The organism is Enterococcus sp. DIV2449a, from assembly GCF_051711225.1.
In the GTDB taxonomy this organism is placed as follows: Bacteria; Bacillota; Bacilli; order Lactobacillales; family Enterococcaceae; genus Enterococcus_D; species Enterococcus_D casseliflavus.
In genome coordinates this window covers 965,795-1,023,465 of record NZ_JBIOME010000001.1, presented here as the reverse complement: position 1 = coordinate 1,023,465, position 57,671 = coordinate 965,795, and the positions used below count along the sequence as shown (strand labels likewise).

Sequence of the window (57,671 nt, the reverse complement as noted above, 5' to 3'; positions counted from 1 at the left end):
GCTAAGCTGATGCGGATAGCGGTCCTGCACCTGCGTCAATCCCAACTCAGCCAAACAGCTGGCGACCCGTTTTTTACGGCGCTCACTGGGCGTTTGATTGATAATCAGCGGCATTTCCAGTGCTTGGTAGACTGTTTGCCAAGGAAACAAATGCAATTCTTGGAAAACGACCTCGATGTTGTCAGGGGAACAGCCTTGGTAAGTGATCGTGCCCGATTGCGGTCGCTGCAGCCCTTTGATCAAGGATAAAAGCGTGCTTTTGCCAATGCCCGATTCTCCCAGCAGCACATAGGTCGCGCCTTGTTCAAAACAAAACGAAAGGTTTTTAAAAATGGTGGTATCTCCATAGGTAAAGGAAACGGAATCGAATAGAATACTCATCAGAGAATAAACTTCTTTCTTCAAATTATTTGTGTTGGTTTTCACATTTTATGCTATACTATTTTTTGCGTGATTGACAAGAAAGGATGGTTTATGATGTTTCAGACCCTCGTATTTCATGAAATACGTCCCGAAGCAGAACTTTATGATCAGGTTCGCCCGATCAAAGTCGCAGACGGTTATCAAGATGCCTTGCCTCTGCCCTTATTCAATAGCACTTCTCATTTTAAACAACAAATTGACTTTTTGAAAGCAGAAAATTACCATACGTTGACCCTTGCAGAAGTCAAAGATTTTTATTTCCAGCAGCAGCCGCTACCAGAAAAATCCGTGTTGCTGACCTTTGACGACTGCTATCAATCGATGAAAGAATATGCCTACCCACTGTTGAAAGAAGCTGGTTTCAAGGCAACAGCCTTTGTCGTGACTGGCTGGCTTTTTGATGCCCCTCAGCCTTACGAGCCAGAAGTTTCGCGGACATTGAGCAGCGCCGAATTAGCCGAAATGAGCGATGTCTTCGAATATGCCAACCATACCGATCATTTTCACGAACGCAAGGACCAGCAAGGGCGTTCAATGTGGGAAACACCAGCAGCCTTTGCGCAAGACTTACGAAGCTGCAATCAGCACGTGGCCATCAAGGATGTTTTTGCCTATCCCTTTGGCTTTTATGATCCGCAGACGATCGCTACCTTGGAAAAGGAAGGCTTCGTTCTAGCATTTACCACCAAACCAGGTATCAACACGGCACAAACCAAGCCAATGGAACTCCATCGGGCAGTCATCCCGTTCTCACTACCAATGGCTGCTTTTGAACAACGATTTAGAAACGAGGAAATGAACCAATGAAAAAAACGATTTTAGCAAGTATCCTAGCACTATTCGCTGTTGGCGCTGCCGCATGCGGTAACACTGGCGAAACAGCAAGTACCAGCAATTCCAGCACTAGCAGTACAGAAGCTGCGGTCACAGATCAAACATTGACGATCGGGGTGTTACCAGCAGAATCAGCGATTCCGATCATTCTAGCAAAAGAAGAAGGCTTTTTCGAAAAGCAAGGATTGACTGTGGAACTCAAATCCTTCACTTCCCCGAATGACCGCAATGTGGCGGTGCAGGCAGGCGAGCTGGATGGTACGATCAGCGATGTCATGACAGAAGCGACCTTTAAGCAAAACGGCATTGATATGACGATCACTTCTGATATTTTGGAAAACTTCAAGATTCTCGCTTCACCGAATTCAGGGATCACTGAGATGAAAGGGTTAGCGGATAAAAAAATCACCCTTGTACCGAATTTCATTTTAGAATACATCATGGACCAATTTGCACAGGAAAATGATTTTACCTATGACATCGTGGATATCGCTTCTTTTTCTGCCCGTTCCGAAGCATTGCTCAATGACCAAGTCGATGGCGCTGTTTATACGGAACCGCAAGCCAGCATGTTGGCTGCTCAAGGGGCGATTGTTTTAGGCAGCTCTAAAGATGCTGGCATCAAAGGCGGCACACTGCAATTTATGGACGAAGTTATCCAAAATCGCCCGCAAGACCTAAAAGCATTCTACACTGCTTACAACGAAGCCATCGATTACATGAATGCTCATTCAGCAAAAGACTATGCCGACATCTTGGCAGACTATCAATTTCCCGATGCTATGAGTACCTACTTAGACAGCCAGGAAGACTATCCGTATGCCCAGGCAGTGCCGCAAGAGCAATTCGACGCAATCATTGCTTGGACGAAAGACAAGGGTCAAATCGACCAAGCGTATTCTTACAACGAGTTGACCAATTTCGATTTTTTACCCGCTGACGAATAAGAAACAACAAAAAAGACGCATTTGCGTCTTTTTTTGTTGTTTCACTTCTTTTTGATACTCTTTTTTGCTCGTGGCAAGAAATTCAGGTATACTTTTGACAAATCAGCTGCCAGGAAAGGATTTGATGCAATGCCAACGATCGCGGTTTATGCCGACCAGAAAGAAGATACTTGGGAAGCACACTTGACTCACCAGTTAAAAATAAATGAAGAAAGGACCCAGGCTCATCAAACATTTCATAACGAACCTTCAACGATCGACGAATACTTCTTTACAGAAGATTCTGCCCCTTTTCATACGAATCAAGCCGTCAAGCAGCAATTAGCAAGCAATGGCCGCAGCTGTCTGCCACTCGTGTATGTCGACGATCAGCTATTTTGCCAAGGTCGCTTGCCAACGATCCGTGAATGGGAACAATTGACGAAATCTGGGATCACTGTGCAATTTGATGAGTAGCAGCCACTGTTTTCTTTGCCAGACAAAACAACGCACCACGTGCCAATCATAAGCGTTTAGTTCTCCCCCTTCGCGGCAACTGCGTCGGTAACGCCTTTTTCTTCTTCCGTTAAACTTCGTTCGCTGATTTTAAAGAATGGATAGTAGATCGCCACACTAATCAGTAAGGAAGCGATACTCCAAAGAACAGCAGGGATATTGCCGCCGGTTGCAAGGTAAGTATTGATAAAGGGCGGTGTGGTCCACGGTGGATTGAACATGATTCGCCCAATAACATTGGTGACCGACAAGAAATACGTTCCGACACATAATACAAGGGGTGTCAGGATGAAAGGAATCATCATAATAGGGTTCATCACGATCGGAAACCCAAAAATGATTGGCTCATTGATACAAAAAATAGCAGAGGGCAAAGCCATCTTCCCTAGGGAACGATAGGCTTTTTTCTTTGAAACTAACATGTTGATGATCAGCCCCAGTGTTGAACCAGTGCCTCCATAGCACAAAAACATGATATAAAACCCGCCTGCAAAAATGTTCGGTAACGGTTCGCCTGCAGTGTAGGCTTCGGTATTGGCTGCTAATAAAGCTAGAAAAATCGGATCGCCGATACTCCCCATCACATTGCTGCCATGAATCCCTAAACACCAAAGCAACAAAATCAAAAAGGTATACAACAGCATCCCAGGCAATGTGTTTAGACCAACTGCCAGCGGTGAAAAGATGGCTTGCACGAATTGATTGACATTAAATTCCAACAAGACCCGAATCACCCAGGCACTAGTGATGATGGCAGCTCCGGGAAGCAAGACCGAAAAACTCTTGGCAACTGCGGGCGGCACTTCTGCTGGCATCCGAATCACTAAGCGGTGCTTGAGAAAAAAGCGATGGATCACTACTGTCGCAATCGCTGTGACGATTCCTGTAAACAGACCAGACGCCCCCAAAGAAGCTGGATCGATCGTCCATTCTTCCCCCGCCTGCAGCAGCAAAAACGCGCAGACTGCCAACACGACAGAACCGATCCGATCGATCTCATACGAAGCCGCCAAATAGTAGGCGATCCCGATACAAGCGGCCAGTCCCAAAATTCCAAATGTAAAATTGCTGGCGGCGCCTAGTTTGACGCCAAATTCCCCGACAAACTCGGTCCAGCCAGGAAAAGGCAGATTGGCTAAAATCAAAAAGAGACTGCCGATTATCGTCAGCGGCATCGTGACGGCGACTCCGTTGCGCACGGCAACTAAAAACCGATTTTCACTGATCCTAACCAATCTTGGTGCAAAATTTTCCTGAAACCCTTCAATCAACCGATTCATCCTGTCTCCTCCTACTAAATATCTCGCTTTTTTAATAAGAGTAGCATAAAAAACGCTTTCTGCATTTTTAGAACACTCGACGCCTTCCCAATTCCAAGAATACTACTGGCTAACTGTTTCTTTGCCAAATGGGTAAAGCCGCTGCCAAATCACGTTCCTTCGACCAAGCAATGGCACCTGACAGCAAAAAGAAACTAATGACCGTCCCTTCCCTCACCGCTAGCGGTAAGCCCAAACTGATCGCTAGCAAGAGTGCCCCCGAAATACAGACTGCATCAACGCCATAACGGTACTGCTTAAATGTCCAACGACTGCGTTGCGCCAGCAAATGACACCAGTGCTCGATTGGAAATTTCAAGACCTGCAACCGTAGGACTTGTCCCGTTGCCGTTCCAGAAATCAAGATCCCACCGATCAAAGCAGCTAGTTGGCTCCAATAATTCGTCAAGTGCAGCGATGCCAAGAAGTAGTAAACAAAGCCATTGATCAAATAGCCGAAAGCCAGCAAAGCGAAAAACATAATCAAGTACTCACTGCCTTTTTGTTTGAGGGACGTCTGCCGCCGATCCAATAGCCAACAGGCAGCTAGAAAGCCAAAGTTGATGGCTGTTGTGATGGTGCCGACTTTGATTCCTGACATCGTTGCCAGCGTGACATTCAAGGCATTAAAACTACTGACTCCAACGCCTGCTTTAATGGTCAAGCTGATCCCGAATGCACTCAGCCCATAAAAAATCCCTGATCCTATCCATTGCTTTTTATTCATTTTTTCTCCCACACTTTCGTTTTTGCTTTTCTAAGTATGTGCTATACTGACTAAAAACAAATAGGAGATTTCTCCTAGTTCGGAGGGAAAAAGTGAAAAAAACCGCTTATGCCTTGGCAATAAAGCAGGTACCAATCAAAGAAAGCTGCCCCTTGCCGATTCCTGAGGAGATTTTACAACAAAGTGCCCTCTGGACCTTTGATCATCGAGAAGCGATCCAAAAAGAAACGGTGCCGATGTCGATCTTTTTCGTCCTATTGACTGGCAAAGCCAAGATCATTCAAACGCAAGAAAACGGCAAACGTGCCTTGCTGCAGTTTCTCCATCCTGGTGATTGCATTGGCGATCTCACGTTGATTGGCGCCGAAACAGTACCGAAAACCGTGGTTGCGATCGGTGATACAACATGTCTGGGCATTCCTATGAAAGCAGCAGCTCACGGGCTCATGCAAGACCTGGCTTTCGTACAAACACTAGGCAAAACTATCGGTGAAAAATTGCTGCTGCGTATGGATCATTTTTCCGTCAATCAAACCTATCCCTTAGCTTGGCGCCTTGCCCATCTACTGTTGGAAGCTTCGATCGATGATCTTTTTCAAGAAAAATTAACGGAGACCGCAGAATACTTAGGCGTGAGCTATCGCCATTTGACGTATACCTTAAAAGATTTCAAAACGCAAAAACTAGTCACAAAAACTGCAGACGGTTATCGGATCGATGCGCCTGCGCTGCAGACCTTTATCCAAAACCAACAAAAGCAGTAACAAGCAAATAACGACAGCAAAATAGTTGGTATGATACACCCCCTAAAAGCCAGAGAAAAAGCTGACTTTTGGGGCGTAACAAGAAAAACCAACTGTTTGCTGTCGTTTTCGGATCGTTGCTTTATTTTCTCGCCAATGCCCAAGCATTGACACAAACCGTGCCGGTTCCGCTGAGAGCGATCGCCTCGGTCCGTTTGGGATACACGCGAGAGGTCAAACAATATTGCCCGCCATTTAGGAAGATCTCAATGGAAGACGTATCGACGAAAATCTGTAGCTGCATCAGTTCATCGACCTTGACACTACGCTGTTTACGACCATAGCCAGAAACGCCATGATGAATCGTAAAGACGCCAGCTTCATAAGCCAAAGTCGTATCTTGCAAAAGCCCAAGCTGGAAATGCTGCAAGGGTGCTTCCGCCGTAACTTGCAACTCATATGCCAATTCATCGAAAGACAAGTGCTGCGGTTTCTCTGAAAGCACAATTTTTTGGCTGACTTGCTTGTCTCGCAATTTTTGGAATTCTGGCAAAGGTTCTTGATACAACTGGTCATTTTTGACCGAAAGCTGTCTTGGCAGCGTTGCGGCATGCTGCCAGCCGCGAGGGATCGTAGGATTGCTGTATTCAGGACTGGTATCCCCTAGCCCCATCCAGCCCCACAAGATCCTACGTTTCTGCTCATCTTCAAAGGTTTGCGGGGCATAGAAGTCAAACCCATAATCAAGTTCACGAAACGCAGAAGTTTCTTTAAACGTCAGGGTTTCCCAATCCACCTCACCGATCAGATACCCTGATTGATGAATATTTTGGTAGGCATGTTCTTTGGCTGCCAAGCCTTGCGGTGAGAAGACCAACACATCTTTGCCATCTAAATGGAAGTAGTCTGGGCATTCCCACATGTAGCCTAGAGCATAGTCCTCACCGAAAAAGATTCCTCGATAGGTCCATTCATTTAAATCCGTCGATTCATAAATCAAAATTTTGCCTTCGTTTTCCAACGTACGCGCGCCTAGCAGCATATAGTAGGTGTCTTCGTGGGCAAAAACCTTTGGGTCACGAATATGATCGGTAAATCCTTCAGGGTAGTCCTCATGAGGAATCACGACTTCTTGCTTTTCGACGGTATAGCCGTCTTTGCTGATTACATGGACCGTGTTTTGTTCTCGTCCACTAAAGGTATAGTCATGATCACCAGGATGTTTGACATTCCCAGTATAGAAGAAATGGATCGCGTCATTCTCGATAAAGGCAGAGCCCGAGTAGACCCCGTCTTTGTCATAGTCGTGTTCGGGAGAAAGAAACAGCGCTTCTTCTTGAAACGTGACATAATCCGTCGACGTTTTGTGTCCCCAGTGAGGTGGTTCCCCGCCATGGGGCGTTTGCGGTACATATTGATGGTAAAAATGAACCACGCCTTTGAATTGGCAAAGACCATTCGGGTCGTTCATCCATCCTGTTTCTGGCATCAAATGATAGTTCAAGCGCCACGCATCAGCACTGATTTTTTCTGCTAATTCGCTTTGGGTTTGGGCAAGCTGTGCCCAGTATTCCTTCGTTAACAATGTGGTACCTCTTTTCTCTTGCCGATGAACAGCAAGGGATTATTTATTGATTCAACTCTTTGGCTAGCGGTTTGCGCTGCAATTGGACACCAGCAAAACCGACACCAAAAGCAATCAAAATCACGACAACGTATTTCAGCATGGCTCCGAAATCTCCAGTATACAACAACAGACCTGGAATAAAAGTGATGCCCATCCCAGTAGCAGCTAATTGGAAGACATACGTCGCAAACCCGCCGACTGCGCCCCCCAGCATGCCTGCGCCAAAAATCCGCATCGAGCGTAAGTTGACCCCAAATAGTAAAGGTTCAGTGATCCCAAATAAGGTTGGAACCGCCGCACTGATGGCATTTGAGCGTTTGACTTTGTTTTTATAAATAAATGCCGCAGCAATCGCAGCCCCAAATTGTCCCGCCATACTTGCTGTACCTAAGACTTGTAGGACGTTTTCGCCTGTCGTATTCAATAACCCTAACTCAATAATACTTAACGAATGGTGCAATCCAGTGATTACGATCACTTGCTGAACCCCTCCGTAAATGATATAACCGATGCCCAATGGTGCTTGCACCAAGTAAACGATACTGTTGATGACTGCTCTTTCAGCTACTTGCAAGATTGGTCCTAACGCAAACAAAATCAAACCTAAAGTAATGACAATCGTTAAGAATGGTGTCACGATCAAGTCCATCATTTGCGGAACAAATTTACGGAACCATTTTTCTAGCTTAGAAACTAAGATCCCGACAATAATTGCTGGAAAAATCGACCCTTGATACCCAGAGATCGATAAACCGAATAAGTGCAATGGCTCTGCATCTCCGCTGGCGACTGCCCAAGCGTTCGGCAATTGCGGTGCCACCATCATCAATCCTACCACGATCCCGATGATCGGATTACCGCCGAATTTTTTCGTCGCACTATAGGCGATCAAAACAGGTAAAAAGGCAAACGCTGTATCCGTTAACATTTCAAACATAGCTAACCAGTCAGCACTATAAGTGACCCCCAACTCAGTCAATAATCCCCGAATCCCCATCAAAAGCCCCGTCGTTACCAAAGCTGGAATCAATGGCACCAAGACATCTGACAACGTGCGGACAACTTTTTGGACGGGTGACAGATTCGAATACACATCATCTTTGAAGCCAGCTTTATCAGCGGAGGCGTCATTGCCCATTTCTGCTGCGAAGGCTTGATAAACTTCATTGACTTTTCCTGTTCCAAAAATGAACTGATGCTGTCCCGTGTTGAAAAAATAGCCCTTGCTGCCCTCAACTGCTTCCGCTTTGTCTTTATCTACTAACTGATCGTCTTTCAAAATCAAGCGCAAACGTGTGGCACAGTGTTCAAAGTTTTTGACATTTTCTTTGCCGCCAACAGCTTCTAACACTTGGTCGATCGTTTTTTGTTCCTTCATTTTTCCCACTCCTTTGATCGTCGGTCCATTTGTGGAACCGGTTCTACATTTGTAGATTAACAGAAACCGTTTGCAATTACAAGCAAAGAAAATAAAAAAACAGAACGCCGCAACTGGACGTCCTGTTTTCTCTAAAAATGTTTGCTTTATTTCTCCTGCTTGTCAAGCTTGGCAGTCGACTGTTTGACCACTAATCGATTCGGTAATTCGATCACCTCAGGAACCTCTTCCCCTTGCGTCAGTTTTTGGATCGTTAAGACGGCATCGATGCCTAATTGGACATAGGGATATTGGGTCGTTGTGATGGTCGGATAGACATAATCTGTCGAATCATAGCCACCAAATCCGTTCAAGGAAAAGTCTTGCGGCACTTGATACCCTAGTTCATGGGCGGCTTTCAATACAGCAACAGCAATATTGTCGGTAGCACAGGCGATGTACGTTGCCGATTGATCTTTCAAGAACATAAGGGCTTTTTGGTACGTTTCTCTTCTTGAAAAGGACGTTTCGATAAAGTCGACTTTGACGTTGGGCGTTTGTGCCAAGACATCAAGAAATCCTTTTTTCCGCAAGACACCTACCGCATAATCATTTTCGCTGACACCAACAAATAAATAACGTCGGTGGCCAGCGCTGACTGCATATTCTGCCATGGTTTTGCCAGCTTGATAATCTTCATGGACGATGGAATGAATGCCAGCTAACTGTTGACCTAATAATAAAACAGGCATAGGAACCTCTGCCAGCACCGCTTGCAGCTGCGGCGTGATTTTGCGCGCAAACAGGATCATCCCTGCTACTTTTTGTTTGACCAGCATTTCGATATTTTCTAATTCCCGTTCATCGCTTTGATCAGAGTTGGTGATCAGCATTTGATAGCCGTTTTCCCGTGCCGTCGTATCGATCCCTTTCAACACATCATTTGTCGACGGTGAATTCAGTCGAGGAATGATCACGCCCAGCAATTTCGTGTCTTGGGCTTTCAGCGAGCGAGCAAATGTATTGGGGCGATAGCCAGTTTCAGCAATGATCTGATCAATTTTTTTGCGCTTTTCTTCACTGATATAGCCATTGTTCAGATAGCGGGAAACCGTACTTTTCGCTACTCCCGCCTTTTCAGCAATGTCCTTGATCGTTGTCATGATTTCCCACCTTTGCGTTTTCTTTTATTATAACAATAACAGAAAGAAAAGCGCAGGTTTTGCGTGAAAATTGTTGGGTTGGGCGGTTTTGGAATGAAGTTTCACTTTTTCGTTGCTTTAATACCCTGGTCCTTGGTATGCCATAAATGATCCATCTAAAAAACTTCGTAATTCTGCTTAAAATCTAACATCTATTTTTCTGAGATGTTCATCCATCTTTTCAAACAATATTTCATTGCGGTTTCTTATCTATCTTATGTAAAGTGCGTTTTGAACTTTTGATGTGTTCAAAATACATTAAATCTCACTGTTGTCTTCTCCTTCCATAGTATTGCAAGGGTTACTATCTCTAAGAGGTGATACTATGCTTATTACTAAATCAAGTCTACAAGGCAATTCCATCGCCGTTACGCTTCCTTCTGATAACGGAAAAAATCCTCCTGAAAACCAAGAATATATTGTTGTCTACGCAGAGGATGGGACGATCATTCTTGTTCCTAAAATTGAAGATCCTTTTAATGGTGGAGTGGAATCAGAGTTTTATGAAAAAGATGCGTGGGAAGACCTTTCATCTGAAGGGAAAATGATTTTTTAGTAACTAATGTTCAAACATACATTTCCAAAAAGCGACTATCGCTTGGATCGACTTTGCCCCTTCGGCTGGAAAGGAAATTCAATAAAAGACGTCCTGGCTTAGATATTTAACCGATACTCAATTCTGAACATTTTTATAGCAAGCAACATATAAGAAAAAAACCAGCTAAGCTGCGCTTAACTGGTTTTTTCATTAGTAGAAATCGTACTTTAACTTTACTTTAAATCACCTCTACCCACGGTCCATCTTAACCCCGATGCTTTTTCGATAAGTTGCTATTTTTCAGCAGACATTAAAAACTATTGAGTACTTCGTTTGCATACTAAGATCGTACCCACACAATTCTTTAAAATAATTTTGATAATCACTTTCAATAATTCTTATAATGTCGGCTTCTGAAAAATCCTCATACTTTGATAAATCAGCTAATAGACTCAGTTTCGCATCAATCCCAAGAATTTTAGGAAAAACCTTCCAAAACGTTTCTTTCGAAATTTCATCTATCAATTGATTTAACCGTTCCAGTTGTTTTTCTAAGTAGTCTTCCAGCATGTCTTTCTCTCTTGGCAGAGATCTAATCTCTTCTAGAAAATATTCGTTATATTCTTTTTTCGTCGAAAACATCAATTCAATTGAACTCCTTTCCACTTTTTACTGATTATTACCATCTACTATAAAAGTAAACCGTGATCCTCTTCATTTAGTGAATGATTTTTCTGAAGTTTTTTTAGATTTGAGAAAGCAGCAAAACCTCCACGGGCTTTGCTGCTTTCTTTTTATATTGACTATTCTAAAAACTAATTATCTTGTTTTTTCTTCTTATCAAAGATAATGAAAATGGCAAATAACAGTAGCAGCGATCCAACAATGATCATGATTCGTTGTCCAACCATCGCTTCCCCAGTATTGGGAAGTTTTGGATCGTTAGAATCTTCCTTCTCATTTTCTGGATTCTCTTTTTCAGGTGTATTTTGCCCACCGTTATTTTCTTCTTTATGATAGACATAAATCACTTCTTGCACGTCATTCGTAAACGTTCCAGATGCGTTATCTGGTATTTCCTTCACGGTCCAACCAGAAATTTCTTTTGGCTTACTCTCGTATGGCAGACCGACTTTTCCACTTAGAATCGTTAGTTCCGACAGTTGATTTCCTTCGGTGTCTTCATATTTGACTATTACAGGTGCCGCATCTGAACGGTCATAGATATAGATTACTTCTTGCGCTTCTTCAGTAAACGTTCCAGACACATTGCTTGGCATTTCTGGCACATACCAGCCTAGAATTTCTTTCGGTTTGCTTTCATATGGCAGACCAACTTTTCCGCTTAGAATCGTTGGTTCCGAAAGTTGGTTTCCTTCGCCATCTTCATACTTGACTGTTACGGGGGCTGCATCTGAACGGTCATAGATATAGATTACTTCTTGCGCTTCTTTTCCGAAAATTCCATGAGCATTGCTTGGCATTTCTGGCACATACCAACCTGGAATTTCTTTTGGTTCGCTTTCGTATGGTAAGCCAACTTTTCCGCTTAGAATCGTTGGTTCCGAAAGTTGGTTTCCTTCGCCATCTTCATACTTGACCGTCACTGGTGCCGCATCGGAGCGATCGTAAACATAGAGCACTTCCTGTGGCTCTTCGTTAAAAATTCCATGAGCATTGCTTGGTGTCTCTGGCACATACCACCCTGGAATTTCTTTTGGTTCGCTCTCGTATGGCAACCCAACTTTTCCGCTTAATATCGTTGGTTCCGAAAGTTGATTTCCTTCGGCATCCTCATACTTGACGGTTACAGGTGCTGCATCCGATCGATCGTAAACATAGAGCACTTCCTGTGGGTCTTCGCTAAAAATTCCATGAGCATTGCTTGGTGTCTCTGGCACATACCACCCCGGAATTTCTTTTGGTTCGCTTTCGTATGGCAACCCAACTTTTCCGCTTAATATCGTTGGCTCCGAGAGCTGATTCCCTTCGGTATCCTCATACTTAACTGTTACAGGTGCCGCATTCGAGCGGTCGTAAACATAGATCACTTCCTGTGGATCTTCGCTAAAAATTCCACGAGCATTGCTTGGCATTTCTAGCACATACCAGCCTAGAATTTCTTTCGGTTTGCTTTCATATGGCAGACCAACTTTTCCGCTTAGAATCGTTGGTTCCGAAAGCTGATTCCCTTCGGTATCCTCATACTTAACTGTTACAGGTGCCGCATTCGAGCGGTCGTAAACATAGATCACTTCCTGTGGATCTTCGCTAAAAATTCCACGGGCATTGCTTGGCATTTCTGGCACATACCACCCTGGAACTTCTTTTGGTTCGCTTTCGTATGGTAAGCCAACTTTCCCACTTAATATCGTTGGCTCCGAGAGCTGATTCCCTTCGATATCCTCATACTTGACTGTTACAGGTGCCGCATCCGAACGGTCATAGACATAGACCACTTCTTGCGCTTCTTTTCCGAAAATTCCACGGGCATTGCTTGGTGTTTCTGGTACATACCACCCTGGAATTTCTTTCGGTTCGCTCTCGTATGGCAGACCGACTTTTCCACTTAAGATCGTTGGTTCCGACAGTTGATTCCCTTCGGTGTCTTCATATTTGACTGTTACAGGTGCCGCATCTGAACGGTCATAGATATAGATTACTTTTTGCGCTTCTTCAGTAAACGTTCCATGAGCATTGCTTGGCGTTTCTGGAACATACCACCCTGGAATTTCTTTTGGTTCGCTTTCGTATGGCAACCCAACTTTTCCGCTTAAAATCGTTGGTTCTGACAATTGATTTCCTTCGCCATCTTCATATTTGACGGTTATAGGTGCTGCATCGGAGCGGTCATAGACATAGACCACTTCTTGCGCTTCTTTTCCGAAAATTCCATGAGCATTGCTTGGTGTTTCTGGCACATACCAACCTGGAATTTCTTTTGGTTCGCTTTCGTATGGTAAGCCAACTTTTCCGCTTAAAATCGTAGGTTCCGAAAGTTGGTTTCCTTCGCCATCTTCATACTTGACTGTCACTGGTGCCGCATCGGAGTGATCGTAAACATAGAGCACTTCCTGTGACTCTTCGCTAAAAAATCCATGAGCATTAGTCGGTGTTTCTGGCACATACCAACCTGGAATTTCTTTTGGTTCGCTTTCGTATGGTAAGCCAACTTTTCCGCTTAGAATCGTTGGTTCCGAAAGTTGGTTTCCTTCGCCATCTTCATACTTGACCGTCACTGGTGCCGCATCGGAGCGATCGTAAACATAGAGCACTTCCTGTGGGTCTTCGCTAAAAATTCCATGAGCATTGCTTGGTGTCTCTGGCACATACCACCCCGGAATTTCTTTTGGTTCGCTCTCGTATGGCAACCCAACTTTCCCTCTTAATATCGTTGGCTCCGAAAGTTGGTTTCCTTCAGTATCCTCATACTTGACTGTCACTGGTGCCGCATCTTTATGTTCTATTTTTTCCCAAATATAGGTTCCTGGAATGGTTCCGTCATATAAGTCCATAAAATCAAACGAGGATTCATAAACCATTGGTACACTTGGCTCATTCCCATAAGCATCTTCTTTTTGTATCCACCTGCCAGTATATCCGTTCTCAATAAGAATCTCTGGTAAACGAGTAGACGTAGAAAAGATCGAATGCTCGCCTACTACTAGTTCGTTCAATTGTTTCGCGTCTAAAAACATCTGAGCCATACTTTCCACTATCGATGTGTCGAAATTTGATACATCAAGCTTTTCTATGGCTGATTCGCGAAACATCCACCACATATTGGTTACTTTCGCGGTATTCCAATTTGACAGATCTAAGTTTTTCAATGCTCTTGTATACTGGAACATTTCTCTAATATCAGTGACATTTTCAGTATTCCAGTTGGATACATCGAGAGAAGTTAAAGAATGAGTGGAGGCAAACATGTTTCTCATATCAGTTACGCTAGATGTATCCCAATTGCTAACACTAAATTCAGTTGGTACCCGTACTCCGCTGAACATATACGCCATATTTGTTACTTTGTTTGTTTTCCAATTGCTTGTATCAAGTGATGTCAATCTTGAAGCATTTCTAAACATGCTTAACATGCTCGTCACATTCTCTGTATTCCAATTAGATACGTCCAGAACTTCTAAATGAGGTAAGTTCTCAAACATCCAATTCATATTTGTTACATTAGATACATTCCAGTTTGAAACATCTAATTGACTCAGTGAACTATTTCCTCTATTGAATCCTCCAGCAAACATGCCATCCATCCGTTCTACTTTAGAGACATTCCAGTTGGATACATCCAAAGAGGTCAAATTCTTCTTTCCCCCAAACATATACCTCATATCTGTTACATTTCCTGTCTTCCATTTAGATACATCCAAAACAGTTAACGGTGTTACTGGGCTAGCAGAATTATCTAATTCTCTGAACATTTCTGCCATGTTTGTAACATTTGAAGTGTCCCAGTTCGAAACGTCCACTTTTTTTAATTTTGGTAATCTAGCAAACATGCTTGCCATTGTCGTCACTTGGGAAGTATTAAAATTATTCCCATTTTCTATAATCATAAGCTCACTTAAATCACTGAATAAAACCGCAGAATTTACTGGCAACAATACTGGTGCCTTAACAACGATTTGTGTCACAGACGTGTAGGTTTTCCAAGGCGCAGTTGCAACGGTACCCGCATTTCCTTCTTCTAACACAATTGTTTTCGTTTCTTCATCCCATGTCCACGGAACGGTTCCCCACGTTCCTCTGACTAATGAATCTGATCGCTCATAAACATAAATGACTTCCTGTTCTTCTTCTGTAAATCTACCTGATGCATTAACTGGTGTTTCTATAACAGACCAACCGGGAATTTCTTTCGGTTCACTTGTGTAACGTTCTCCCACCTCCCCATTTAATATGTCTGGTTCGGATAATTCATTTCCTTCAGTATCTTCATACCGTATAGTCACTGGTGCTGAGATTAACCTTTCCCAAATATATGTTCCTGGGTTACTGCCATCATACTGATTCATAAACTCATCAGATGAAGCATAAATTACTGGAGTTGAACCGTTATCCCCCTCATCATTAATATGCTCTATCCATCTTCCAGAGTAGGGTAGACCTGCGTTGATTCTTGGCAATCTTACGTTTGAAGCAAAAATTGATTTCTCACCTAAGGTCAGCTCACGTAGAGATTGAGTTGATTCAAACATATTATTTGTATTTGTAACATTCGTTACATCCCAGCTCGAAAGATCAAGACTCGTTAACGCTCTAGCCGAACTAAACATCCTCAACATCGATGTGACATTCGACACGTCCCAGTTTGACACATCAATCGTGGTTAATGAAGTCGCTACTCCAAACATATCCGACATGTTTGTTACACTCGAAACATCCCAACGCGAAAGATCCAAGCTTGTGAGAGAGTTAACCGCATTAAACATCAAGCCCATATCAGTTACACTGGAAACATCCCAGTTTGAAAGGTCTAAGTCGGATAGGGATCTGGCTAGACCAAACATGCTACGCATATTCGTCACGCTTGATACGTCCCAACTTGCAACATCCAAACTCGTTAAAGACTCTGCTGAATTAAACATTCCTCCCATATTTTGTACATTTGATACATCCCAATTTGACACATCTAAGCTTGCTAAAGATCTGGTTTGTCCAAACATTCCATTCATGTCCGTCACATTCGATACATTCCAATTTGATACATCAATATTATTTAGTGTAGTAACGCCATGAAACATGCGATCCATGTTTGTCACATTTGACACATCGATATTTCCTGCATGCTCAATCGTCAGCAAATCTGTTAGACGTTCTGCTGCTTGCGCTTGCGGTGATCCAAACAACCATGAAACGTCTTCTGGAAAAATAACCTTGCCATTAACAGAAATTTGAACAACATTCGTGTAGGTTTTCCAAGGTGCTGTGGCTGACGTGCCGGCTGCCCCTTCTTCTAACACAATTGTTTTCGTTTCTTCATCCCACGTCCACGGAACAGTTCCCCATACGCCTTCCACATTTTCATCTGACTCTTCATTACTGTCTTCCTTACTACTGTCTTCTGCACTACTAGCTACTGATTCTTCATGACTGTCTTCTGTACTACTATCTAATGTAGCTTCACTGGAGCTTTCCTCAAAAGAGCTTTCAGATGAATCTGCCTCTATACCACTGTCTGTTTCGGTATGTTCCCCAGATCCATTGGTACTTATGTTTTCTTCAGTTGCTGTCGACGGTTGATCGTCTTCTATCAATTGCCTTTCTTCATAACGATCTGCATTTCCATCCGCCAATTCACTTAGAAACCCTTCAGCAACTGAAACATCCGTCATTTTCAAATTATTTTCTAAGCTGTCGTTTTGAGAGACATCCTTTACTGTATTAGCAAATACAGTGAGCGGCTGTCCTAGAGTCATTGCAATGACCAACATTATGTAACCTACCTTGCGTATCACTTCCCTAACACTCCTTTTCTTTTTAACGTAAACTTCTTGAAACATGAAAAATAATTATTCATGCAAGCACTGCTGAATTGGTAGAATAATCTATCACGAGCTTGGAAGTTCTAAACAAAAGTATATAAGGATGTTTTTTAATAAAAAAATCATGTTTTTCACCCTAGGGGGAAATTAAGTATAAAAAAACCTATGCAAAAGGCTTTCTTTCCTTCTGAATAGGTAAAAAATAGGTTTATTATTTTCATTATTTTATAAGTTCGAACATTTTTGGTTCGATCGTTTTGAATAAGAGTTCCCAATCTTGTTTATCTGGAACTGTTTTCAATAATAGGCAGTTGGTGCTCACCTTATACTCTGACAAGTATTCACTGTAGTTTGTCACAATTAAATCAATATCTTCTTGGTTTAAGAATTCTTCCGTCAAAGCTGGAATCGTAATAAAAAAGATTTGATGGCGATCACCAAAGTATTGATATACTCGCGATCTTATCAATTGACAGACATACAGATCGCCTTCTAATAAAAAAACAATTCTCTTGCTTTTGTACAAATACTGTTCTTTCAATCTTTCTCCCAGCAAAGTTAAGCTCGTCGTAATATCTTCCAAAAAATCGTCTGTTATTCCTGATTCAGCGAAAAAGGAGCGCAGAAAGTGATGATTGTCGATATATGATTCTTTGCATTCATGTTTTGTTTTCTCTGTGATTTCTGACATTATTCTATTTTGAACTGGTGAAATTAGATGATTCACGTACCTAGAAAGGAAGAACGCACGATAGATCCATAAAATTTCTGTTGTATACAACTCAGGCGAGCAATTCTTGAGATAGTTTTCAGTTAAATGAGCAAAAGAATCAATGCCCTGCAATTGCTTACAGAATACCTTATCTTGGTCTATTTGATCAAAAGGCCGCTTGGCAATCGTTACTAAAAATAGCCAACAGAGCTCATCCGCACATAATTCCACTTGATAGATCTTTTGAATTCTTTGCTGAATCAAGAATAAATTAAGAAAATCCTTGTTATTCTTAACACTCTTGTAAAGATTTGTTGGTACATTGATCCTCTTTCCCTGGCGTACTCGCTCGATAGCAATATATAAATTATAGTAAAATTCATTTGGAGAAGTACCTGTACCAATCGTGATTCCCTTGATTTTAGATAAAAAAGTTTGATAGATCAATTCATGAATCTCTTTTGGAGGAACCAACGTATGAGGGGTCATTTCCCCTTCATAGTAAAAATCTTTGAAAAACTTTCGGATGTTTGCTTCATCGCCTTTTAAATCAATTGGAGTGAGTGATAGTTTTAATCCGTATTCTTTAAGAACCGGCTCAATTTGTCTCAAATAGCGTCGAAATGACGTTTCTGATATGTGAAATCGGTCAATTAATTCCGCTACGTCCTCTAACTCTCCATAGAAAACGTTTCCCAACAATTCAAACAAAATTTCATTTTGCAATAGTTTTTCTTTTTGTTCAATAAATCGAAGGGCGTTCTTTTTTTCGAAAAGGTACCCATTGTTCGTTGAAACAATTTGCGCACTATCAGAAAAATACTCCTTTAGCTTATTTATATCAGTTAAAATCGTCCGTTCTGAAACCTCATTTAATTTAGCTAATTGACCCTTAGTCGCTTTTTGTGTCCGCTCAAAAAGATTCAATATACGAAACCAGCGAATAGTTGTTGGATCAACAATAAACTTTAACTGCAGATCTTTCATCCTAACACCTCCCAACTTTATAGAAAATCATACCATGTATTTTTAATCCATAATCATTTTTTCATTCCTTTTCTAACTTACTACATTTTCTCAATGATGTGAACGTCACTTGTAAATGAATATTTTTTGCTATTGATCAAAGACTCTAGTCAAAAAATCGCGAAACGATTACTGCTGAAAAGAAGGCGTTATTTATCTAATCTAAACAAAAAACAAGTGAAGTAAGAAAACCTATACAAAATCAGCTACGCCAATCCTTTTCCTTTGGTAAGTACCATCATTTGATTGAAGAAAATTATAAGTTAGAATCAGTGATTCGTTTTTTAAACCAGAATAAAATCCCATGAATGTTAGGTAAAAAATAGAATGCCTTAACCGCTCCTCGTATTTGTAAGAAGTGAAAAAACCTACTATTCATCATCCATCGCTTTAATAAACACTGCTCTACTTTTTTTGTTTGTATTTATCAACTCTTATTCTCAATACAAAAAAAACAGCTAAGCCACAAGCTTAACTGTTCTTTCTTTTTATAATTGATAAAGTTCTTAATCACAAAACGTCTCTATCACACATTCAAAATCCACATAAACCCAAGAAAGACAAAGAACAAGCCGTACATGATTGGTGAGACTTCTTTGCCGCGTTTGGCTGCTAACATGGTGATTGGGTAAAAGATGAAGCCTAAGGCGATCCCATCGGAGATGCTGTAGGTCAACGGCATGCCTAGTAGAATCAAGAAGGCTGGGATTGCGATTTCCATTTCGTGCCATTTGATTTCTCGCAGCGATTGTGCCATCAGCACGCCCACGACGATCAGTGCTGGTGCCGTCACTTGGGAAGTAACAACGGATAGTAATGGTGAAAAGAACAAGCCGAACAAGAAGAAAATTCCAGTCGTCACGGCAGTCAAGCCAGAACGACCGCCCACGGCGATCCCAGCGGAGGATTCCACATATGCGCCTACTGGTGAGGTCCCTAATAAAGAACCAGCGAGCATGGCGGTGGAGTCAGAAGCAAGTGCTTTGCCGACCCGCGGCATTTTGTTGTCTTTCATGAAGCCCGCTTGATTGGCAAGTCCTACCAAGGTGCCTGCAGTATCAAAGAAAGTGACGAGTAAGAAAGTCAGTACTACGACCCACATTTGCAGGGAGTTGATGTCTCCTACATGGTTTAGCGCCACTAAGAATGTGGAAGAAATACTCGGTGCAGCAGAAACGATATTGGATGGTGCTTGGATCAAGCCAGTCAGAAGACCTAAAACAGTTGTTGCGGCCATCCCGATAAAAATTCCACCAGGAACTCTGCGAACCATCAAGACGGCAGTGATCACTAAACCAAAAATCGTCAGCCACGTCGTACCGACACTCAATGAGCCTAGTGCCACAAGGGTCGAATCATCGGAAACGATGATCCCGCCTTCGCTCAATCCCAAAAAGGCGATGAACAGACCGATCCCCCCAGAGATGGCATATTTTAAATCAGCAGGGATCGCATCAATGATCAGTTCCCGTAATTTAAAGATTGTGATCACGATGAAAATCAGTGATGCCACAAACACACCCGCTAATGCTGTTTGCCATGGAACCCCCATTCCAATACAGACTGAATAAGAAAAGAAAGCGTTGATCCCTAATGCGGGTGCCGTAGCGATCGGGTATTTTGCTAAAACCCCCATCAAGATACAGCCCAATGCGCTGGCTAACGCCGTTGCCGTAAAGACGGCACCTTCGTCCATCCCAGATGTCCCAAGGACCGTTGGATTGACGAATAAAATATAGGCCATCGAGATAAAGGTGGTAAAACCAGCTAAGATTTCTCGTTTGACCGTTGTTTGTAAGGCATCCAGCCCAAAAAAGGAATTGATTTGATTCTTCATTTTTACTCCTCCAGCAATCAAGCAAAGGTGTCGCCATTGCTTGATTTTTTATAATGAAAACGACGAAATCAATCATAAACCAACTTTATCTGCAAGTAAATATTATCCAGTTAAAAAAACCAATAAAACGCTTTTTCCAACATCTTACCCTTAGCTGTTTCTAATCAACGTGTAACGACTTCTCATTCACCAATTGCTCCAGCTGTTCCTTGGTGGTGCGCTTGATGGAAAGCTTCGGCAGCTCCTTCAACGAAAAGTAATCGCTGTTAGAGGTTTCACTGTTTTTGATGAAGTCCCCTGCCAAAACATCACAGGCAAAGACCAGCTTATAGTATTGAAACACTTGTGGAATGTCTGGTCTTAGATTCGTATCAAAAATTGCTCGCAGCTCCTTGACCTCAACGAGTAAGCCAGTTTCTTCCAGCACTTCTTTTTTGATGTTTTCCCGTGGCGTCAAGCCAATTTCTGCATAGCCTCCTGGCAGTGACCATTCTTTCGTCAGGCTGTCTTCCACCAGCAAGATTTTTTCGTCTTTTTGGATCAATGCTCGTACATCGACTTTGGGCGTAGGATAGCCCTCATTTTTTTCTGTTAAAAGGGTCAACGCAGCTGCGTCTTGATCCACGACGGTACTCATCAAATGCAATGCCAACTCTTTGATCTCTTGGTAACGTTCCTTATCGTACACATCTTTGCCATAGTACAAACCTGCTTCAGCGATCGATAACAGGCGTTTGTATTGCGCAAAATAATCTTTCATCCATTCCCCGCCTTTTCCATTTCTCTGTTATGCTTCTTATTCTAGAGGAAATCGGCGGTTTTGCAAAAGATTGGCAACCCAATCATTGAATTCTTGTTGCTATCATCACCTGATAGACGCAGATTTTTGTAAAATCGGCCGATTTAAGGGACAATGAAAAGAGCAGAACGATTTTTCTCAGAAAGGATGATGAAGGTGAACTTAACGCCTGATTTAGTTTCCAAAGAACAATTGATTGGAAAAATTCAAAAAGATATGGACCAAACGATGCTCGTCTATGCACTTTTAGTTTGTGCAACGCTGGTTGCTTCGATTGGTTTAAACTACAACTCTACGACAACGATTATCGGGGCGATGTTGATTTCGCCACTTTTAAATGGGATCAACGGGATCGGCTTTGGTTTAGGTCTTTCCCACTTACGTTTGGTTAAAAAAGGGCTGCTGGTCTTTAGCATCCAAGTCATCATCGTACTTATCATCTCATTTACCTTTTTCTTACTCACGCCAGTCAAAGACACAACCCCTGAGATCATCACCCAAACATCTGCAACGATTTGGGATATTTGCGTCGCATTGATCGGTGGTTCAGCACTGGCTTTTGCCAAAGTCAGGGGCCGCGACAACGATGTTATTATCGGCGTCTCCATCGGGACGTCCCTGATTTTGCCGCTTTGTGTGACAGGTTATGGGCTGTCGATCAAAGACTATTCGATTTCATGGGAATCCGCTCAACTCTTCTTCACCAATTCCTTTTTGATTTGTTTTTCCTTGTTCATTACCATCTGGCTGTTGCAGTATGGGATTTTCGTCACCAAAAATGGTGGAAGTTTGCCGTGGTTGCCTTACCGATCACGGTCATTGGCAGTTTCTTCGTTTATACGACGATCCAAACGACTTTCGTGGAATACCATGCCAAGCGTTTTGTAGAAGCCAAACTGGGGGAACATTATTTGCTAGAGCAAACACTTAATGAGCAGAAACAATCCCTTGAATTAAAACTCGTCGATGAACCACTCTCGAAACAAGCGGTCGCGCAGCTTGAAGCAAGTCTTGAAAACTATGCTTTGCCCGACTACCAGCTCAAGGTCAATGTCTATTCCGCCAATAAAGAGGGGCAATTTGATGCCAAAGTATTAGCCGAAATCCTACAAGTCCAAAACCAAGGAACTTCGAAATTTTTGGGTTTAGACTAAAAAAACAGGCGCTGCCCTTTTCAGGTGTAGCGCCTGTTTTTTCTTCAATTTAAGTCATTGAGTTGTTCAGCGATTCTCTCGATCAACGGGCGATAATCCACTTGCTCGTAATCTTCCACATTGACTTCGATAAGCGCTCCTAACTGAAAGTCATCGTAACGGCGATCAGTGATGATTTGCCGAAACGCTTCTTTGGTTATATGGTTGGTTGCAGCTTGTCTATCTTCCAGCACATCCCCGTAATGGTACCGTTCCATGATAAAACTCAAGTGACGGTCATCCGCTCGATCACGTAAGAAGCGTCTTTCCCATAAGGTTTCAAAAGAAGCAGTCAAGCGAATGGTCAAGCACTCATAACCATAGCTTTGGGCGAGAAAAGTTAGCAATGGCTTCTGCTTTTCACTAAAGGGGTATTCCGAGACCACCAAGCGTTTTCCTAAAGACATGTACAAGCCCAATGCCTGATAGTAAAAAGGCCAAACATACTGCTTTTCGATCTGGGCTTTTTCTGCCAATGAATCAAAGCCGAGGGATTCGGCATAGCACTCTTTGATTTCATCTGGCGTAAGAGCGAAAAGATCAGGAAAACGTTTCTTCAACAGATTCAGTAAATAACTTTTTCCAGTTCCAGGACTGCCTGCCAATAAAACAAGCATCTTTTTGCGTACCATCTATTTGCCGATCGCAGTCGGCGCTTTCGTATTCATGAAAAGGCCGATCTTGTGCTTGACGATTTCTTTGATGGCTTCATTGGATGGGATCACGTTGTGGCGCAAAGATTTGTTGACTTCCGTTGCCCCAAAATTTTCTTTCGCAATCTTCGTCCAATTGACCAACAATTCAGTACCTACATTAAACTTGCGAATGCCGTTATTGATCAATTCAGGATAATCTTCTTCCTTGACGCCAGTTCCTCCATGAATGACTAGCGGCACGTCGACGACTGCATGGATCTCCTTCAATAACTCAACATTCACTTCAGTTTTGGAGCGGAATTGACCGTGATTGGTTCCGATAGCGATGGCTAGCGCATCGACGCCAGTAGCAGCGAAAAACTCTACCGCATCTTCTGGGCGTGTGAAGACTTTATCGTCTTCTTCCACATGAATGCCTTCTTCTGTGCCGCCGATCGTTCCTAGTTCTCCTTCGACGGACACCCCATGGGCATGAGCGTATTCTACGACTGCGCGCGTTTTCAAAATGTTTTCTTTGAAGGGCAAATGCGAGCCATCATACATCACCGAGCTATAGCCGCTATCAATCGCCGCTTTGATCTCATCGAAATCTCTGGCATGGTCCAAATGCAAGACAGCATCTACTAGCTCGTGATCGGCAATCGTTTTGACGACATTGACCAAGACATCATAGCCGATGTATTTCGCCGTATCGATACTTGTTTGAATGATGATGGGTGCCCCCATCTCTTTGGCTGCCCGCAGCATACTTGGCAGCATTTCTAAATTATGGGTATTAAAAGCCCCCACTGTAAAATTCAATGCTTCTGCTGTTTTCGTTACTTCTTTTAATGTTGTATACATCCTTGATTCCACCTCGTCTAGTTTAATTGCCGCTGATCGTAAGTTGTTTGGCGATTTGCCGCATTTCTTCCATTTTGTCCATGTAATAGTCGATCTTTGCATCGTCGCCGTTTCGTGCGGCGGCGGCACGCTGAGCATTATAAAGGGACATCAGTTTTTTGTAGCCGTCCCCGATCGATTTTTTCGCCTGCAAGCTTTTTTCCAATGCGTCGATCGCTTCTTCTGTGCGGGAAAGTTTTGCCTGCGCTAAGCCTAACGCTTCATACAATTTTGCTTGTTCGTCGATGTCGGTTTCTGCTTGCAACTGACTTTCTAGATTTGCAATAAGCGCTTCTGCCTCTTGGCTTTCTTCAGCGGTCAAAGGAACCGCTGGTGTTTCTGTGGGCTTTTTTTCTTTTTTGAAAAAAGAGAACATGCGTCTTCCTCCTAGCGATTAAAAGTTTTTCAATAAGGGACTGATGATCCAAGCATATAGCAAGGCTGCCGTAACGGTATCCACATCAGTTGCCGTAGCGTTAACAAAGCCCATTTGATTGAAGATCGTTACAAGTAGGGCTGGCAGTAACGTAATGAAGAATCCGTGAAAGATCCCTCCGATGATCGCCCCTCGACGTCCACCGACCGCATTGCCGAAGATCCCAGCGGTACCGCCTGCAAAGAAGTTCGTCAGCATCCCTGGCAAGATCATCGCCAAGCCAAAGACTGGTAAAACGAACATGGCGATGACTGTCCCAATCGTTGTAGTAATGAAGCCTAAAATAACTGCATTGGGGCTATATGGGAAGAACACTGGGCAATCGAGTGCTGGTTTTGCATCAGGCACCAATTTCATGGCGATCCCACGAAACGCAGGGACGATCTCGCCTAAGAGCAACCGAACGCCAGCTAGCAAAACATAGACCCCAACCACGAATTGAATGGCTTGCAAGAAGGCATACATGATGTAATTTTGATCACCAGAGAGCGTAGAAGCAAAGGTTTCTCCAGCAAACAAGACCGTCACGATATACAGTGGAACCATCACGACCATGACAGAAAGATAGGTATCTTGTAAAAATTCAAAAGAACGTGGCAGTTTGATGTCTTCGATCGATTTTTTCTTCTCGCCTCTTTCTCCAAACAGATAGGCAACGCCTGCTTCAAAGAGGTAGCCGATCGTACAGAAATGTCCGAGAGCAATGTCGTCTGACCCAGTGACTTTGCGGATGATGGGCTGAGCCATCGCTGGCATCGCTACGGCAAAGATCGCCCCAATCAACCCACCGACGAGAATCAAGACAACGCCCCGCAAACCAGCGAAATAGCCAAAGACCGTCGTCATGGTCGCCATCCATAAAATGGCTTGACCCGTTAAGAAAATATATTTCCATTTCGTAAAGCGTGCCAATAAAATATTAAAAACAAAGATGGCTAAAAATGTCAGCGCTATGTCCCGACCCAAGCCCAACTCATTCATCGCTTGCCCGTTGATGGCTTCGATGGAAGGAATTATGCCTTGCATGTCGAATCCTTCTGTGAAAATCTCGCCGAAATAGGTCAAACTACCGACGATGATGCTAGAACCAGCGCTTAAAACCTGGAAGCCCAATAGCGTCTTCAAACTTCCTGAAATGACTTGACCTGCTGACTTTTTCTGAAGCAGCAGCCCTAACATCGCGATCAAAGCGATCGTGATCGATGCCTGCGTTAAAATATTATCAATGATAAAATTGATGATGCCCATTTTTTCAAACTCCCTTCATCATGACCCTTACTTACAGTGCGCCTTTTTCCGTTAATACCGGGGTGATTTTTTCTTCGATTTCTGGTTTTGAAACAATGTTGCGTAAATAAATGATTGCGGTTGTCGGGTCCAAAGCAAACTTTTCAAATTGCGTCCGGAAATTCTCTGCCGTAATGATGATGTCTGGTTTCATTGATACCGCTGATGAGATATCGACATGATCCAATTTCGCCTCCACTCCTAATTTCGTTAAGACATCTTCTGTTGACATCTGAGCCGCAAAGCTGCTGCCAAGACCCGCACCGCATACGAATAAGATCGATAATTTGTTCATGATTTTTCCCCTTTTCTTGTTTTTTATGAAAATAGCAATGATTGAAAAGCTTCAATCGTAGAGCAAGCCAGCAACTGCGTGACTTTTTCTTCATCATTGATCAGTTCGATCAATTCCTTCATGATGGCAAGATGAGAGTAGGAGTCTACCGCAGCCAAGCAAAAAATGATTTTGACAGGGTCCATTTCTGGGTTCCCAAATGCGACTGGCGGCGCCAAGGTGAGGACACTCACACCCAACTGCTGGGCGCCATCTTCTGGTCGTGCATGCGCCAGCGCCAAATGTTTGCCAATGACGATATAAGGCCCGTATTCCTCCACCGCCGCAACCATTGCCTCGATATAGCGTTTCTCGATGATCTGTTCTTTTAATAGCGGCTGCGCAGAGCGTTCAATGGCTTCTTCCCAATTTTGAACAGGAACGTTTAATTGAATATGACTAGCGGATAAAACATCTTTTAACATTGGCTGAATCTCCCTTGCATTAATGGCTAATTGATTTTGTTCAAACAAGTGTGTCAATTTGCGATAGGCGGCAGCATCGACCGTCCCACCGCTTTCTTCAATGACTGTAAGCAATTGATTGAAGAACAGCGTGGCATTTTTTTGGTCAAAGGCGATCCGCTTGAATTGTTCATTGTTTTTTAAGAAACGGCGGATCACTTGGTGATTTTCTTCATTGATGATCGGTGGGATCAGTAATACCGGCTTTTCTCGATAATCGATCTCATAAGTTGAAAAAACCAGATCCACATCGAATTTTGTAATCAAATTGACTTCTTGTGAATTCAAGACTGCCGCAACTTCTACTTCTGGAAACTTCTCCTTGAGGCTGGCTGCCAGCAGATTGCCGGTTGCCATTCCATGGTTACAGACGACGACCGCCTTATAGATCGTAATAATCTCGTGGTTCAATGAACTTAAGGCTGTAGAAAAATGGATCACGAGAAATGTCAGTTCATCTTCTGATAGTGGTTGTCCGACGATCTCTTCGATCGTGGGGGCGAAGCCCTTGACGGCTTGGTAGATTTGTCCATAATTTTTGCGAACAGTCTCTTTGATCGGATTGGGGACTTGAATGCCGCTTTTGGCTCGAACGATCAGCGCGGCCATATGTTTATACAATCCCTCTAACAACTCTTCTTCCTTTTTACTAAAAGGGATCTTGGTTTGGCATTCCACAAATTGGATCAGCTGCAGCGACAAGAGTTGCGCATGCGCCCATTCGATGGAATTGGACAAATCTTTAAAATTCAGTGATTCGATGATGAAAGAAAGATAGTTGACTTCGATTTCTGGTGGCTCGATCGAAAAGGTTTCAGCGATCGCCTGGATATAGGCTGACCCTTGGAGCGGATTGCTGGAAGTAGACCAATTCATGCGTGTGATAAATTCCTTCATTCTGATGCGCATCAGCCAAATGGCGGTAAACAATAAGATTTGGCTGCTATACAACTCATTTTGATTTGGCGGCAACACTGCTTGCATCACTTGTTGGATCTGTTTGATTGCTTTTTGCGGCAAATAGCGATAAAGCAATTTCGTAAAGACTAAATCTGGGGTCTGTTTATCAAGTGGCAGCCTACCGATCCGCTGATTGATGATGTCAAAAATCATCGTCCGAATCGCTCGTTCCGATCCATTCAACCGCAGTCCTTTTTTTCCTAGACTAATGATCTCAATGCCATATTTATTGATGTCCGCCCGCAAACGGCGCATGTCTTCATCCATGCTGCTTTTCGATATCTGGTACGCTTCTTCTTTTTTATTCAACACCAGGATCTCTTTTGAAAATGTCAGATGCAGCAGTAGATCAAAACTACGCTCTTCACGGGTCATATATTCCGACTGTTGTGCCTGTAATGCCTGCCAAACGATGGCTTGCTGCTTCGAGGTCAGTTTCAAAAGGATGCCCTTTCCTCGAAGGGTTTGGATCGGTCCGATGTGTAAGTCAGCAAGAAACGTGTTGATCTCATTCAAATCATTGCGGATCGTCCGTCCACTGGCTGCGGTCTCTTCTGCCAGTTGCTCGATGGATAGTGGATAATCAGTCACCAACAGGCGATGCAAAACATCTACGATTCGTTTTTTCACAACTTTCTCTCCTTCTCTGATTTGAGTATATGATTTCGCTTACAACAAAAAAAGTAGATGTTTCTGCCACTTTAATTTGCAAAAATGTAAACGCTTCTATTTCAAAATAGGAACCTTTGCTCGATTATTTCACATTTCCCTTCTTTTTCCTATCCGATGGAGAAAACGTTTAGCTCGAGGATCAAAGGCAAAAAAAAGCAAGAGCAGCTGCTCTTGCTTATTGATGATGGTGCATGCTATTGTGTTTGATCCGACGTGTCTTCTGGCTTATTTCCCAGCGCTTGCTCCATTTGCTTTACTGCCCAATCCATTAGAAAGATCAACAGCATTGCCAGCACGCTGCCAATCAATGCCCCTGAAAAACGCAATGGGATCAATTTCAGTGGCGTAAAACTAGTACCGATCGTCATTAACAGCAGGACTTGCGGGTTGGTAAAAAAATTAGCAACGGTATAATTGACTGGCATAAAAAACTCCGTCAATATGTTTAGCATGATCAAGACCACTGCGATGGCTTCAAGGGGCATATGCAAGGACATCAATAAGAAACCCAGCAGCAACCCCACGATTCCTCCCAGTACCCTACCGATCGTGCGATTTTTGATTTTTTCCATATGTTCTCCTGCCAAGACGGCAGCAGCAGAAATCAAGATCCAATAGCCGTTGCTGTCTCGCAGCAGGTAGGCAATGTAGGTCGCAATAAACAATATCAAAGAAAAGTGCAGCGCCTTGATGACCATTTCTGGTTGCTGAGATAATGCTAGCGAATATTTCTCGTGCAAGCTCAGTTGTTGAAAGGCCGTTTTTTCTTCTTTCAACGGCAGCTGTTCAGCCAACGAAATCACCAGTCCAGCAAGCAGCGAGCCTGCGATGCCATAAAGCAAATAGGAACTGTGGTGCAAGATCTCTCCAAGGTGCGCTGCGTGAAAATTAAAGCCGGTGGCATAAAGCATCAACACGAAGAAATAATCGGGCTTGGGGATCCGCATCACTTTTGACAACAAAAACGCGGAAAACGATAACGCACCGATGATAAAAGGCGCGCTCCAAGGAATCAGTGCTGTCCCAGCGCCTAAAATAAATGCCAGCAGCAGCGCAGCGCCGTGGGTCAAAATGGCGCGCAGATTATAAAAAAGGGACCGATGTTGAAAAGCCAAGTAGGAAAAAGCCCCCATCGCCCCCACAGAACTTATCAAAGGGTCCTGAACGAGGATCCCTATAAACAAAGGAACCGCCATCGCAAACCCTGATCCTAACGGACGCAAGACTTTTCGTTTGTCTTTCATGCAATTCCTCCTATCAAAAAATATGTACGATGATACAGCCGTTTTATAAGCAACGTCCTAAACTAGTATACGAAGCAAAAGATGAATATGCAAATTTTTTTCAGAAACTTTGTGAAATCCTCGCAATGATGTCCTTGATCAACTCAATCGCTCATAGAAAATCGTTTATTCATGAAAAAGCAGCAAAAAGAGAAGCATTCGCTTGGCAACTGATTGCAAGCGAATGCTTCTAGCGATTCCTTCTCTCCCTTTAGACAACCCTTATTTCACTGAAGCGCTGGTGACCGCATCTGCTGCAGGTGCGTCATGAGTACTGGCACTAGTGACCGCATCGGTCGGTTCTTGGTGCACAGAAGCACTGGAAATGGCGTCTTCATTGCCGACAAGTTTTTGACCGGTTTGTTGCAAATACCATTCGATGATTGGCTTGAAATCAAGGATGTATTCGTTGATCCCCGCATATTCGCCGTTTTCATCGTGCATCGCTTGATAATTGTGGACGATGTATTTTTCTGGCACCTGTTTCGGCACATGGACCCGAACCGCGTCGGTTGCCCCACTGCGCAGCTGTTGGATCACCCACTCAACATTTTTGAAGGATTTTTCAGGATGGCATTTTGCTAATGGATTGCCGACTTGTCCTGGCACACGTGCTGCCAGCATATTTTGGGCTTCTTCGCGCAGATTGTAATACAAGAATTGGTTGTTGCTATCGGCAAATGTCAATTCCATCGGCATCGAATCTAAGAAGTAATTGATCTGATCGACTGTCAGCAAGCCGCGATTTAGTTTGACGTAGGTATTGCCAGAAACGGCACCGACTGCTTCAGCGGCTTTTTCCAGCCATTGATCATCATACATATCCACTCCTTCCACGGTGGTTGCGATTTTCCCTGTGGCGTAGAGGTCTTCGGGCGGCAATTGTTTAGGACCCGCTAAGGCAGAAACGACTTTGATAAATTGCAAGAAGCTGTTGATCGTCGCATCTAAAAAAGCAACCGTTCGGGCATCGATCAAATCACCGGCTTCATCGAAAGCTTCTTTGGCTTTGCCCAACAAAAACTCATTCCCTGGCATCACTAAAGCATTGACTCCCGGTGCGTCCAAAATCTGGCGCAGATGCAGCTGGGCCCTTGAAGTTCCTTGATCGTAGTAAGAGGCACCCACGATCATCACTGGTTTGTTTTCCAGAGGATGGATATTGAATGAAAGCCATTCTAGCAAGCTTTTCAGTCCTGCCGTCACGGTATGGTTGTGCTCTGGTGTAGCAATGATCACACCGTCTGCCATCAGCAATTGCCGATTCAAACGCTGGATGGCTGGGCTTTGGGTTTGATCTTCCTCTTGATTAAAGAGAGGAAAGTCTTTGATCTCTACAAGTTCTAACGTGAATTCCTTTTTGTATTGCTTTTTGATAAAGTTCAGCAGCTGACGATTGGTGGAGACTTCAGCGGCTGATCCGACGATTCCGATCAATTTCATTGTCTTTACGCTCCTATCTTTTGCGATTAGATGGTTTCCCATGAAAATTCAGCAGCTTCTTTTTGATTGGCGGCATGGGCGTGCTGCAACTGGCTGGTAATTTTTACAAATAATAGAAAATCGTTGAACAGTCCTTGCAGTTTTTGGGTCTGCTCTTCATCGATCAAGTTGCCTTGCTCGTCAAACGCTTGCAGCGAATGACCTAAGAGAAATTCAGAGCTAGGCATGATCCGTGCTTTTAACTCTGGAGAGTCCAGAATCTGTCTTAGATGAGCTTGGGCACGAGAAGAACCTAACGTCCCATAAGAAGCACCAGTGATCATCACTGGCTTGTCAACAAAAGGGAAAATTCCATAGGACAACCAGTTCAGGGCATTGATCAACGCTGCGGGTACGGCATGATCGTATTCTGGTGTACTGATGATCACACCGTCTGCTGCTGCGATTTTTTCGGCAAGCTGGGTTACTTGTACGGGCAACTCCTTTGATTCTGGTTTGTTGAACATTGGAAGATCTTTGATCTCGACTAGTTCGATCTCTGCCTCATTGGCAAACATTTTTTTCATAAACTGCAACAACGTGCGATTGGTGGAACGAGTGGCATTGGTTCCCACGAATCCGATAAATTTCATCCTGTCTCTTCCTTTCTGGTTGGGCTATCTTAAAAGTCTTGCCTGAATGCCTTTAGAGGCGATGACTTCATTTTCTTTGGTTACGATGATCCCTTCGATTTCTGGCTGCTGCTGAATCTCTTGTAAAACAACTGGAATGGGCTTGCCAAACAAGCGCGAAGTCCAGATTTCCCCCAGTAACGATGTCGCTGCAACGATCGTGATGCTCAAATACCCACATTCGATGGGAAAGCCACTCTGAGGATCAATCAAATGATGATACGTTCCTTCAGAGGTGGTCAAGACCCGCTCATAGATCCCCGAAGTGACGACGGTTTGGTCCTTGATTGGCAGAATGCCCAAGGTGTCGGCCCGACCGCCTTTGGGATCTCGGATCCCGATCCGCCAATGTCCGTCCAAATGATTTGGTGCAGCGCCGAAACAGACAATATTTCCGCCTAAGTTGATCAATCCATACGCAACTCCTCGGGCTTGGCAAAGGATGCGTAACTTATCAGCGATGTAGCCTTTTGCTAATGCTCCGAGGTCGATCCTCATTCCAGCTTTTTTCAAAAAAACCTTGCCTGCTGCCAATTGGATCTGTTGCGGGTCTGTTAGCGCAAGCAATTCTTTGACCTGCGTCTCTGATACGATGCGGGCATCTTCAAACCCGATACGCCATGCTTGGACCAGTGGACCGATGGCAATATTCAACTGACTGTGGGGAGCACAGCTATGATGTTTGCCGATTTCGATCAGCTGGTACAATTCTGGATCAAGCGCAAGCCCCTTTTGTCCTGCCAACTGATTCAGCTGATTCAATTCCGATTGCGGATTATTGGCACTAAAGCGATGGTCGTATCCTTTCAGCTGGGTCTCCAGCTCGTCCAGTACACTTTCTGGTTTTGTATGAGCGACTTTTAACTCAATGAACGTGCCCATCCGCTGAATCGTGCGAGCGGCTTCTCTCACTGCTGCCTTCATAAAATCCCTTCTCCTAAAAACGATGCATCTCAAATTATGTTAGTTTTTTCACAATTAAAGAATACTCCCGATATATTTTTTTGTCAACAAGATTATATATTTTTTTATATAAGAAAAATCAAAAAAAGCAGTCCCTTCGTCGAAAGAACTGCTAGTTATCAAGCATTTGCGCAACAAAACTTTTTTGTAGAAAATATATTTTTATTCGATCGTTTCTTCAACCGCTTTTAAATGCGCCAGTAATTTTACATTTTTATTGATTTTGGCATATGCTCGTGCATCGTGTAACATTTCCAAAATTGTTTCTTTCGGCTGTTGTTCGCGAATGGCATTTTCGGTCAGTTGGGCTGCCGCGCGAGCCAAGTAGTAGGTCAAATGATTGTCGGAACAAATCGCCAACACATAATTCAACAAGGTATCGCTAGTTTCCAAATCATCGACTTTGGCATAAAAGACGCCGCAATGAAAGACGATGTTCAACACCCGCCACGTGTCTTCGATCGTTTTGATCGGATAGGTATAAATTTTCTCAAAGACCTTCGTCACATAAAACTCAGCCTTTGCCCATTCTTCTTCTCTGGCATACACCAAACCGATCCCAGTATACGCTAAGAGATCAAACAATTCCTCCGCCGTTTCATTCATCAATAACTGATCGAATTGAAACAAGACATCGGTAATCGCAGCTTCATTAAAAATCATTTCAAAGCCTTTTAAATAATCATATTGCGCTTTTAATGCTGGTTCATCGATCAACTTCACTTCGATTTGACTTAACAATGCAGCCAACTGTTCATACTCGCTCGTGATCAAGTAGAATTCGGCTTTTGCCAATTCTTCTTTGATTTTGGTCGTTGCGACATTCATGGAAGAAAACAAGTCGACCAATGGCAAGCCGATCCGATTACACAATTTGATCAAAATTTTGAGGGACGGTGCCTGCCCGTTGTTTTCAAATTTACTCAAAGTGGCTTGCGTACAGATTCCTTCCGAAAGTTCTTGCTGCGAGAAGCCCGCCTGTTTCCTCGCCTCAATAAATCGTTCAACATTCATCGCCTTGCTCCCTCCCATTGTCGATAAGACACTTGTTTTTTTCGTAAGCCGTCCTCAACTGCTGGCTCAGCTTGTCACAGATGCTGCGTTTTTCTTAGAAAAATCACCTTTTGCGATGGCTTTGTCCGTACAATAGTGGCCTTTGCCATGGGTCTGACGGACTTCCGTCAGTTTTTCTTGGATCATCTCGAGGATCACCATGAGGTTGTCTTCATTGGCAACAAAGTCCAATTGATCCCCATCAATTTGCATTTTCGGACAAACGTCAAAGTTTTCATACCATTCATCGTATCGCTGATTCAACTCTTTGTAATAGTCGTACAATGTCGGATCGTTGGCAATTTGTTCATAAGAACGCCCACGTTTGTTGATCCGTTCAATCATTGTATCCAAGGAAACCTTAATATGAACCATTAGATCTGGATGTTTCAATGGCGCTGATTCTTCCAATTCCCGCAGCATCGTGTTCAACAGGTTATCGTATTGTTCGACTTCCATCGGTGCGATGCGACCTAGATCCGCATTTAGATGAAACATCAAGCTATCCTCATAGATGGAGCGGTCAATGACATTGTCATCATTGGACAAAGCTTCCCGCATCCCTAAAAAGCTTTTGTTTAAGAAAAAAATCTGCAATAAAAAGGCGTATCGTTCTGGATTGGAATAAAACAATGGCAGAACATCGTTGTCCTCCACGTTTTCATAGAAAGGCTTCGACGCCATTTCCTTCGATAAAAAATCAGTCAAACTGCTTTTTCCTGCCCCGATCGTTCCTGCGATTAATAACACATTCATCATCCTTTATTAAATATAGTCACCGACAAAGGCTCGGTGCGCCATCGCTTCAAAATCATACGCTGTTCGTGCCGCCAAATCAGTCAAATACGCTTGCACCGACTCCGTCAACATCAGATTGACCGCCGCGGCTTTTTCCTGAAAAGCGATCACTGGTTTATTTCGTACGTGTGCTGCGCCGATTTCAAAGGCTGTTCCCGGATCGGCGATCCTTTCATGGTTATCCAAAACGGCAACGACGACGTCGGCTCGTGTCAATTCCAGCATGTCTTTTTCGAAAATTTCTCTTGCCCGTTCTGGTGTATTGGGTTCAGATGAACCTTCTTGATACAAGCGCGGCGAATAGACCGCCAATGGCTGCGGGTTTTCAGCTAAACTGCGTACTACCTGTTTGAGTCGGGCGACTTGTTCGTTTGAAAAAAACGGTCCCGCTAAATAGACATGCTTCATCCTGCCAAGCACTCCTTTCCTGATCCCTTCGCCGCCAATCGATGGATCAACGACTCAACGTCAGATAGGAAAAAGAGTGTTTCCGACAGCTCAGGCCAGGCAAAGCTAGAAGCTTCAAACATTGTTAGCAGCGGCTTCAGTCCATCAGTCAAGCCTTGGGTCATCAACACACCGATCGGTTTGACTGGCCATGGCCCAAGAGTCATAAAAGAGCATACTGATGACAACTCCTCTAGTGTACCAAATCCACCAGGTAATACAAGGTAGGCATCGCTCATTTCCAGCAATTGTTGTGTTTGTTCCTCCCTCGTATCCGTATAGAACTCGGTGTATGTGCTTGATCCAGTGACGATTGGTGGCAATTCTTCTGCAAAGGAACCTGATGGATAGATCCCCGTCACTGCGCCTTCTTTTTCAAAGACCCCTTTCACGATCTCCCTCATCAAGCCAGCCAAAGGGCCGCAATAAACCAACTCGATGTGATTTTTTGCTAAGGCATTGCCGATGGCACGAGCGGTCTTTGCCAACTTTTCCGCGTTTTCTAAACGGGTGCCGCAATATACAGTTACTCTCAAAAACAACAGCTCCTTTTTCACTACACCTGCTATTTTACACAATCTCTTAAAAAAGTAAATACTACATATTGTGCTTCATTTAGATAAAAATCGATCTATTCACTATATATTGTATATAGCCTTCTGCATCTTTTCGCTTACCCTTAATCGTTACAAATCTTGAAAATAGCAGAAAAGAAAAAGTAGAATCAGCTTCCATCGATTGCCTCATCCCTCTTTCATCCCACATAAAAAAACACGACGCAGCTAGGCTCGTGTTTTTTTATCCATCGCTTTTTTTTCTCTTGTCCAAGCAAAATTTAGCAAAAAACTGTATAAAAAAATTATTTGTCGTCGGTGGCTGCTTTCAGCTTTTGCAAATCCTCTTGCTCGACAAAAAAAGTCACTTCTCCTGTTTCTAAATCGACGGATGCTTTGACTTCCACCCCTCGTGGGAAAAACTTGCTGGCATCCGTCTCGATTTTCAAACGCATTGTTCCGTCTTTCAATCCAGCGCCATAGGTCATCGTACGAAAGTTCTTTTTCATTCCTGTTCGCTCCTTTTTTAATAGCTCATCGACACTGCACCCATAAAGGGTACTCAGTTTCAATAAATTCAAACTATCTGGGACCGTCTTGCCGGTTTCCCAATTTGAGATCGATGTGCGGGTCACTAAAATTTTTGTTGCTACTTCTTCTTGGCTCATTTGCTGTGTGACTCGATGGTTCTTTAGCGCTTCCCCAATCGTCATCTTGGCCTCCTTCTTCTACCTTAACGCAGACCTGCTGTGGTTTCTGCTCAAATCCATTGATATCATGGCGTTGTCAAACAGTTTTGACAGGATTTTCTTAAACGAAATCTCCGTGATAGCGGTTTTCTTTCTATCATAGATGAAAAAAGAACAAATGACTAGAAAATGATCTTGTTATTTTGGGGAAACATTTAGTGAACGACTACATCTTTCATGACAGAATTTTTCCCGAATGTTTCTTGCCCTTCAACATGAAGGAGTGAAAAGCATTATCTGCTCTAGTAAACGTAATGAATGATCCTCCCAATTCTCCAAGCAAAGAAGATCCGCCAAAGCACAGGGGCGCTATCGGTTGCTTCATCATCGATGGCTACTTGCAGATAAAAAAACAGCTGCAGATTTTCTCTGCAGCTGCTGTCTCCATTTCTTCCTTTTTCCGATTACTGAGAAACATTTAGGCGGCTCAGTCCATCTCTGGGACAAAGCTTAATTCCCAATGGATAATGCCAGTATAGCTTGTTGCTTGCGGCGTAGCGTTGATAGGAACTTCCAGCATCACACTTTGATCCATTGTTTCTCCATCACCAAAGCGTTGGATCCATGTCCCGCTGCCTTGTCCCTCTTCCGCTTTTGCCAAGATTTGTCTGCCTGCATTTAATTCACGGCTTTCCCAGTAGGTTGGGGCACTGGAGGTATTCGAACTTGTAGTTGCCATACGAATGTTATTGAGTAATAGCTGGACTCCCCGCAGCTGATGGCCTTCCTCACTGACAAACCCTGCTTCATCTAGCCGTGCGCTCAGTGTCCAGCCGGTGGACTCCTCACGCCGATCCGAGATTTGAACATAATTTGGGCGTTCTCCCCCTGCCGGATCATCCTCTGCATTCCGCAGCTTTTGTGGCAGTGCTGGATAATAGGCTTGACTCGAACGAATCGGCACATACCCGAAATCAAATTGCGAGATAAAGTCGATACTGATCAACCCTTGGTTTTCAGGAAGAGTCGGGCGATTATCCGGATCAACATCTACATCAGGGTTCAGAGGATCTCGAGGATCGATACCGTCAACGATGACGGAGGACTCATTGCGTCGTCCATTTAAAAATGCCGTCGCCGTTACAACTTCTTGCCCACGGAAATAGTCAAAGTCGTCAAATTGGGAGAGATCAAATTCAAAAAAGCCATCTTCTTCGGCAATGACATGGAAACTTTCTGTTTCGCCCTCAGCATTTACAACAGTATCTAAGGTTGGTTGTGGTAAACTCAGATCCCTACTGAAACGAACGTAAGCGCCGGGACTGGTTTCTCCCGTGATCGTATAGGAATTGCGTTGAGAGCGATCATTGGTCAAAGGATCAAGCGCGATCTCGACAGGAGGAATATTCTCAAATAAGAGACGTTGCGCTCTTGGCGTAAAGTTCGCTCTAGCATGTTGTGCTATATTGGGATCTAATGCGCTAACCGAAGTATCGTTGCTTGGTATTCCTGTTACGCCTATATTACTATTTAAACTCAAAATAGGCCTCCAATCAAAGCTAGGTTCCTCGTTTGTATTTCCAGGTATCCATTGCTTAATCGACTGATTACTTACATTTAATCTTGCATTTTGAATCAAATGTGCCGTACTTGAGGTAATTGACCTAGTCCTTTGTAAATTTACCTTTTTAGCATCATTAATATTAAATTCTGATGTACTATTATTAAAGTAAATTAATCTCTGATTAACATTCGTACTATCAGATTGGATATCCAAGGTGGCATCTTTCCCCACATTAATTTTGCTATTTCTCGATAACCAAAAGCGAATAACATCATTATTTGTAGTGCCTTGATTTATCGCATCAACTCTAAAAGTACTACGTTCTCCAAGATTTATGCTAGTTCCTCCACGTAAAGAAACCAAATTTTGATTTCCCAATAAATCATTATTATTAACAGTACGTCCTGCAGAATAGACATTGATAGTACTATCTTCTATTAGATTTATTTCTGAATCATGACTATGCATGGCGATAGCAGCAGCATTATCCCGAGGATTTAAATTCAGCGCTGATCTCTTTCCAACACTGATGATATCTGGGACAATGGAGTTCCGGAAATGTAAATTTACTCCATCCACTTCCCCACCAGTTCCATTAGCAGTCAAGGTCATGGTTACATCGTCTCCAATAGTTAGTACTGAGTTGTGATTATAGAAATCGATATTTCCCGCATTTATCGTTGACAATTCAACAGTGGCTCCATCTTCAACAAGCATCTTATTGATTTCAAAGTTAGCTTGAGCAGTATTATCAATTCCCCATTCTCCCCTCCCTAAGCCTGCATCATAAGAAGCCACTTGATGAGACAAAACTTTGCCTGATAAAATGGCTGTAGTATTTAATGAATGTAATAACTGATTTCCTACACTATTTACATTGTGATAACGAATTCTAGATTGAGCTTGATGAGAACCATCTAAATTCGTAAAATTTATAGGTCCATACCAATTTCCATGATAGATTTCAATATTTTGCAATGTAATATCCCACGGTGTTTCAGTATTAACAGTGGAATCGTGAAATCCTACAGCCACTGCTCGAAAATCAATTTTACGACCGTTTCCTTCGATAATTAGCGTACGTGAAATTCTTGGAGCATTGATCCAAATATATGCCGTCCCTCCATTGGGATTAGTTGTAGCACTAAAACCATCAATACCAGTTAATCCTTCGGAGGGGTTATTAGAAGATTCAAAGCTAGTTGTCAAATTAATGTGATTAATATCTGGATTAATAATAGCGTGCATAAACTCTTGCCAATTAGAGACATCACGCTTAGGCTCCTCCGAATCTTCTAGCAGGTAAAGATTCCCCGGATCATCGGTATCATAGGAAAGCGCTCCGTCTTTTTGCTCTGTTTGGTCAGGGGCGGTTATTTCTTGCTGCTCTTCATTCTCGGGTTCTTCTTCCTCTCGATTGCTTACTTTGCTTTCTTCCTGACTATCCTCACCTTCCTTTGGTGAACCTTGGATTTCTACTGCCAACCGTTCTTCTCCTACCATGACTTCGTAGGTTCCTTCTTCTTCAAAGGCTAGGGGCAAAAGCCAATTGCTCTGAGGTGTTTCGCTAAGCAGCTGCCACTGGTCGGATTCCACCTGTTCAATCGTCATTCCTTCAGGAAACAAGGAAGACTCAATCACTGTCTCTGGCGGTAGAACCACCGCCACTTCGGTTACTGGCTGATGTGCCATGATTTCGATGGGGATTTTCTCCCCTAAATATCCTTGCTTGTTGCTCGTTAAAAATTGAAAATCAACGTCTTTTAAACCAGCCCTTTCTTCCACTAGAGAACGTTCATCCTCTTCTCGTTCTTGCTCCTGCAGCGCATACAATGGCGCAATAAAAGTATCACGTAAGAAGGGAAAACTCAACGGAATACTCACTAGCCCAATCACTAGGAGCAGAAATTTTAGCGGCTTCTTTTTCATTTTGTTGATCTCCTCCTTTCTTTGTATAGGTACTATGATTGTGACGATTGGTTAAATACTGCTCACAATAACTAGGAAAAACAGCCAACGAAATATGCAAAGCCAATGCAGTTTTTGCTTCTTTTCTTCTCTTAAACTGAGCAATGCGTTTCTTATGTACAGCTTCCAGAGATCCCAACCTAAACGCTTTTGAAAAATCTGATTTTAGAAGTGAAAAACAAGTGCCTACTCCTCTTTTCCTGCCGAGAAAGACCCACACTCCTTGATTGTCTCTTTAAGTATAAGGTACAGCTCCACAGATCAAAAATCAGGATATTCATCAGTCAAGGAAATCCTTGCATGGGGGCATTCCCAACTTCTAGATCAGGAGGGTTCATTGAATCGAAAACGTCCTACTGTCGGTTTCAGAAAATCAAAGCGTATACCGTTCGACCTGGTTGCTCCTATACGAAAACACATCCGTCAAAAAGCAGTCAGACTGCCTTTGACGGATGTGTTCTTTCAGTGATTCACTTTTTATGTGACACCCCCCATAGGGGTGAAAAATCGCTTAGCGGTGGATCGTCACTTCTTTTTTGACTTCCACGGTGATGCGGCCATTTTTGATGACCATCAAACGTTCAGGAATATCGATCAGCACATCGGCTTTTTTCTGGGTATCTAAAAGAATCAAATCTGCGCGGTTGCCAACAGCGATCCCATAGTCTTTGATATTTAATGCTTTGGCGGTATTGGTCGTAATCATTGGCAAGACTGTCGGCAAGTCATCGGCGCCGCCTAAGTGTGCCACTGGCACAGCCAGCATAGCGATTTGGATCAAATCCCCATTGCCATAGGGCGTAAAGGCGTTTCGGATATTGTTGCTGCCTAAGCAAATATTCACACCAGCATCACGTAACTTGCGAATCGGTGTCACGGCACGACGAACATTGTAAGCATCGTTTCTGGCACCTAAATGCAAGTCGGTCGCAGGCAACGGCATCACATTGATTTGGGCTTTGACCATCAAATCGATAACTTCTGCCAGCTGATCCGGTTCCATGGCGTGCAGCGCAGTCAAATGTCCTACAGATACCCGACCTTGATAGCCTTCTGCGATGGTTTTTTCACACAGGTAGACGATCGATGTATCGTCTGCTTCGTCAGCAAAATCTTGATGCAAGTCAATGTCTTTATCAAATCGTTTGGCGATCTCAAAGATCAAGTCGATGTGTTCATTGGCTGGCGCATCATTGTAAGGAATGCCGCCAACGACATCGGCGCCTTTTTCCATCGCTTCGATCATCATTTTATCCGTTCCGGGTGCTTTAAAAATCCCTTCTTGGGGAAAGGCAACGACCTGAATGTCGATCAGGTCTCGGTATTCTTCTTTTAAGCGCATGATGGTGTCAAATCCAGTGAAGCCTTGTGCTGGATCAAATTCGGCATGGGTGCGCACAGCAGTCGTGCCATGTACGATCAGCATTTCTAATGCGCGTTTCGCCCGATCATAAATGTCTTCTTCGGTAAAGGTCGGTTTCAACTTTGCCGTAACTTGGATCGCTTCTTGCAACGTACCTGAATTATTGGGTTCACGATCGGCGATCAAGGATTTGTCTAAGTGGATATGGCTTTCGATCAATCCAGGGATCACCACTTTGCCTTTCGCCTCAATCGTTGTTGCTGCTGATTCTTCAATGTTGGGTGCAACTGCGGTGATTTTTCCTTCTGAAATTGCAATGTCTACTAATTCTGCATCGTCTTCAAGACGTGCTTGCTTGATCAATAAATCCATGTTTTCCTCCTATCCATCAGCCAAACACTAAGCTGATGACTAATAATAATACGGCTGCTAAACTCAACCACTTCACGTTTCCTTTGACTACATCCAGAATCGGAATTTGGAAACCAGAAGATAAAGCTTGCATCGTAATGTTGACAAAACTCATTTGACTGCCGAGGCCAACCCCCATCGTTACAAAGCCAAGAGCTAAGACTGGGAAGCCTAATGAAACGGCAACTGGTAGCACGAGTGTTAAAACGGAGCCGACATAGGCACCTGCGGGAATCCCAATCAAGACACCCGTCAAGATCGCCACGGGAACCACGATCGCTGCGGGGGCATTTTGTGCCGCACCGGCAATTACAGCAAACGTCCCAGTTTCAGCGATCACGTTGATGAAGGCTAAAAAGATCCCCACTTGGAACAAGCGGGTCAAAATATACGTGGATCCGTCCACCATCGCTTCCACCGATTGATTCATGGAAAAGTCGGTACAAACAAAAATCAACGCTAACGTGACCACCATATAAACTAGCGGTGTAAAGAGGACAAAGCCGATCAGGTCATTGATCAACGGTCCAAAGATGACCGCAAAAAGCAAGAAGATCGCAGGCAGTGTCGTTTTGAATAACTCGCCATTGCTTTTGTTTTCGTACTCTTGGTTGGCTGATTCTTTGAAGCCCAGATGACGACGCTTGGTCCCGAAGAATGCCAATAAAATCGCCAAACCAACGAATAACAACCAAAATGGGCGCATTTGATCGACATAAGAAGCGACACTAAAACCGCCTAGTTCAGACACGATACTAGATTCCAAAGAGGCAGGAGAAGTCGTAAAGGAGACCGCTGCCGCTAACGACATCGCTGCGATCAATTCGGGTACCACCCCAACTGCCGCAAATGCTAACGGTGCGATCACCATCGCACTCCCGCCGCCGATTCCAGACATATAAGTCGCTGCTGCCAATAAGATGACAATAAAACCAGCCACATATTCCACTTTTCCTTTGGTTCCTCTTTTGGCTAAGGTTAAGGCCGCCGTATAACTGCCCGCTTTGAAGACCGCCATCGCTACAGCGGAATTGATGATTGGCACCGTAATACTCAACATCGTCGGAATAGCTTCCAACAGTTGCGAATTAGCTTCAGCTAAACTGATCCCGCCAATAATCATCGCCAAGATCCCAGCAATCAAGCCAGCAATGATCATATCTACTTTTTTAAAGAGCAAAACCAGCACTAACACTAATGGAATCAGTACTAGAAATGCTTTAACTCCTGTTGGTGCGACGATCTCATTGATCGCTTCTGCCGCAAACACTGTTCTTTCTGAAAAGATAAAAAGAATGAGAGCCATAAACAGTGAGACGAGCGTTCCCTTTTTTTTCATCACATTTCTCCTAACTTATATGAACCTTCATATAATAAATGTTGTGTTGCTATGGGGTGTTGCCGATTGATTTTTCTCTGGTGTTTCCCACCTTCTTTCCTCGAAGAAAGGAATCAAGCAAAAGACACCTGCTTTTTCGACCTTTTTCGCCACTTTTTCTTTCTCTATTATAATTCTTGTTGTTAACGCTTTCTTTGGACATTATTCTAAAATAAATCTACGTTTTTTATCCAATTGGCTAAAAGCGCAGAAAAAAGCGTGGCTTGTGGAGAAAAGAGCCTTCATTTGATTCTTTTCCCCTTTTCTCGGAGCCCCGCTTTTTTTAGTGATCCTCTGTTTATGATCGTTTTTTTCCTCGGTTTGTCCAGCGTTTCAGCCGATAAAAAAGCATCAGTTGTTTGCGCGTTCGCTTGATCCGCTGGTAGCGCTTTGGCTGTTTCTTGTAAAATGCTTGATGGTAGTTTTCCGCTGGCCAAAACTGCGTGGCCTTGCGGATCTCGGTCACGATGGGTTGCTGATAATAACCAGATTGGGCTAGTTCCTTTTTGGCTTCTTGCGCAAGCACTTCCTGTTCAGCAGTCGTATAGAAAATGATTGGGCGATAAAAATTGCCGCGATCTTGAAATTGTCCGAAAGCATCTGTCGGGTCTGTCACTTGCCAGTACAACTGCAACAAGTCCTGATAGGTGATGATTTTGGGATCAAAAACGATCTCTACCGCTTCGACATGCCCTGTTGTTCCGCTTAGTACTTGATCATACGTCGGATTCGGGACTGTTCCCCCAGTATACCCCGACAAGACGGAAAGAATGCCCGGCTGGTCTTCAAAAGGCTCTACCATACACCAAAAGCAGCCGCCAGCAAAAATAGCCACTTCTTGTGCTTTTTCACCTGTTTCGTTCGGCTCCACGGAAACTTCTACTGGTTGGACTTTGCTTGTTTCTTCATTCCTTGCCTTTTTCGGTGCTGACTGGCTGATTGTTTGATAAAACTCTGCGACATTCGGGGTCAGATTGTTTCTCAGTGCCAAAGGACGCAACGACGCTTCTAGTTTTTCCAAAACCCGCTTGGTCTGTTGGTCTTCAAGGCTATTTGACGATTCTTTTTCGTGTTTGCCTGCTTTTTGTTTGGTCGCCAGCTGAGTTTCCAGTGTATTTTTTGCTTGCACCAGTTGTTCTCGTTCCCACTGTCTTGTGCCAGGATGCAAGATCAAATTATAGATTTCTGACAGCCACGCCATCGTTTTTTGCTTCATCACCATTGCCCCTTTGCCTCATGAAGGAGCGACTTTCGCTCCTTGTTTGGTTGCACTGTACCATAGTTTCACCGATTCGCCCAATTTGATGCCCAAAAAACGTTCGAGAAAAATCCTCGAACGTTTTTGGCTTTTGTATGGGTTGGTGCGTAATTGGTTCGCATGCATCCTCTGAAGAATCAGCTCAGTAGAATTGGTGGGTACGCAACTGGGCATTCATTTTTTTAGAAACATTGAAGCGGAATGAGTTAGGATCACCAATTTCAAAGAGTGATCAAGAACCACTCAATGCAAATGAACGTTGCCTTTGTTGGTAAATACGCAATTTTTCTACAATCCGTTTAAATAGTCATCGGTTTTCATCACCGTAGAGAAGGTTTCCAAGGCCGATAAAAACGCTCGTTGAACAGCTTCCGCAGGAATTTCGTGTGCTTCAAATGTTAATGCTTTCGTTGCCGTGGCATCAGAAATCAGTATGGGCTGATAACCGAGTTCTTTACTAGCTCTTGTGGTTGAATCGATGCACATATGCGTCATCATCCCAGTGATGATAACTTGTTGGACACCTAAAGAGTCTAACGTTTCTTTTAAATTTGTTTCAATGAACGAGTTAGGAAAGTGCTTTTCGATAATAATAGAAGAATGCGTTGTTTTTAACTGTTCATGCAGCCGTACGCCTTTGGTCCCTCGTTCAAAAAAATCAGCCGCTTCTTGATCGTTGATGTGTTGGATATAGATGATCGGGAGTTGCTTTTCGATAAAAGACGCTTCTAGTTTATTTATGTTTGCAAGCGCCTGTTCAGGGGAATGAAGGGCCATTCTTCCTTCTTTAAAATAGTCATTTTGGACATCAATAATTACTAAAGCTTTTTTCATAGAATCACCATTTCTTTTCTTATTTGTTATAATCCAGTATAAATACATATGACCCTACAACAAAGCGTCACTTGAAAAAGATAAAGTCAATTCACTTTCATTATGAAAAGAGGAACCCTTATGGACATCATCGATGAACAAATCCTAGCTATCCTGAAACAAAACAGCAAATTATCGAACAAAGAAATCGGCGAAATGGTCCACTTGACGGGACAAGCCGTGGGCAATCGGATCTTGAAATTGCAAGATGAGGGTATCATTCAACGATTTAGTATTGTGGTGAATTACCCAAGTACGCAATACATCCGGTTTTTTATGGATTCAAATCGCTATACAGCTTTTGAAGCCTTCGTGAATCAATACAAAGAAATTGAGGTCTTTCATAAAGTTTCAGGTCAAGCTTGTTATCTCTTGGTCAGTCATTTTACAGATGTAACCTTCCCTTTATTTATAGAGAGTCTCTCAAACTGGGGCAGGTATAGTGTAGAAACCTTTGTGGCTGACAAACTCAATCATGGGGATGTTTGATGTTAGCCGTTGTGGACTAGTCCTACATTCATTAGATTCCTTGATATATTCATCGAAGTCTTGATCGTCGAAATTTTGGCAATGATGCCTAGCAGCAGCGTGCCGAATTCAAACATCGCCAAGCATAAAGTATTAAGACTGCTAGTGCAAACGGCGTCTATCAAGGTCCTCCTAAGTGATACCGTGCAAACACAAAAGATCCCCACCATCGCCTTGTTTATAAGAGCATCGTTCAGGATCATGGGAATGGAGCTGGTATCTTAAAGATTGCAATGGAGTATAATGTTATGAGACAAAGCGTTTATAGAATAAAAGAAAACAGCATGGTCAACATCGATAAGATGAGCATGCTGTTTTTATCTACTTACTTTTTGAAATACTGTTCTAACTTTCATCAATAACTCATCAACCAAGTGCTCATGCGCTTTTTCAAAAAAAACACATGCGCTGGCTTCATAATCAATTGTCGTTAATTGATCCAACAATACTTTTCCTGTTGTCTTCATGCCATAATCTGGATTAATACTTACATATAACGGATAGTTTCTACTTGTACTCGAAATCGGAGCAACGGTGGCAACATTACTATAATCTGCAATCATGTCATGACTTAAAACAATATAGGGCCTTTTTCCCGTTTGTTCATGTCCAGCACGAGGAGCTGTATCCAATAACAAAATATCCCCTTGTCTAGGTTTTCTTACCATTTTTCATTCCCTACTGCTTCACCTAAATGTTGAATTTCCACATGATTTCTCTCAGCAGTGTAGTTTTCAAATAACTCTTCAATCGTTAACTCGTTTTCTACATTTGCTGCTTCGATGATTAGCCGTTTATGCCCGTTTACTTCTTCTTGTATTATCTTCACTTTGTCATCTGTATGAATACCAAGATACTCCATAATGTACTTTGGCAATCTAAGACCGTTACTATTGCCCCATTTTTTTATAGGTAGCATTTCCATGTTCGACACCTCTTTCTGTATATACATAGTATAACTTATACCGCGACAGAGTATATACATAATTATCCTTTTTGGTCGATTCACCTAAATTCCATTAAAAAGAATCGTTCTCAAAAGTGGACTCTGCTGTGCTAATAAAAATTTGTAGTATGCTGAAATGTCGCATTGTAAAACAATGACTGACATAAACGATTTGATTATAACCACGTGATACGCTCATTAGGTATTAACAATATTTGGATGCAAATAAGTAGTAAACAACAGGGATTGCTGTCCCTCCCCTACTTATTCCCTCATGTGTTCTATATTGGATAGCATAGCTAGTTCGAAAAAATAGTTAACTTTCCCACTAATCAGGGAGCCAACAATTTCTTCAATATGAATACCTGCAAAACCGTCACCCATGGCTTTATCAGAAAATACTGGGTCGTTTTCTTTATCTATTCAAGTGGATATCACGGGTAGTTTTTTATTTTTTTCTGTGGTATAATAACCTTGCGAAACGATAGAAAATTTATAGCACTACAGCACAAAGACGCTCCCTAACCGCGACGAAAGGGAGCGCCTTTTTTTATGCTAGTTGCGACTGCTAGCATGTGAGTTGGATAGCAACTTGCTTAGTTGTCGTCTTTGTCTTTCTCATCCAACCAGTGAGAAAATAGTTCGATGACTATACCAACAATAATTGGTGCGACAACCAACGATAGAAAACTCATATACACTACAAACACCCCCCCAGGGGGCAAGTTGCCTTTTTTATTATATCAAATCTTCAGCATCATTTAGACAGTTTTCAAAAATAAAAGTGTAATCTATTAATTGAATAAATTACCTATTTTTTATCTAGTAGCTGGTCTTAAATATCTAACGTCAACTCTGTCCTCACACTATAAAATAGTCTTCTATAGAAAGAATGAAGGGAAAAAATCTCAAACACTTTTAAGCTTCTAGTCCATTGTATGAATGATTTGAAATTCATTGGTTTAATTAGTTTCGCTCTTTATTTTATCGGGCTGATAAATCAGAATTGACTCTTCAATCCTATTTTCATTTTAGGTAGAAAAAAGATCGTTCTTTAGTTTGATTAAATCACTCCAAAACAACTGAGCATACGATATGCTATATGAATGACTCCATCAAAAATACCGATATGAATAAACAAGCACTTGTTGATTTCTGAGTTCTTTTGTGAGTCTTTATGAAAAAAGCACAGTTCGAAAGGGCGTACCATCAGTTAGGTACGCCCTTTTAAGAGATGCAGAAAGTATACATGTTACGGAAATTACACACAGTTATTTTTCAAAGACACTAAGTGATGTTCACGCTTCTTCCTTTTGCAATGTCATGATGACAGGACCTTCTTTGGTGATGGCGATCGAATGTTCATATTGTGCACAGTAGCTGCCGTCAATGGTGCGTGCTGTCCAGCCGTTCGGGTCCATCTTCATGCGCCAAGTGCCGGTCGTGATCATCGGTTCGATAGTGATCGTCATGCCTTCTTTCAACCGAATTCCTTTGCCAGGTAACCCGAAATGAGGAAAGAATGGTTCTTCATGAATGGTTGGGCCAATGCCGTGAGCAATAAAGTCCCGCACGACACCATACCCTTTTTCTTCAGCGAAGCTTTGGATCGCATAACCAATATCGCCAACTCGGTTGCCAACCTGTGCTTGCTCGATGCCTCTCATCAAGGCTTCTTTCGTGACTTCCATCAGTGCTTGATGTTCTGGTGAAATCTCTCCTACCGCATACGTCCAACAGCTGTCAGAGATTGCCCCTTTGTAATCGACACAAAAATCGACTTTGACGACATCGCCTGATTTTAAAACATATTCTGAAGGGAAACCATGACAAATCTCTTCATTGACACTGATACACGTCGCAAATTCATAGCCTTCAAACCCGATTTGCGCGGCTGTTGCCCCTGCAGCTTCTATCTGTTGATGGACAAAGGCGTTGATTTGGTTCGTGGTGATACCGGGAACGATTTTCTCTCGTAGCTTTTCGTGAATACTTGCCAAGATACGACCAGAAGTTTTCATTTGTTCGATCTCTCGTGGGGATTTTAATGTGATCAATAGATGATCTCCTTTCCTTAAATAGCCATTACCCTGTTTCTTTTAATAATACACCTCATCTAGAAATAAGCCATGAGAAGGCACTGTTTCACCAGCTGCTTGTCGTACTTTATCGGCTAACACTTGATCGATCACTTCTGGTGGCAGTGTGCCATCGCCAATGGCAATCAGTGTGCCTGTCAAGATTCGGACCATTTTATGCAAAAAGCCGTTGCCTTTGAAGGTAAACCGCAATAGGTCGCCTTCTGGTGTGATGGTGATTTCATCGATCGTGCGCACCGTTGATTTTTTTGATTTTTTCAATGCAGAAAAGCCGATAAAATCATGGGTGCCGATCAACTTCTCAGCCGCTTGCTGCATTTTTTCCAAATCAAGGGGCTGCGGGCAATGAAAACTAGTATTGCGAACAAAGACCGATGGGATTGCGTTGTTCCAAACATAATAGCTGTATTGCTTGCCTTTGGCGTGATAGCGTGCATGGAAGCGCTCAGGCACTTCTTCAATCTTGTTGACGACGATGTCTTGCGGCAAATAACGGTTAAAGAACTGCTGCATCTCTGGCAAACTCATTTGATGAGTCGTCTTGAAATTCGCCACTTGTCCTCGAGCATGCGTGCCCGCATCGGTTCTGCCAGAACCCACGATCTCAATTTCTTCTCCCGTCAATAATTTGATGACCCCTTCAACTTTTTCTTGAATGGTTTTTTCTGAATCTCCTAGTCGTTGCCACCCTAAGTAGCGCTTGCCGTCATATTCAATCGTTAATTTGATATTTCGCATGGTTATTGCTCCTTTTTACCGATACTATCGGTGGATAGTTGTGATTGTTGTTTAAAGTGACTTTTAAAAAATATACAAGTGCATTTATACAAGAAACAGTACACAAAAATTTTTCTATTTTTCATACTATTTCTATTATTTATAAACGTTTCGTCAACCTAAAAGTTCTTAAAAGAACAATATGACGTTATCTCGCTTGTTTTGTGTTTATATAAGCGATCGCACTGCCGCTTCCAAATTTAACTTCTGGCAATGAACGCTTTACTAAATTGAGTTCCTTCAGTGTTTCTTCTCTAGTTGATAGTGCACGGAACGCATATCGCGTTAGACCGTTTTCTAGTTTCTTTGATTCTGAAAACTGCTCAGATACTTTATAAGCTGCCACAACAGCATTTTCTGCTCCTGTGTTAATAGCGATGATATAACGGATGTGTTGAATTTTATTGCGCCCAATAACCCAGTTCCCTAAAGTTCGCGACTTTAGATTTGAAATATCCCGATATTCTTCATATATAGGGTATTCTTTAGATTCATCTTTACTCAAAGAAAAAGCATCTCTTACTTTTACTGCTAATATCAAGTCATCCGTTGCTATTTCACTGATAGACATTGGTTGGAAGCCAAAACGCTCTTCGATTTCCTCAACGAGCATTACTTTAGAACCATGTCCTTTCACCAAATTTGTCAGTGAAAGCCCCTGTACCAGCTGTGCATAATTGATCATAACATTTTCGCTTGCATATGCCTCATTTTCAGATAACCCATAACTTAGGATATAACTTAATACTTGTAAATTTGATTCAATAATTTCTTGAATCGTTTTAATTTTTAAAGTAATTGCTGTTTCATTTTCTCCAACTAAATTTGCTTGTTTCATCCTATTTAAAGCAGCTTGCCGATGGGCAAAAATACGATTCCCTTTTCCTTTCCCAATATAAAAAGGCTGGTTGTTTCTAGGATCAACTAAACAATATACATAATATAGATGCTTCTCATCTTTTTGTAATGTTGCGAGCGTAGAAGCTGAAAACTGATTAATTTCCTTCATTTTTTCTTTCCTTTTATTGATAGATTATCCTTACTAATTCGTTTTACTTATGATACGGCGCCCCCGTATTGATTCGATACGCGCGATAGATTTGCTCCAATAAGATCAGTTTCATGAGTTGATGCGGATAGGTCATTTTGCCAAAAGAGATTTTGGCATCACTGCGGGTCATGACTTCTTGACTCAAGCCTAGGGAGCCGCCGATGACGAAGGTCAGTTGGCTTTTTCCTTGGATGCCGAGTTGATCGATTTGTTTGGCGAAGGCTTCGCTGGTGGGGTTAGTGCCTTCGATCGCTAAGGCAAAGACATAATCGGTGTCTTTGATTTTGGCTAAAATGCGCTGGCCTTCTTTTTCTTTGATTTGCAGCATTTGGGCTTCACTCAAGGTTTCTGGTGCTTTTTCATCCGATACTTCGACAAACTCAAGCTTTGCGTATGCCCCCAATCGTTTGGCGTACTCGTTGATTCCTTGAACGAGGTACTTTTCTTTTAATTTTCCTACTGTGACGATTTTGATTTTCATAGGTGCCTCCTCGTTATCCCCTTATTTTATGAAAATGTGGACAATGCTATCCACAACCTTTTACACACTTTGACTTTCTTTGAAATCCTTCTATTTTATCTATAAAACAGCGACACTTCAAGGGTTTCTTCATCCACCCAATCAAAGCTCTCGAACTTGTCCACACACTGTGGATAAAAAGACCTTCGCTTCTCCCCAGTTTCGCCTGCTATTTTTATTCAAAAATGAACGGGTTTTGCGAAGAAAATTTCATCGTTTGAAACAGATTCTTACGCAACTTCTTCATATTTTTTTCAAAATCTCTTAGTAGACTAATCTCAGATAGAAGGAATATACTGATTATAACGAATTATTCATTAAGGGGGAAATAGTAATGGCAAGAAAATATGTCACACCAGGCAAGAAAACTTCTCCTGGTTTATTAAAACGATTAGGTATTGGGATTTTAGGCGGTATGGTCGGCGGTTTATTGACCTTCGGCGGTCTGTATCTGGCAATGGGTTCCTCTTTGACTTCAACACCAGAAACCACGACCAACAGCGGGGTCCAAGATTCTAACGGACAAACCCAAGTATCTAATGTAAAACTTGATGTGACTAGCGATGTCACTGAGGCAGTTGAAAAAGTACAAGATTCTGTCGTTTCCATCATTAATCTACAACAAAGTCAAAGCAATGATTGGAACAGCCTCTTTGGTCAGCAAGGTGGACAAAGTGAAGGCGATAGCCAAAGCGACGACGACAGTGCTTTAGAAGCTTCTTCTGAAGGTAGTGGGGTCATCTACAAAATCGATGGCGACAATGCCTATGTCGTAACCAACAACCACGTCGTTGAAGGTCAAGACGGTTTAGAAGTTGTTTTAGCAGACGGTACGAAAGTCAAAGCTGAATTGGTCGGTACTGACGCTTACACAGACTTAGCTGTATTGAAAATCTCTTCTGAGCATGTGACGACTGCCGCAACATTTGGTGATTCAAGTGCCTTGAAAGTCGGCGAACCAGCCATCGCGATCGGTTCTCCTCTAGGCTCTGACTACGCAAACTCTGTGACACAAGGGATCGTTTCTTCCTTGAATCGTCAAGTAACAAGCCAAAACGAATCTGGTGGTACGATCAGTATCAATGCGATCCAAACGGATGCTGCGATCAACCCAGGGAACTCTGGTGGTCCACTGATCAACGTTGATGGTCAAGTGATTGGGATCAACTCAAGTAAAATCGCCAGCACCTCGGGTTCTGCTTCAGGCGTTAGTGTCGAAGGGATGGGCTTTGCGATCCCAAGTAACGATGTCGTTGAAATCATCAATCAACTAGAAGCAGACGGCAAAGTGGTTCGCCCTGCACTAGGTATCCAAACGATCGATTTAGGTTCCATCACATCACAACAACAAGAACAAATCTTGAAAGTTCCTTCATCCGTAACTTCTGGCGTTGTGATCTACTCAGTCAACAATGCAACACCAGCAGAACAAGCAGGATTGCAACAATATGACGTTATCACGAAGATCGATGATACAGAAGTCAGCACAACAACGGATCTGCAATCTGCGTTGTACAAACACAAAGTCGGTGACACGATCACTGTAACCTTCTATCGTGGCGATGAAGAAAAAACAGCAGAAGTAAAACTTTCCGTTGATACGTCGATCAACGAACAATCAACAGACAGCAGCAACTAATCATCAAAACCAATCGAAACAATCAAAAAATGAACTGCCGCAAAAACAGGAAGCGGCAGTTCATTTTTTTAGGCATTACCGACTGGAAAAGCTTCACCTACAACGGCATCTTGAGGCAGCTCAAGAATGCCTTTTTTCATTGGTGCACCTTCTAAATGCAGTTCTTTAGCAGAACAGATCATTCCGAAGCTTTCTACGCCACGAAGCGTCCCCGGCCAAATCATCAAGCCATCTGGCATCATTGCCCCAGGTTTTGCGACAACGACTTTCAAGCCTTTACGGATATTGGCAGCACCACAGACGATTTGCAAGACTTCCCCATCCCCGACTTCTGTTTCCGTGATAGACAGATGGTCGCTGTCTGGATGTTCCACACAAGATTTCACATAGCCAACGACGATTTTTGGTTCTGTATCTGCTGGCAGTTCTTCGCTGAATCCTGCTTCTTTGATCATGGTGTTCAATTGTTGGATTTGTTCTTTCGTCAACGTCACTTGGCCACGGCCTTCGATCGTCATCACTTCTGAGATCGCAAAAAAGTTCCAGCCGACGATCGTGCCTTCTTCATTTTTGATTTGGGCAACATTGCCTTTGCGTTCGACGGTTTGTTCTAATCCTTTATCATCTGCTGTGATGGCAAGCAGTGTATCACTGACATATTCTTTGTTATAAGCAAAAATCACGTTTTTTCCTCCTTAGGTACTTACACATTCCGCCCATAATCTTAACAAATTTTTCGGCATCCGTCATGGAATTTCTTTGTTTTCCTTGAAATTCTACTTATTTTCAAAGACAAAAAACGCCTGAGAACCAACTTCTGCTGGCTGGCTTAGGTTGAGAATTGGCGAAGGAGCAGAACCCGCGGCTTCTCAAGAACTTGCTGGTAGAACTACGCTCTACGAAAGAAGGCAACAACAATAAATTTTCCAAAAAACGGATACAGAAAAAAACTAACAACCAGCTGCGGCTTATTAGCTAAGACGCTGCTTTGCTAACGAGCCGATAAACACTGGTTCTAAAAACTTCTGTTTGGCACTACTACCTAAGAAGAAAGACAACAGCGACAGATGTCTTCCTTCAAAATGAGCAAAAAATCCTGAGAACCAGCTGCAGCTCATCAGCGAAAGACGGTGCTTTGCTAACGAGTGAAACATCGCTGGTTCTCAGGAACTTTCTTTTAACCCTTGTCTTCTTTTGCTGCCATCTTCTTTAAGGAAAAGAACTCGGCAACGACAAGCTTATTTTTTCAAAAATGACCTTACGCTTTGGTTTCTTCAGGCGATACGATCAGCACGTCGCACCGGGCTTCACGGATAACGAAGCTGGCGACACTCCCCATCATGAAGCGTTCCACGGCGTTCAGCCCAGATTGCCCCACCATGATCAAATCGATGTCGTATTGATCTGGTAATTGAGTGGCAAGGGCGTCTTTGATGGAGCCGTAAGCGACGATGCCTTCTACTGGATCAAAATCCACTGATTTTGCGTATGCTTTACAGTCGTCGATCAGATTTTTCGCCGTATCTTTTTCTTGTTCCAAGATGGAACTATCCAAAGGTGCATAGCCCATCATGGTCGGTACTTGCTGATCGATGATCGTTGCGGCATAGACCTTCCCTTGATTTCGACGAGCGACTTCCACTGCTTTTTTGAAGGCAGACATCGCTTGATCTGAACCGTCGATCCCTACTAAAATGTTTTGATATCTTTGTGCTTCCATCTTTTTCCCCTCCTATGCTGATTGTACGCTGGTTAAAAAGGTTTCGATCTCTTCTTTGGTTTTGCGATCCTTGTTGACTAACCGTCCCAGCTCCTTGCCGTCTTCGATAACGACGAGGCTAGGAATACCAAAAATGTTCCATTCAACCGCTACATCCATGTATTCATCGCGGTCGACTTCGATAAATTGAAGCTCTGGAAAGTCCGCTTCGATCTCAGGCAATTGCGGTTTGATGTAGCGGCAATCGCCACACCAATCGGCGGTGAAAAAGAAGACATTTTTGCCTTTCTCCACATATGTTGCTAACTCTGCTAAATCTTTTGGAATAATCAAATGCTCACCACTTTCTTTTCTTTCAGTATACACCTTTCTTTCAGGGACTACCAACTGACATGCTGATCTTGCAAAGCCCTGCAGAAAAAAAGAGACAACGGATGGCTGTCTCTTTGCTTTCGTTCGTTCTCGCTTATTGTCCAGCCAAGATCGTATCAACAGTTGAACGATCCAAACCTTTCAAGACTTGAATCACCATTTCCCGTGCCGCTTCAAAATCAGCGATACTGAATAGGGTTTGGTGAGTATGGATGTAACGTCCAGGAACACCGATGACTGAACTTGGGATCCCTTCATTTGCCATGTGTGCCGCACCAGCGTCCGTACCGCCTTTTGAAACAAAGTATTGGTAAGGAATGTTGTTGCTTTCTGCTGTATCCAACAAGAATTCTTTCATCCGTGGCAACATGATCATGCCTGGATCATAGATTCGCATCAAAGTCCCGGATCCTAGATGACCAAAGGTACCATTTTTGGTGACTGTGTCATCTGCTGGCGAGCAATCGACCGCAAAGAACAAGTCGGGTTTGAATTTCGTCACAGACGGACGAGAACCTCGTAAGCCGACTTCTTCTTGAACGTTGGCACCAGCAATCAGCGTATGGCCTAACGTTTCCTCTTTCAAGGCTTCAAGTGCTTCTAATACGACTGCACAGCCGTAACGGTTGTCCCAAGCTTTCGAGATGATGTTTTTCCCATTGGCTGTTTTGATGGTTTCCACTTGTGGGACGATCGTATCGCCAGGACGTACACCAAAGCTTTCTGCTTCTTCTTTTGATTCAAACCCAGCATCAAACAAAATATCTGTGACTTCGACATTTTTTTGACCGCTGCTTCCTCGCAACAAATGTGGCGGTACTGAAGAAGAAACACATGGATAATCGCCTTTCGCTGTTTTCAATGTAAAGCGTTGAGCAGAAACCACATAAGGGTTCCATCCGCCTAAAGGAGTGACTTTGAATAAGCCGCGATCGGTGATCGTCGTCAATAAGAAACCAACTTCATCCATGTGAGCAGCTACCATCACTCGTGGTGCATCTGCTTCTTGGTGGTGACGCAAACCGAAGATGCCGCCTAAGCCGTCTTGTTGGATCTCGTCCACCAAGGGGGTCATCGCTTCACGCATATACGCCCGCACGTCGTGTTCAAACCCGCTGGTTCCTTGTAACTCCGTTAGTTCTTTGATGCGTTGAAATGTTTTTTCTTCCATGATCATTCGAGAAACACGTATCGGTTGTTTGCTGCCCTAAAGAAACAAAGCTGCTTTTTTTGAAAAAGCAACGCTTGCTGTTGCTGTGTTTTCCAGCAATTTTTGGGTGAAACAACGGATGTGCTCTCTTCCTCCTTATTCCTACTGATATTCTTTATTATAGCGCAAATTTCTATTGTTGGTTATTTTTCTTATAGAATATTTCTAAACTATGGTAAACTATTGTTAAGAGAACCTGTGCTTTCACCGAGATCAAAACATTCGGGAAAACTTACTTTAGGAGGGACATTAGATGGAGAATGAGCATCCATTGCATTATTTTAAAAATGGACTGACCATCGGTTTAGGTCTTGGCTTTGCAGGAGGGATTTTTTCAACGATCTGGTTGAAGAAAAGGCAAGCCATGAATGCCGATGATGTCTTAGACAATATAAAAGCGGCGTTTATCAAAGAAGGACCGATCGAAGGTTCTTGGATCAATTTCGAAAAACAACCTTTGCGCAAATTTGCGATCACTTCCCAAGGATATACTGGCGGCATTACCCGCACCGAAGACGGGCAGCTTGTCACCTATGAATTTTTGGCAGATGCTCATACAGGCACCGTCTTAGATATCCAACGAGCAATCGTGGACTAATCACTGCACTTACGACCAGCTTCTTAAGAGGCTGGTCTTTTTTTTAAGCAGTGCTTTTACTGGAGCAAGGTCGCAAGGTCCAATACCGCGACTTCATCGATGCTGCCACCTTTTTGCCGATACGCCCATGCCCCACTTTCAAACAAGCAGTACAGCTGTCCTTTTTCTACCACGATCTGTTCAAGGTAATGGGGAAACTTGATGCGTCGCAACGCATGTTTGCGGGTCAGCACCGTTGCATCCTTTGAAAAGACCCATAACTCCGCCGACCCTGGTCCAAAAGAACGTGCCAGCAACATGTATTCAGTGGTAAAGGCGATACTTTGGACTTTCGTGGTGGTGACCCTTCTCTTACGAGGCTTGATGCGAGGAGGCGTTTTGCGACCGCTGTCTGAAAGAACAGGCAGCGGATAATTCGCCACCACGCCTCCTTGTTTCAAGGCAAAGGTCCCTGAGACAAGTTCACCGCCATCGGCTGCCAAATAGGAGCTGTGAGTGATGCCTGCCAATTCGATGACTTGCTGATAAGCGATAGGCTGATTGGTTGCCAAGGAATCATCTTCCAGCAGTGCTTGTAGAGAAACACACGCCACGCGCCCCATTCCTTTCCCTGTAATGGTTAGCCACAGCATTTGCGTTGCTCGATCAAAGACTAGGCCACCGACATGGGGGCGTTTTGGCAGAACCACCGTTTTCAGATGCCGCCCGCTCGTTCTTTCTATTATATAAAGCTGTGAGTGATGTTCCTGCTGCGAACAATACGCTGAGATGAACAAATAGTCCTCTGAAACGGCCAACCCTTGTGGGGTCATTGCCTGACATTGATCTGCATGCTTGTGCAGCCTCGTTTCTGCTTTCGCCGTTGCCGTCGTTGCCACTGCGGCAGTGGCTTCTTTTAAACCGGGAACCAAAAGGACTGCTTCCCTTTTCGCCCCGGCTGCCAGCCACGCTTGCCGCACACTGGGATAACGCTTCAGCTGGGCTGCCAGTGCTTGGTTGTGGCGTGTATGTCGGTGCTTTTTTAGCCAGTACACCACAAAAAGGCCAACCGCAAACACGCCCAAAAGCAGCAAGCTCTCTGTTTGTCTCATTGATTGACCTCCTTGATGAATTCCCTCTTGTCGGTTGATTTACCAACCGCTTATTGTTTGTCTATTCGTAATAATGCTTAGACTACTTGAACTTCGACATCAATGTTGCCGCGAGTTGCCCGAGAATACGGACAAAAATCGTGGGCTTCTTCTGCGATTTTCTCTGCCTCGGCTTTTTCAACGCCTGGTAACGATACTTCTAAAATCACGCCGATTTGGTAACTACCGTCCTCATGCTGATACAAAGACACTCTTGCTTTAACTTCGGATTCGGATTCGATGTTATGCTCTTTCAGCATATGCTGTACGGCACCGTTGAAGCATGAAGCATAGCCTGCGGCAAATAATTGCTCAGGATTGGTCCCTTCACTATGAAGACCTGGCTTGTCGATTTTCAGATGAAAACTACCGTTTGGTGCTTCGACCTCTCCGACACG

Annotated in this window: 55 protein-coding genes and 1 pseudogene (2 of these 56 running past the window's edge); 11 read left to right on the top strand and 45 right to left on the bottom strand. The window is 43.2% G+C overall.

Annotated elements, in window-relative coordinates; all coding sequences use genetic code 11:
- Positions 1–381, bottom strand: partial view of an ABC transporter ATP-binding protein gene (locus IGI76_RS04900; protein ID WP_241656060.1) — the 5' portion only. Its footprint begins 339 nt before the window's first position; the window shows 381 of its 720 coding nt (coding positions 1–381); its start codon is at positions 379–381; its stop codon lies off the left edge, out of view.
- Between the two features lie 96 nt (positions 382–477).
- Here IGI76_RS04900 and IGI76_RS04895 point away from each other — a divergent pair, with 96 nt between their 5' ends.
- From IGI76_RS04895 to IGI76_RS04885, 3 genes are read left to right on the top strand one after another with little or no spacing between them, the layout of a single operon-like run.
- Positions 478–1,230 carry a polysaccharide deacetylase family protein gene (locus tag IGI76_RS04895; RefSeq protein WP_179190629.1) on the top strand — a complete coding sequence of 251 codons (753 nt, stop codon included), beginning with the start codon at positions 478–480 and terminating at the stop codon, positions 1,228–1,230.
- Positions 1,227–2,204 carry an ABC transporter substrate-binding protein gene (locus IGI76_RS04890; RefSeq protein WP_005225471.1) on the top strand — a complete coding sequence of 326 codons (978 nt, stop codon included), beginning with the start codon at positions 1,227–1,229 and terminating at the stop codon, positions 2,202–2,204. The genes IGI76_RS04895 and IGI76_RS04890 overlap by 4 nt, the downstream gene beginning before the upstream one ends.
- 51 nt (positions 2,205–2,255) lie before the next feature.
- The gene (locus tag IGI76_RS04885; RefSeq protein ID WP_333493947.1) at positions 2,256–2,660 is read left to right on the top strand and encodes an arsenic metallochaperone ArsD family protein; all 405 of its coding nucleotides are present in this window, start codon (positions 2,256–2,258) and stop codon (positions 2,658–2,660) included.
- Positions 2,661–2,716: 56 nt separating this feature from the next.
- Here the strand turns inward: IGI76_RS04885 and IGI76_RS04880 are convergent, their stop codons facing one another.
- Both IGI76_RS04880 and IGI76_RS04875 read right to left on the bottom strand, forming a co-directional pair.
- On the bottom strand, positions 2,717–3,979 hold the full coding sequence (locus tag IGI76_RS04880) for a PTS sugar transporter subunit IIC (RefSeq protein WP_270266358.1): 1,263 nt from the start codon (positions 3,977–3,979) through the stop codon (positions 2,717–2,719).
- Positions 3,980–4,088: 109 nt separating this feature from the next.
- Positions 4,089–4,745: a YczE/YyaS/YitT family protein gene (locus IGI76_RS04875; protein ID WP_270266356.1), complete on the bottom strand. Its 657-nt coding sequence runs from the start codon at positions 4,743–4,745 to the stop codon at positions 4,089–4,091.
- A gap of 92 nt (positions 4,746–4,837) precedes the next feature.
- Here IGI76_RS04875 and IGI76_RS04870 point away from each other — a divergent pair, with 92 nt between their 5' ends.
- Entirely contained in the window at positions 4,838–5,509 is a 672-nt protein-coding gene (locus IGI76_RS04870; RefSeq protein ID WP_270266355.1) for a cyclic nucleotide-binding domain-containing protein, read from the top strand.
- 121 nt (positions 5,510–5,630) lie between these two features.
- Here the strand turns inward: IGI76_RS04870 and IGI76_RS04865 are convergent, their stop codons facing one another.
- The 3 genes from IGI76_RS04865 to IGI76_RS04855 form a co-directional block, all read right to left on the bottom strand.
- Positions 5,631–7,073 carry a glycoside hydrolase family 32 protein gene (locus IGI76_RS04865; RefSeq protein ID WP_270266353.1) on the bottom strand — a complete coding sequence of 481 codons (1,443 nt, stop codon included), beginning with the start codon at positions 7,071–7,073 and terminating at the stop codon, positions 5,631–5,633.
- Positions 7,074–7,116: 43 nt separating this feature from the next.
- Positions 7,117–8,493 carry a PTS transporter subunit EIIC gene (locus IGI76_RS04860; protein WP_015509272.1) on the bottom strand — a complete coding sequence of 459 codons (1,377 nt, stop codon included), beginning with the start codon at positions 8,491–8,493 and terminating at the stop codon, positions 7,117–7,119.
- A gap of 146 nt (positions 8,494–8,639) precedes the next feature.
- Positions 8,640–9,635 (bottom strand): LacI family DNA-binding transcriptional regulator, encoded by a 996-nt coding sequence (locus IGI76_RS04855; protein ID WP_270266351.1) that lies wholly within the window; start codon positions 9,633–9,635, stop codon positions 8,640–8,642.
- 364 nt (positions 9,636–9,999) lie between these two features.
- Between IGI76_RS04855 and mazE the strand changes: the two genes are divergently transcribed.
- Positions 10,000–10,230: a type II toxin-antitoxin system PemI/MazE family antitoxin gene (gene mazE, locus IGI76_RS04850; protein WP_270266349.1), complete on the top strand. Its 231-nt coding sequence runs from the start codon at positions 10,000–10,002 to the stop codon at positions 10,228–10,230.
- Positions 10,231–10,512: 282 nt separating this feature from the next.
- On the opposite strand, the gene IGI76_RS04845 is transcribed toward mazE, so the two are convergent.
- From IGI76_RS04845 to IGI76_RS04825, 5 genes are all read right to left on the bottom strand, one after another.
- Entirely contained in the window at positions 10,513–10,854 is a 342-nt protein-coding gene (locus IGI76_RS04845) for a DUF7006 family protein (protein WP_081343842.1), read from the bottom strand.
- A gap of 173 nt (positions 10,855–11,027) precedes the next feature.
- Complete coding sequence (locus IGI76_RS04840) at positions 11,028–16,658, bottom strand: MucBP domain-containing protein (protein WP_438781157.1); 5,631 nt, start codon at positions 16,656–16,658, stop codon at positions 11,028–11,030.
- Between the two features lie 271 nt (positions 16,659–16,929).
- Positions 16,930–18,408, bottom strand: a complete 1,479-nt coding sequence (locus IGI76_RS04835; protein WP_270266343.1) for a helix-turn-helix domain-containing protein — start codon at positions 18,406–18,408, stop codon at positions 16,930–16,932.
- 565 nt (positions 18,409–18,973) lie between these two features.
- Positions 18,974–20,284, bottom strand: a complete 1,311-nt coding sequence (locus IGI76_RS04830) for an NCS2 family permease (protein ID WP_167826829.1) — start codon at positions 20,282–20,284, stop codon at positions 18,974–18,976.
- A 160-nt stretch (positions 20,285–20,444) separates the two neighbouring features.
- Positions 20,445–21,044 carry an NUDIX hydrolase N-terminal domain-containing protein gene (locus tag IGI76_RS04825; protein WP_010747733.1) on the bottom strand — a complete coding sequence of 200 codons (600 nt, stop codon included), beginning with the start codon at positions 21,042–21,044 and terminating at the stop codon, positions 20,445–20,447.
- Positions 21,045–21,239: 195 nt separating this feature from the next.
- Here IGI76_RS04825 and IGI76_RS04820 point away from each other — a divergent pair, with 195 nt between their 5' ends.
- Positions 21,240–21,971 (top strand): DUF389 domain-containing protein, encoded by a 732-nt coding sequence (locus tag IGI76_RS04820; RefSeq protein WP_270266339.1) that lies wholly within the window; start codon positions 21,240–21,242, stop codon positions 21,969–21,971.
- Entirely contained in the window at positions 21,878–22,237 is a 360-nt protein-coding gene (locus IGI76_RS04815) for a hypothetical protein (RefSeq protein WP_438781759.1), read from the top strand. The genes IGI76_RS04820 and IGI76_RS04815 overlap by 94 nt, the downstream gene beginning before the upstream one ends.
- Positions 22,238–22,281: 44 nt before the next feature.
- On the opposite strand, the gene IGI76_RS04810 is transcribed toward IGI76_RS04815, so the two are convergent.
- From IGI76_RS04810 to IGI76_RS04710, 21 genes are all read right to left on the bottom strand, one after another.
- Positions 22,282–22,908 (bottom strand): zeta toxin family protein, encoded by a 627-nt coding sequence (locus IGI76_RS04810; protein WP_167826831.1) that lies wholly within the window; start codon positions 22,906–22,908, stop codon positions 22,282–22,284.
- Positions 22,909–23,775, bottom strand: coding sequence for a class II fructose-bisphosphate aldolase (locus tag IGI76_RS04805; protein ID WP_270266337.1), 867 nt, complete (start codon positions 23,773–23,775; stop codon positions 22,909–22,911).
- A 22-nt stretch (positions 23,776–23,797) separates the two neighbouring features.
- Positions 23,798–24,190 (bottom strand): hypothetical protein, encoded by a 393-nt coding sequence (locus tag IGI76_RS04800; RefSeq protein WP_005225457.1) that lies wholly within the window; start codon positions 24,188–24,190, stop codon positions 23,798–23,800.
- An 18-nt stretch (positions 24,191–24,208) separates the two neighbouring features.
- Entirely contained in the window at positions 24,209–25,498 is a 1,290-nt protein-coding gene (locus IGI76_RS04795; RefSeq protein WP_008379073.1) for a PTS sugar transporter subunit IIC, read from the bottom strand.
- 31 nt (positions 25,499–25,529) lie between these two features.
- Entirely contained in the window at positions 25,530–25,832 is a 303-nt protein-coding gene (locus tag IGI76_RS04790; protein WP_005225455.1) for a PTS sugar transporter subunit IIB, read from the bottom strand.
- A gap of 23 nt (positions 25,833–25,855) precedes the next feature.
- The gene (locus tag IGI76_RS04785; protein ID WP_167826833.1) at positions 25,856–27,925 is read right to left on the bottom strand and encodes a BglG family transcription antiterminator; all 2,070 of its coding nucleotides are present in this window, start codon (positions 27,923–27,925) and stop codon (positions 25,856–25,858) included.
- Positions 27,926–28,161: 236 nt separating this feature from the next.
- On the bottom strand, positions 28,162–29,211 hold the full coding sequence (locus IGI76_RS04780) for an FUSC family protein (protein ID WP_167826834.1): 1,050 nt from the start codon (positions 29,209–29,211) through the stop codon (positions 28,162–28,164).
- Positions 29,212–29,472: 261 nt separating this feature from the next.
- Entirely contained in the window at positions 29,473–30,693 is a 1,221-nt protein-coding gene (locus IGI76_RS04775; RefSeq protein WP_270266329.1) for an NAD(P)H-dependent oxidoreductase, read from the bottom strand.
- Positions 30,694–30,719: 26 nt separating this feature from the next.
- Positions 30,720–31,325, bottom strand: coding sequence for an NADPH-dependent FMN reductase (locus tag IGI76_RS04770; RefSeq protein WP_005225450.1), 606 nt, complete (start codon positions 31,323–31,325; stop codon positions 30,720–30,722).
- A gap of 24 nt (positions 31,326–31,349) precedes the next feature.
- The gene (locus tag IGI76_RS04765; protein WP_194193113.1) at positions 31,350–32,288 is read right to left on the bottom strand and encodes an FAD:protein FMN transferase; all 939 of its coding nucleotides are present in this window, start codon (positions 32,286–32,288) and stop codon (positions 31,350–31,352) included.
- 201 nt (positions 32,289–32,489) lie between these two features.
- Positions 32,490–33,341 carry a helix-turn-helix domain-containing protein gene (locus IGI76_RS04760; protein ID WP_015509261.1) on the bottom strand — a complete coding sequence of 284 codons (852 nt, stop codon included), beginning with the start codon at positions 33,339–33,341 and terminating at the stop codon, positions 32,490–32,492.
- Between the two features lie 66 nt (positions 33,342–33,407).
- A complete protein-coding gene (locus IGI76_RS04755) occupies positions 33,408–34,130 on the bottom strand; it encodes a deoxynucleoside kinase (protein ID WP_194193114.1) in 723 nt (240 codons plus the stop codon).
- 15 nt (positions 34,131–34,145) lie between these two features.
- Positions 34,146–34,586, bottom strand: coding sequence for a nucleoside 2-deoxyribosyltransferase (locus IGI76_RS04750; protein ID WP_194193115.1), 441 nt, complete (start codon positions 34,584–34,586; stop codon positions 34,146–34,148).
- Positions 34,583–35,161, bottom strand: coding sequence for an LOG family protein (locus IGI76_RS04745; protein ID WP_194193116.1), 579 nt, complete (start codon positions 35,159–35,161; stop codon positions 34,583–34,585). Before IGI76_RS04745 ends, IGI76_RS04750 begins: the two co-directional genes overlap by 4 nt.
- A 323-nt stretch (positions 35,162–35,484) precedes the next feature.
- Entirely contained in the window at positions 35,485–35,892 is a 408-nt protein-coding gene (locus IGI76_RS04740) for a helix-turn-helix domain-containing protein (protein WP_270266324.1), read from the bottom strand.
- A gap of 463 nt (positions 35,893–36,355) precedes the next feature.
- A complete protein-coding gene (locus IGI76_RS04735; RefSeq protein ID WP_270266322.1) occupies positions 36,356–39,361 on the bottom strand; it encodes a WxL domain-containing protein in 3,006 nt (1,001 codons plus the stop codon).
- On the bottom strand, positions 39,282–39,620 hold the full coding sequence (locus IGI76_RS04730) for a hypothetical protein (RefSeq protein WP_438781150.1): 339 nt from the start codon (positions 39,618–39,620) through the stop codon (positions 39,282–39,284). The genes IGI76_RS04735 and IGI76_RS04730 overlap by 80 nt, the downstream gene beginning before the upstream one ends.
- Positions 39,621–39,911: 291 nt before the next feature.
- Entirely contained in the window at positions 39,912–41,135 is a 1,224-nt protein-coding gene (locus IGI76_RS04725; protein WP_270266320.1) for an amidohydrolase family protein, read from the bottom strand.
- Positions 41,136–41,151: 16 nt separating this feature from the next.
- On the bottom strand, positions 41,152–42,513 hold the full coding sequence (locus tag IGI76_RS04720; RefSeq protein ID WP_270266317.1) for a citrate transporter: 1,362 nt from the start codon (positions 42,511–42,513) through the stop codon (positions 41,152–41,154).
- Positions 42,514–42,850: 337 nt separating this feature from the next.
- Entirely contained in the window at positions 42,851–43,774 is a 924-nt protein-coding gene (gene msrA / locus IGI76_RS04715; RefSeq protein WP_270266316.1) for a peptide-methionine (S)-S-oxide reductase MsrA, read from the bottom strand.
- 324 nt (positions 43,775–44,098) lie between these two features.
- The gene (locus tag IGI76_RS04710; RefSeq protein ID WP_005225439.1) at positions 44,099–44,644 is read right to left on the bottom strand and encodes a cysteine hydrolase family protein; all 546 of its coding nucleotides are present in this window, start codon (positions 44,642–44,644) and stop codon (positions 44,099–44,101) included.
- Positions 44,645–44,764: 120 nt separating this feature from the next.
- Between IGI76_RS04710 and IGI76_RS04705 the strand changes: the two genes are divergently transcribed.
- Together IGI76_RS04705 and IGI76_RS04700 are read left to right on the top strand one after the other, a co-directional pair.
- Positions 44,765–45,172, top strand: a complete 408-nt coding sequence (locus tag IGI76_RS04705; RefSeq protein WP_373193323.1) for an Lrp/AsnC family transcriptional regulator — start codon at positions 44,765–44,767, stop codon at positions 45,170–45,172.
- A 39-nt stretch (positions 45,173–45,211) separates the two neighbouring features.
- Positions 45,212–45,504: pseudogene (locus IGI76_RS04700) on the top strand (hypothetical protein); the annotation flags it as partial.
- A 24-nt stretch (positions 45,505–45,528) separates the two neighbouring features.
- Here IGI76_RS04700 and IGI76_RS04695 read toward each other — a convergent pair.
- From IGI76_RS04695 to rlmH, 7 genes are all read right to left on the bottom strand, one after another.
- Positions 45,529–45,879, bottom strand: a complete 351-nt coding sequence (locus IGI76_RS04695) for a type II toxin-antitoxin system PemK/MazF family toxin (protein ID WP_270266314.1) — start codon at positions 45,877–45,879, stop codon at positions 45,529–45,531.
- The gene (locus tag IGI76_RS04690; RefSeq protein WP_080583835.1) at positions 45,873–46,163 is read right to left on the bottom strand and encodes an AbrB/MazE/SpoVT family DNA-binding domain-containing protein; all 291 of its coding nucleotides are present in this window, start codon (positions 46,161–46,163) and stop codon (positions 45,873–45,875) included. The genes IGI76_RS04695 and IGI76_RS04690 overlap by 7 nt, the downstream gene beginning before the upstream one ends.
- Before the next feature lie 590 nt (positions 46,164–46,753).
- A complete protein-coding gene (locus tag IGI76_RS04685; RefSeq protein WP_115233064.1) occupies positions 46,754–46,852 on the bottom strand; it encodes a type I toxin-antitoxin system Fst family toxin in 99 nt (32 codons plus the stop codon).
- 603 nt (positions 46,853–47,455) lie between these two features.
- A complete protein-coding gene (map, locus tag IGI76_RS04680) occupies positions 47,456–48,214 on the bottom strand; it encodes a type I methionyl aminopeptidase (RefSeq protein ID WP_413130483.1) in 759 nt (252 codons plus the stop codon).
- Positions 48,215–48,256: 42 nt separating this feature from the next.
- A complete protein-coding gene (gene truA / locus IGI76_RS04675) occupies positions 48,257–48,994 on the bottom strand; it encodes a tRNA pseudouridine(38-40) synthase TruA (RefSeq protein ID WP_086338559.1) in 738 nt (245 codons plus the stop codon).
- 187 nt (positions 48,995–49,181) lie between these two features.
- Positions 49,182–50,042 (bottom strand): LEM-3-like GIY-YIG domain-containing protein, encoded by an 861-nt coding sequence (locus IGI76_RS04670; RefSeq protein WP_413130482.1) that lies wholly within the window; start codon positions 50,040–50,042, stop codon positions 49,182–49,184.
- Positions 50,043–50,085: 43 nt separating this feature from the next.
- On the bottom strand, positions 50,086–50,565 hold the full coding sequence (gene rlmH / locus IGI76_RS04665) for a 23S rRNA (pseudouridine(1915)-N(3))-methyltransferase RlmH (protein WP_438781145.1): 480 nt from the start codon (positions 50,563–50,565) through the stop codon (positions 50,086–50,088).
- 373 nt (positions 50,566–50,938) lie between these two features.
- On the opposite strand from rlmH, the gene IGI76_RS04660 reads away from it, so the two are divergent.
- A complete protein-coding gene (locus IGI76_RS04660) occupies positions 50,939–52,243 on the top strand; it encodes a S1C family serine protease (protein WP_231472388.1) in 1,305 nt (434 codons plus the stop codon).
- A 68-nt stretch (positions 52,244–52,311) separates the two neighbouring features.
- Here IGI76_RS04660 and ytpR read toward each other — a convergent pair whose 3' ends face one another.
- The 4 genes from ytpR to pepA form a co-directional block, all read right to left on the bottom strand.
- A complete protein-coding gene (gene ytpR, locus IGI76_RS04655; RefSeq protein WP_413130481.1) occupies positions 52,312–52,926 on the bottom strand; it encodes a YtpR family tRNA-binding protein in 615 nt (204 codons plus the stop codon).
- 575 nt (positions 52,927–53,501) lie between these two features.
- Positions 53,502–53,963: a universal stress protein gene (locus IGI76_RS04650; RefSeq protein WP_438781142.1), complete on the bottom strand. Its 462-nt coding sequence runs from the start codon at positions 53,961–53,963 to the stop codon at positions 53,502–53,504.
- Between the two features lie 12 nt (positions 53,964–53,975).
- The gene (locus IGI76_RS04645) at positions 53,976–54,296 is read right to left on the bottom strand and encodes a thioredoxin family protein (protein ID WP_438781739.1); all 321 of its coding nucleotides are present in this window, start codon (positions 54,294–54,296) and stop codon (positions 53,976–53,978) included.
- Positions 54,297–54,429: 133 nt separating this feature from the next.
- Entirely contained in the window at positions 54,430–55,506 is a 1,077-nt protein-coding gene (pepA, locus tag IGI76_RS04640; protein ID WP_438781140.1) for a glutamyl aminopeptidase, read from the bottom strand.
- Positions 55,507–55,798: 292 nt separating this feature from the next.
- Between pepA and IGI76_RS04635 the strand changes: the two genes are divergently transcribed.
- Positions 55,799–56,143: a peptidase gene (locus IGI76_RS04635; protein WP_005225425.1), complete on the top strand. Its 345-nt coding sequence runs from the start codon at positions 55,799–55,801 to the stop codon at positions 56,141–56,143.
- Positions 56,144–56,199: 56 nt separating this feature from the next.
- Here the strand turns inward: IGI76_RS04635 and IGI76_RS04630 are convergent, their stop codons facing one another.
- Both IGI76_RS04630 and IGI76_RS04625 read right to left on the bottom strand, forming a co-directional pair.
- Positions 56,200–57,234 carry a YncE family protein gene (locus IGI76_RS04630; RefSeq protein WP_438781138.1) on the bottom strand — a complete coding sequence of 345 codons (1,035 nt, stop codon included), beginning with the start codon at positions 57,232–57,234 and terminating at the stop codon, positions 56,200–56,202.
- 77 nt (positions 57,235–57,311) lie between these two features.
- Positions 57,312–57,671, bottom strand: the 3' portion of a protein-coding gene (locus tag IGI76_RS04625) for an Ohr family peroxiredoxin (RefSeq protein ID WP_005225423.1). Its footprint extends 42 nt past the window's final position; the window shows 360 of its 402 coding nt (coding positions 43–402); the start codon falls outside the window, past its right edge — the gene reads right to left on this strand; the stop codon is at positions 57,312–57,314.

Bases quoted from the DNA above. Each gene is read 5' to 3' on its own strand.
- IGI76_RS04895 (WP_179190629.1), top strand. From the start codon at position 478: ATGTTTCAGACCCTCGTATTTCATGAAATACGTCCCGAAGCAGAACTT.
- IGI76_RS04890 (WP_005225471.1), top strand. From the start codon at position 1,227: ATGAAAAAAACGATTTTAGCAAGTATCCTAGCACTATTCGCTGTTGGC.
- IGI76_RS04880 (WP_270266358.1), bottom strand. From the start codon at position 3,979: ATGAATCGGTTGATTGAAGGGTTTCAGGAAAATTTTGCACCAAGATTG.
- IGI76_RS04875 (WP_270266356.1), bottom strand. From the start codon at position 4,745: ATGAATAAAAAGCAATGGATAGGATCAGGGATTTTTTATGGGCTGAGT.
- IGI76_RS04860 (WP_015509272.1), bottom strand. From the start codon at position 8,493: ATGAAGGAACAAAAAACGATCGACCAAGTGTTAGAAGCTGTTGGCGGC.
- IGI76_RS04855 (WP_270266351.1), bottom strand. From the start codon at position 9,635: ATGACAACGATCAAGGACATTGCTGAAAAGGCGGGAGTAGCGAAAAGT.
- mazE (WP_270266349.1), top strand. From the start codon at position 10,000: ATGCTTATTACTAAATCAAGTCTACAAGGCAATTCCATCGCCGTTACG.
- IGI76_RS04845 (WP_081343842.1), bottom strand. From the start codon at position 10,854: ATGTTTTCGACGAAAAAAGAATATAACGAATATTTTCTAGAAGAGATT.
- IGI76_RS04840 (WP_438781157.1), bottom strand. From the start codon at position 16,658: ATGTTGGTCATTGCAATGACTCTAGGACAGCCGCTCACTGTATTTGCT.
- IGI76_RS04835 (WP_270266343.1), bottom strand. From the start codon at position 18,408: ATGAAAGATCTGCAGTTAAAGTTTATTGTTGATCCAACAACTATTCGC.
- IGI76_RS04830 (WP_167826829.1), bottom strand. From the start codon at position 20,284: ATGAAGAATCAAATCAATTCCTTTTTTGGGCTGGATGCCTTACAAACA.
- IGI76_RS04825 (WP_010747733.1), bottom strand. From the start codon at position 21,044: ATGAAAGATTATTTTGCGCAATACAAACGCCTGTTATCGATCGCTGAA.
- IGI76_RS04810 (WP_167826831.1), bottom strand. From the start codon at position 22,908: ATGGTACGCAAAAAGATGCTTGTTTTATTGGCAGGCAGTCCTGGAACT.
- IGI76_RS04805 (WP_270266337.1), bottom strand. From the start codon at position 23,775: ATGTATACAACATTAAAAGAAGTAACGAAAACAGCAGAAGCATTGAAT.
- IGI76_RS04800 (WP_005225457.1), bottom strand. From the start codon at position 24,190: ATGTTCTCTTTTTTCAAAAAAGAAAAAAAGCCCACAGAAACACCAGCG.
- IGI76_RS04795 (WP_008379073.1), bottom strand. From the start codon at position 25,498: ATGGGCATCATCAATTTTATCATTGATAATATTTTAACGCAGGCATCG.
- IGI76_RS04790 (WP_005225455.1), bottom strand. From the start codon at position 25,832: ATGAACAAATTATCGATCTTATTCGTATGCGGTGCGGGTCTTGGCAGC.
- IGI76_RS04780 (WP_167826834.1), bottom strand. From the start codon at position 29,211: ATGAAAGACAAACGAAAAGTCTTGCGTCCGTTAGGATCAGGGTTTGCG.
- IGI76_RS04775 (WP_270266329.1), bottom strand. From the start codon at position 30,693: ATGAAATTGATCGGAATCGTCGGATCAGCCGCTGAAGTCTCCACCAAT.
- IGI76_RS04770 (WP_005225450.1), bottom strand. From the start codon at position 31,325: ATGAAATTTATCGGATTCGTGGGAACCAATGCCACTCGTTCCACCAAT.
- IGI76_RS04765 (WP_194193113.1), bottom strand. From the start codon at position 32,288: ATGAAGGCAGCAGTGAGAGAAGCCGCTCGCACGATTCAGCGGATGGGC.
- IGI76_RS04760 (WP_015509261.1), bottom strand. From the start codon at position 33,341: ATGAATGTTGAACGATTTATTGAGGCGAGGAAACAGGCGGGCTTCTCG.
- IGI76_RS04750 (WP_194193115.1), bottom strand. From the start codon at position 34,586: ATGAAGCATGTCTATTTAGCGGGACCGTTTTTTTCAAACGAACAAGTC.
- IGI76_RS04740 (WP_270266324.1), bottom strand. From the start codon at position 35,892: ATGACGATTGGGGAAGCGCTAAAGAACCATCGAGTCACACAGCAAATG.
- IGI76_RS04735 (WP_270266322.1), bottom strand. From the start codon at position 39,361: ATGAAAAAGAAGCCGCTAAAATTTCTGCTCCTAGTGATTGGGCTAGTG.
- IGI76_RS04725 (WP_270266320.1), bottom strand. From the start codon at position 41,135: ATGGATTTATTGATCAAGCAAGCACGTCTTGAAGACGATGCAGAATTA.
- IGI76_RS04720 (WP_270266317.1), bottom strand. From the start codon at position 42,513: ATGAAAAAAAAGGGAACGCTCGTCTCACTGTTTATGGCTCTCATTCTT.
- msrA (WP_270266316.1), bottom strand. From the start codon at position 43,774: ATGGTGATGAAGCAAAAAACGATGGCGTGGCTGTCAGAAATCTATAAT.
- IGI76_RS04710 (WP_005225439.1), bottom strand. From the start codon at position 44,644: ATGAAAAAAGCTTTAGTAATTATTGATGTCCAAAATGACTATTTTAAA.
- IGI76_RS04705 (WP_373193323.1), top strand. From the start codon at position 44,765: ATGGACATCATCGATGAACAAATCCTAGCTATCCTGAAACAAAACAGC.
- IGI76_RS04695 (WP_270266314.1), bottom strand. From the start codon at position 45,879: ATGGTAAGAAAACCTAGACAAGGGGATATTTTGTTATTGGATACAGCT.
- IGI76_RS04690 (WP_080583835.1), bottom strand. From the start codon at position 46,163: ATGTATATACAGAAAGAGGTGTCGAACATGGAAATGCTACCTATAAAA.
- IGI76_RS04685 (WP_115233064.1), bottom strand. From the start codon at position 46,852: ATGAGTTTTCTATCGTTGGTTGTCGCACCAATTATTGTTGGTATAGTC.
- truA (WP_086338559.1), bottom strand. From the start codon at position 48,994: ATGCGAAATATCAAATTAACGATTGAATATGACGGCAAGCGCTACTTA.
- IGI76_RS04670 (WP_413130482.1), bottom strand. From the start codon at position 50,042: ATGAAGGAAATTAATCAGTTTTCAGCTTCTACGCTCGCAACATTACAA.
- rlmH (WP_438781145.1), bottom strand. From the start codon at position 50,565: ATGAAAATCAAAATCGTCACAGTAGGAAAATTAAAAGAAAAGTACCTC.
- IGI76_RS04660 (WP_231472388.1), top strand. From the start codon at position 50,939: ATGGCAAGAAAATATGTCACACCAGGCAAGAAAACTTCTCCTGGTTTA.
- IGI76_RS04650 (WP_438781142.1), bottom strand. From the start codon at position 53,963: ATGGAAGCACAAAGATATCAAAACATTTTAGTAGGGATCGACGGTTCA.
- pepA (WP_438781140.1), bottom strand. From the start codon at position 55,506: ATGGAAGAAAAAACATTTCAACGCATCAAAGAACTAACGGAGTTACAA.
- IGI76_RS04635 (WP_005225425.1), top strand. From the start codon at position 55,799: ATGGAGAATGAGCATCCATTGCATTATTTTAAAAATGGACTGACCATC.
- IGI76_RS04630 (WP_438781138.1), bottom strand. From the start codon at position 57,234: ATGAGACAAACAGAGAGCTTGCTGCTTTTGGGCGTGTTTGCGGTTGGC.